The organism is Streptomyces sp. NPDC000151, from assembly GCF_040301705.1.
Taxonomy (GTDB): Bacteria; Actinomycetota; Actinomycetes; order Streptomycetales; family Streptomycetaceae; genus Streptomyces.
Genome location: NZ_JBEPFC010000055.1, coordinates 1 through 41,643, shown reverse-complemented (window position 1 = coordinate 41,643; position 41,643 = coordinate 1). Strand labels below are relative to the sequence as shown.

36 protein-coding genes are annotated in these 41,643 nt (G+C 72.7%); 23 read left to right on the top strand and 13 right to left on the bottom strand.

What is annotated here, in order from left to right:
* Positions 1 to 9: 9 nt before the first annotated feature.
* The 5 genes from ABT381_RS17655 (at position 10) to ABT381_RS17635 (ending at position 4,196) form a co-directional block, all read left to right on the top strand.
* Positions 10 to 579, top strand: coding sequence for a transglycosylase family protein (locus ABT381_RS17655; RefSeq protein ID WP_351594573.1), 570 nt, complete (start codon positions 10 to 12; stop codon positions 577 to 579).
* Positions 580 to 743: 164 nt separating this feature from the next.
* Positions 744 to 2,003, top strand: a complete 1,260-nt coding sequence (locus ABT381_RS17650; protein WP_351594571.1) for a glycosyltransferase family 4 protein — start codon at positions 744 to 746, stop codon at positions 2,001 to 2,003.
* A complete protein-coding gene (locus tag ABT381_RS17645; RefSeq protein ID WP_351594568.1) occupies positions 2,000 to 2,893 on the top strand; it encodes a hypothetical protein in 894 nt (297 codons plus the stop codon). The genes ABT381_RS17650 and ABT381_RS17645 overlap by 4 nt, the downstream gene beginning before the upstream one ends.
* 90 nt (positions 2,894 to 2,983) lie before the next feature.
* A complete protein-coding gene (locus ABT381_RS17640) occupies positions 2,984 to 3,154 on the top strand; it encodes a hypothetical protein (RefSeq protein WP_030624574.1) in 171 nt (56 codons plus the stop codon).
* An 85-nt stretch (positions 3,155 to 3,239) separates the two neighbouring features.
* Entirely contained in the window at positions 3,240 to 4,196 is a 957-nt protein-coding gene (locus ABT381_RS17635; protein ID WP_351594565.1) for a helix-turn-helix transcriptional regulator, read from the top strand.
* On the opposite strand, the gene ctaD is transcribed toward ABT381_RS17635, so the two are convergent.
* Positions 4,165 to 5,862 carry an aa3-type cytochrome oxidase subunit I gene (gene ctaD / locus ABT381_RS17630; RefSeq protein WP_351594562.1) on the bottom strand — a complete coding sequence of 566 codons (1,698 nt, stop codon included), beginning with the start codon at positions 5,860 to 5,862 and terminating at the stop codon, positions 4,165 to 4,167. The two genes, ABT381_RS17635 and ctaD, sit on opposite strands and share 32 nt — an antisense overlap.
* A 483-nt stretch (positions 5,863 to 6,345) precedes the next feature.
* Here ctaD and ABT381_RS17625 point away from each other — a divergent pair, with 483 nt between their 5' ends.
* Entirely contained in the window at positions 6,346 to 6,561 is a 216-nt protein-coding gene (locus ABT381_RS17625) for an I78 family peptidase inhibitor (RefSeq protein ID WP_351594559.1), read from the top strand.
* A gap of 106 nt (positions 6,562 to 6,667) precedes the next feature.
* Here ABT381_RS17625 and ABT381_RS17620 read toward each other — a convergent pair whose 3' ends face one another.
* Together ABT381_RS17620 and ABT381_RS17615 are read right to left on the bottom strand one after the other, a co-directional pair.
* On the bottom strand, positions 6,668 to 7,696 hold the full coding sequence (locus ABT381_RS17620) for a phosphatase PAP2 family protein (RefSeq protein ID WP_351594556.1): 1,029 nt from the start codon (positions 7,694 to 7,696) through the stop codon (positions 6,668 to 6,670).
* A gap of 247 nt (positions 7,697 to 7,943) precedes the next feature.
* Positions 7,944 to 9,128: a glycosyltransferase family 39 protein gene (locus ABT381_RS17615; RefSeq protein WP_351594554.1), complete on the bottom strand. Its 1,185-nt coding sequence runs from the start codon at positions 9,126 to 9,128 to the stop codon at positions 7,944 to 7,946.
* A 317-nt stretch (positions 9,129 to 9,445) separates the two neighbouring features.
* Between ABT381_RS17615 and ABT381_RS17610 the strand changes: the two genes are divergently transcribed.
* Positions 9,446 to 11,071, top strand: a complete 1,626-nt coding sequence (locus ABT381_RS17610; RefSeq protein ID WP_351594551.1) for an MFS transporter — start codon at positions 9,446 to 9,448, stop codon at positions 11,069 to 11,071.
* Between the two features lie 130 nt (positions 11,072 to 11,201).
* Complete coding sequence (locus ABT381_RS17605) at positions 11,202 to 12,389, top strand: acyl-CoA dehydrogenase family protein (protein WP_351594548.1); 1,188 nt, start codon at positions 11,202 to 11,204, stop codon at positions 12,387 to 12,389.
* A gap of 51 nt (positions 12,390 to 12,440) precedes the next feature.
* Here ABT381_RS17605 and ABT381_RS17600 read toward each other — a convergent pair whose 3' ends face one another.
* From ABT381_RS17600 to ABT381_RS17585, 4 genes are all read right to left on the bottom strand, one after another.
* On the bottom strand, positions 12,441 to 12,896 hold the full coding sequence (locus tag ABT381_RS17600; RefSeq protein WP_351594545.1) for a cell division protein SepF: 456 nt from the start codon (positions 12,894 to 12,896) through the stop codon (positions 12,441 to 12,443).
* Positions 12,897 to 13,191: 295 nt separating this feature from the next.
* Complete coding sequence (locus tag ABT381_RS17595) at positions 13,192 to 14,127, bottom strand: ABC transporter substrate-binding protein (RefSeq protein WP_351594543.1); 936 nt, start codon at positions 14,125 to 14,127, stop codon at positions 13,192 to 13,194.
* On the bottom strand, positions 14,124 to 14,642 hold the full coding sequence (locus ABT381_RS17590; RefSeq protein WP_351594540.1) for a GNAT family N-acetyltransferase: 519 nt from the start codon (positions 14,640 to 14,642) through the stop codon (positions 14,124 to 14,126). Before ABT381_RS17590 ends, ABT381_RS17595 begins: the two co-directional genes overlap by 4 nt.
* Positions 14,639 to 15,685: an LLM class flavin-dependent oxidoreductase gene (locus tag ABT381_RS17585; protein ID WP_351594537.1), complete on the bottom strand. Its 1,047-nt coding sequence runs from the start codon at positions 15,683 to 15,685 to the stop codon at positions 14,639 to 14,641. Before ABT381_RS17585 ends, ABT381_RS17590 begins: the two co-directional genes overlap by 4 nt.
* A 436-nt stretch (positions 15,686 to 16,121) precedes the next feature.
* Between ABT381_RS17585 and ABT381_RS17580 the strand changes: the two genes are divergently transcribed.
* The 11 genes from ABT381_RS17580 to ABT381_RS17530 all read left to right on the top strand — a co-directional run bounded on the left by ABT381_RS17580 (position 16,122) and on the right by ABT381_RS17530 (position 28,658).
* The gene (locus ABT381_RS17580) at positions 16,122 to 16,994 is read left to right on the top strand and encodes an amino acid ABC transporter permease (RefSeq protein WP_351594534.1); all 873 of its coding nucleotides are present in this window, start codon (positions 16,122 to 16,124) and stop codon (positions 16,992 to 16,994) included.
* Positions 16,991 to 18,841 carry an FAD/NAD(P)-binding protein gene (locus ABT381_RS17575; RefSeq protein WP_351594531.1) on the top strand — a complete coding sequence of 617 codons (1,851 nt, stop codon included), beginning with the start codon at positions 16,991 to 16,993 and terminating at the stop codon, positions 18,839 to 18,841. Before ABT381_RS17580 ends, ABT381_RS17575 begins: the two co-directional genes overlap by 4 nt.
* Positions 18,825 to 19,715 carry an amino acid ABC transporter permease gene (locus ABT381_RS17570; protein WP_351594528.1) on the top strand — a complete coding sequence of 297 codons (891 nt, stop codon included), beginning with the start codon at positions 18,825 to 18,827 and terminating at the stop codon, positions 19,713 to 19,715. The genes ABT381_RS17575 and ABT381_RS17570 overlap by 17 nt, the downstream gene beginning before the upstream one ends.
* Positions 19,712 to 20,473 carry an amino acid ABC transporter ATP-binding protein gene (locus ABT381_RS17565; RefSeq protein WP_351594525.1) on the top strand — a complete coding sequence of 254 codons (762 nt, stop codon included), beginning with the start codon at positions 19,712 to 19,714 and terminating at the stop codon, positions 20,471 to 20,473. Before ABT381_RS17570 ends, ABT381_RS17565 begins: the two co-directional genes overlap by 4 nt.
* A 1-nt stretch (position 20,474) precedes the next feature.
* Entirely contained in the window at positions 20,475 to 21,479 is a 1,005-nt protein-coding gene (locus ABT381_RS17560) for an ABC transporter substrate-binding protein (protein ID WP_467754496.1), read from the top strand.
* 41 nt (positions 21,480 to 21,520) lie between these two features.
* Complete coding sequence (locus ABT381_RS17555; RefSeq protein WP_351594519.1) at positions 21,521 to 22,552, top strand: LLM class flavin-dependent oxidoreductase; 1,032 nt, start codon at positions 21,521 to 21,523, stop codon at positions 22,550 to 22,552.
* Entirely contained in the window at positions 22,552 to 23,868 is a 1,317-nt protein-coding gene (locus tag ABT381_RS17550) for an NtaA/DmoA family FMN-dependent monooxygenase (RefSeq protein WP_351594516.1), read from the top strand. The genes ABT381_RS17555 and ABT381_RS17550 overlap by 1 nt, the downstream gene beginning before the upstream one ends.
* Positions 23,869 to 23,873: 5 nt before the next feature.
* The gene (locus tag ABT381_RS17545; RefSeq protein ID WP_351594513.1) at positions 23,874 to 24,659 is read left to right on the top strand and encodes a DUF1684 domain-containing protein; all 786 of its coding nucleotides are present in this window, start codon (positions 23,874 to 23,876) and stop codon (positions 24,657 to 24,659) included.
* A gap of 284 nt (positions 24,660 to 24,943) precedes the next feature.
* Positions 24,944 to 25,840, top strand: coding sequence for a S1 family peptidase (locus ABT381_RS17540; RefSeq protein ID WP_351594510.1), 897 nt, complete (start codon positions 24,944 to 24,946; stop codon positions 25,838 to 25,840).
* A 270-nt stretch (positions 25,841 to 26,110) separates the two neighbouring features.
* Positions 26,111 to 27,202: a slipin family protein gene (locus ABT381_RS17535; protein ID WP_351594507.1), complete on the top strand. Its 1,092-nt coding sequence runs from the start codon at positions 26,111 to 26,113 to the stop codon at positions 27,200 to 27,202.
* A 388-nt stretch (positions 27,203 to 27,590) separates the two neighbouring features.
* Positions 27,591 to 28,658, top strand: coding sequence for a S1 family peptidase (locus ABT381_RS17530; protein WP_351594504.1), 1,068 nt, complete (start codon positions 27,591 to 27,593; stop codon positions 28,656 to 28,658).
* Between the two features lie 52 nt (positions 28,659 to 28,710).
* Here the strand turns inward: ABT381_RS17530 and ABT381_RS17525 are convergent, their stop codons facing one another.
* The 4 genes from ABT381_RS17525 to ABT381_RS17510 form a co-directional block, all read right to left on the bottom strand.
* Positions 28,711 to 29,475, bottom strand: a complete 765-nt coding sequence (locus ABT381_RS17525) for a metallophosphoesterase family protein (protein ID WP_351594501.1) — start codon at positions 29,473 to 29,475, stop codon at positions 28,711 to 28,713.
* The gene (locus ABT381_RS17520; protein WP_351594498.1) at positions 29,472 to 30,200 is read right to left on the bottom strand and encodes a DinB family protein; all 729 of its coding nucleotides are present in this window, start codon (positions 30,198 to 30,200) and stop codon (positions 29,472 to 29,474) included. Before ABT381_RS17520 ends, ABT381_RS17525 begins: the two co-directional genes overlap by 4 nt.
* 125 nt (positions 30,201 to 30,325) lie before the next feature.
* The gene (locus ABT381_RS17515) at positions 30,326 to 30,985 is read right to left on the bottom strand and encodes a TOPRIM nucleotidyl transferase/hydrolase domain-containing protein (protein WP_351594496.1); all 660 of its coding nucleotides are present in this window, start codon (positions 30,983 to 30,985) and stop codon (positions 30,326 to 30,328) included.
* Between the two features lie 13 nt (positions 30,986 to 30,998).
* A complete protein-coding gene (locus ABT381_RS17510) occupies positions 30,999 to 31,595 on the bottom strand; it encodes a TetR/AcrR family transcriptional regulator (RefSeq protein WP_351594493.1) in 597 nt (198 codons plus the stop codon).
* A gap of 270 nt (positions 31,596 to 31,865) precedes the next feature.
* Here ABT381_RS17510 and ABT381_RS17505 point away from each other — a divergent pair, with 270 nt between their 5' ends.
* Positions 31,866 to 33,518, top strand: coding sequence for an amidohydrolase (locus ABT381_RS17505; protein ID WP_351594491.1), 1,653 nt, complete (start codon positions 31,866 to 31,868; stop codon positions 33,516 to 33,518).
* 21 nt (positions 33,519 to 33,539) lie between these two features.
* Here ABT381_RS17505 and ABT381_RS17500 read toward each other — a convergent pair whose 3' ends face one another.
* Positions 33,540 to 34,178, bottom strand: a complete 639-nt coding sequence (locus ABT381_RS17500; protein ID WP_351594489.1) for a TetR family transcriptional regulator — start codon at positions 34,176 to 34,178, stop codon at positions 33,540 to 33,542.
* Between the two features lie 131 nt (positions 34,179 to 34,309).
* Between ABT381_RS17500 and ABT381_RS17495 the strand changes: the two genes are divergently transcribed.
* A complete protein-coding gene (locus ABT381_RS17495; RefSeq protein WP_351594488.1) occupies positions 34,310 to 35,080 on the top strand; it encodes an SDR family NAD(P)-dependent oxidoreductase in 771 nt (256 codons plus the stop codon).
* 75 nt (positions 35,081 to 35,155) lie between these two features.
* On the opposite strand, the gene ABT381_RS17490 is transcribed toward ABT381_RS17495, so the two are convergent.
* Positions 35,156 to 36,256 carry an ABC transporter permease gene (locus tag ABT381_RS17490; RefSeq protein ID WP_351594486.1) on the bottom strand — a complete coding sequence of 367 codons (1,101 nt, stop codon included), beginning with the start codon at positions 36,254 to 36,256 and terminating at the stop codon, positions 35,156 to 35,158.
* Positions 36,257 to 36,451: 195 nt separating this feature from the next.
* Between ABT381_RS17490 and ABT381_RS17485 the strand changes: the two genes are divergently transcribed.
* A complete protein-coding gene (locus tag ABT381_RS17485) occupies positions 36,452 to 40,597 on the top strand; it encodes a DNA polymerase III subunit alpha (RefSeq protein WP_351594483.1) in 4,146 nt (1,381 codons plus the stop codon).
* On the top strand, positions 40,594 to 41,643 hold a 1,050-nt coding region (locus ABT381_RS17480; protein ID WP_351594480.1), incomplete at its 3' end, for a DNA polymerase Y family protein. The genes ABT381_RS17485 and ABT381_RS17480, both read left to right, overlap by 4 nt.

Genomic DNA, 41,643 nt, shown 5'->3' with positions numbered 1-41,643 from the left:
CCTGCGGCGGTGCTCGAACTGTCGGATTTCTTCCCGCGCCTTGGTGCGGCGGCCCGTCCGCGGCCGCCCCGTACGGAGCGCCACGCGCGCACCGTTGTCCATGCCGCCCGCAGGCCGGCCCTCACGCTCGCGGTACTGGCGGCCCTGCTGGCGGGGAGCGCGGGGGTCGGCGCGGCCGCCGACGGCGCTCCGGAGCCCCGGGCCGCCGGCGGGCTGACGGGAGCGCTGGGCACGGTGACGCGGAGCGTCCTCGGCGCGGCGAACTGCTCCCACGACGACTGGCCGTGGGGCTGCCTGGCCCAGTGCGAGAGCGGCGGCGACTGGCACGCCCGTACCGGCAACGGCATGTACGGCGGGCTGCAGTTCACGCAGTCGACGTGGGAGGCGGCCGGCGGCCTGGCCTTCGCGCCGCGGCCGGACCTGGCCACCCGCGAGGAGCAGATCAAGGTCGCCGAGCGGGTGCTGGACGAGCAGGGCTGGGGCGCCTGGCCGGCTTGCGCCCAGCGTTACGGGCTGCGGGCCGGGGTACCCGCGACGGGCGGTCAGGGCCCCGCGGCGGGCCCCCTCTTCACTCCCTGATGCGGAACATCGCCCCGGGGTTCCCGATCGTGGCTACCAATACGCTCACGTTTCCGGAACAAAATGGCGAAAGGACCCAACCCGAAACCTCCAACCTCGGTCTAACCGTTTGGTAGGCGGACGGCAGACCACGTTCGCGCGAAAACCATGGGATACGGGGACGGATGCACATCTCATTCCTGATTCACAACGCATACGGCATCGGCGGCACGATCCGGACGACGTACAACCTCGCCCGTACGCTGTCGGAGCAGCACGACGTCGAGATCGTGTCTGTCTTCCGCCATCGTGACGTGCCGGTCTTCGAGCCCGGTGCGCGGGTCAGGCTGCGGCATCTGGTGGACCTTCGCAAGGACAGCCCCGACTACGACGGGGAGGACCCCGCCTTCCTGCGCGAGGCCCGGGTCTTCCCGTCGGCCGAGGGCCGCTTCCGGCAGTACAGCGAGCTGACCGACCGGCGGATCGCCGCCCACCTGCGGTCCCTGGAGGCCGATGTCGTGGTGGGGACCCGGCCCGGGCTGAACGTCCACCTCGCCCGGCAGGCCCGGCGCGGCGTGGCACGCGTCGGGCAGGAGCACCTCACCCTCGATACGCACGGCAGGGCGCTCGTCCGGCAGCTGCGCGGGGTCTACCCGCGGCTGGACGCGCTGACCACGGTGACCGAGGCGGACGCCCGGTCCTACCGCAAGCGGCTGCGGCTGCCCGGCGTACGCATCGAAGCGGTGCCCAACAGCGTGCCCGAGCCCGGCATCCGGCCCGCCGACGGCACCGGCAAATGGGTCGTCGCGGCCGGTCGGCTGGCCAAGGGGAAACGGTACGACCTGCTGATCCGGGCCTTCGCCACGGTCGTCGAGCAGCGCCCGGACTGGCGGCTGCGGATCTACGGCGGCGGTGTCGAGAAAGCGTCCCTGCGCGCCCTGATCGACGAGCTGGGGCTGTACAACCACGTCTATCTGATGGGCCCGGCGAACCCGCTGGACCCGGAGTGGGCGAAGGGCTCCATCGCGGCCGTCACTTCCAGCCTGGAGTCCTTCGGGATGACGATTGTGGAGGCGATGCGGTGCGGACTGCCGGTGGTCTCCACCGACTGCCCGCACGGTCCCGGCGAGATCATCGACGACGGCGTGGACGGCCGACTGGTCCCGGTCGGCAAGAAGGACGCCGTCGCTGCCGCGCTGCTGGAGCTGATCAACGACGACGAGCGCCGGCGGCGCATGGGTCGGGCCGCCCTGGTGGCCTCCGCCCGCTTCGATCCCGGACGGATCGCGGGACGGTACGAATCGCTCTTCGGCGACCTGACCACCGGCGGCGGGCGGGGCGCGCTGCGCGCCACCGTCCACCGCACCAGAGGAGCTCTGTTGAGCGGCGCCTACGCCACCAAGGACGCGGCGCACGCCGCACTGAGAGGAGTGCGGACGGCATGAGCGCGTCGACGCAACTGCCCGCCGCCGGCACCGGGTCCAGCACCCGGCAGCCGGCGCGTACCGCCCTGCACGCCGACTGCATCGCGGACTCCGCGGGCGGCCTGACCTTCGACATCGCCGTTCCCGAGGTGGCCGGCGAGGAGACCGGCACGGTCTGGAGCGCCGCACTGGTGCTCCGGCTGCGCGGCGGCGAGACCCCGGCCGACGAGATCCGGCTGCCGCTCGGGCCGAACGGCGCGGGCCGGCTGCGGGCCGTGCTGCCCAGTACGGTCGCGCTGCCCGAGGGCCGCTGGAACGTCTACGCCGACCTCGGCGACGCCGGTGATCCGCAGCGCCTGCTGCCCGGCATCAACGACATGCGGTCGCTGGTCGACCGGCGCCCGCTGGCCGCCATCGGCCGGCTCGGCGTCCGGATCCCGTACGCGACCAAGTACGGCAATCTCGCCCTGCGCAGCTGGCTGCGCGGCCCGCACGCGGAGTCCGGCGAGATCATCGTGGCGCCCGACGGCATCACCGTCCAGGGGCGGCTCTACGGCGCCGCGCTGGAGCCCGGCGCGGCCGCCGAGGCGCGCGCCCGGGAGGACGGGCACACGGTCACGATCCCGCTGCGGGGCGACGGGCCGGACTTCGCCTTCGTCCTGCCGCACGGCCCGCTGGCCGAGCAGTGGCGGGCGGGCACCGAGCGGTGGGACCTGTGGGTGCGGACCGGCGAGGTCGCCGAGCCGGTGCGGATCTCCCGCATCCTGGACGACGTACCGGAGAAGAAGCAGATCTTCACCTACCCGGCGATGCCGATCGGCGCGCCCGGCGCGCAGGTCCGCGTCGGCCCGTACTTCACGGTCGACAACGACCTGTCGGTCAAGGTGGTGGGGCCGCAGGACCCGTCCTGAGCCACCGGGGGACGCGCCGCGTCCTCCTGCCTCCCACACCCCGGATTGACCCGCGACAAAAGGGGCACCCGGATTGCGGAGGTGCAGATTATGGTTCCTGTCCTGTTGGTCCTGTTGCTCGCGCTGATCCTCTTCGGTGCCGGCTTCGCGCTCAAGGCGCTGTGGTGGATCGCGGTGGCGGTGCTCGTCGTATGGCTGCTGGGCTTCCTGTTCCGCAGCACCGGCACAGGAGGCGGCCGGGCGCGCTGGTACCGCTGGTAGCGGCGCGAATCCTCTTTAACGGCGGCGCGGGCGGAGCCGCCGTTCCGGACCATGGCTGTCCGCAACGGGTGCCAGACTCTGGCGCATGTTGGAGACCTCGGCACGCCTGCTCCGCCTGCTCTCACTGCTGCAGGCCCACCGTGAATGGTCCGGCGCCGACCTGGCCGGCCGGCTGGGCGTGACGCCGCGCACCGTACGGCGTGACATCGAACGGCTGCGGGAGCTCGGCTATCCCGTGCACTCGGCCCCCGGCACCGCCGGGGGCTATCAACTGGGTGCGGGCGCCGAGCTCCCGCCGCTGCTGCTGGACGACGAGGAGGCCGTGGCGGTCGCGATCGGGCTGCGCACCGCGGCGGCCGGCGGCGTCGCGGGCATCGAGGAGACCTCCGTGCGCGCGCTGGCCAAGCTGGAGCAGGTGCTCCCGGCCCGGCTGCGGCGCCGCGTCAGCACCCTGAACGACTTCACCGTCCCCCTGGTGAGCGGCGCGGGGCCCCGCGTGGACGCCGCCGTGCTCACCGAACTGGCCGCCGCCTGCCGGGACAGTCAGCAGCTGCGCTTCGAGTACGCCACGCACGACGGCACGGTCAGCCGCCGCACCGTCGAACCGCACCGCCTGGTCAGCGCCCAGCGCCGCTGGTACCTCGTCGCCTGGGACACCGGGCGCGCGGACTGGCGCACCTTCCGCGCCGACCGGATCACTCCCACACCGCCGCACGGGCCGCGCGTGGCGCCCCGCACGCCGCCCGCCGAGGACCTGGCGGCCTACGTCTCCGACGGCGTCTCCAGAGCCGTGTACGCGGTGTCCGCGACCGTCCTGCTGCACGTGCCGCTGGCGGAGGCCGCGCAGCGCATCTCGCCCATGGCCGGGACCCTGGAGGCGGTGGACGACCGCACTTGCCTGCTGCGGACCGGCGCGGCGAACCCGGACGCGCTGGTCGTGCTGCTGATGATGACCGGCTTCGACTTCGAGGTCCGCGAGCCGCTCGAACTCCTTACGTACATACGGGAGATCAGGGACCGGTTGTCCCGGGCGTCGGCCTGAACCGCGCGTCCTCCTCCGTCAGTTCGCTGCGCGCTGTCGCCGGGTGGTGCAGGTCGAAGGCCGGGGACTCGGAGCGGATTCGGGGCAGGGTGAGGAAGTTGTGCCGCGGCGGGGGCGAGGAGGTGGCCCACTCCAGGGAGCGGCCGTAGCCCCACGGGTCGTCCACGCCCACCTTCGGCGCGTACTTGGCCGTCCTCCAGACGTTGTAGAGGAACGGCAGGGTGGAGATGCCCAGCAGGAAGGCGCCGATCGAGGAGACGGTGTTGAGGGCGGTGAAGCCGTCGGCCGCGAGGTAGTCGGCGTACCGGCGCGGCATCCCCGCCACGCCCAGCCAGTGCTGGACGAGGAAGGTGGTGTGGAAGCCGACGAACAGCGTCCAGAAGTGGATCTTCCCCAGCCGCTCGTCGAGCAGCCTTCCCGTGAACTTGGGCCACCAGAAGTAGAAGCCCGCGAACGTCGCGAAGACCACCGTGCCGAAGACGACGTAGTGGAAGTGGGCCACCACGAAGTAGCTGTCGGTGACGTGGAAGTCCAGCGGCGGCGACGCCAGGATCACCCCGGTCAGGCCGCCGAACAGGAAGCTCACCAGGAAGCCGACCGACCACAGCATCGGCGTCTCGAAGGACAGCGAGCCGTGCCACATCGTGCCGATCCAGTTGAAGAACTTCACGCCCGTCGGCACCGCGATCAGGAAGGACATGAACGAGAAGAACGGCAGCAGCACGGCCCCGGTGGCGAACATGTGGTGCGCCCAGACCATCAGGGACAGCGCGGTGATCACCATGGTCGCGGCGATCAGCATCATGTACCCGAAGATCGGCTTCCGCGAGAAGACCGGGATGATCTCGGTGACGATGCCGAAGAACGGCAGCGCGATGATGTAGACCTCGGGATGGCCGAAGAACCAGAAGAGGTGCTGCCACAGCAGCGGTCCGCCCCACTGCGCCTCGAAGACCACCGAGCCGAACCGCCGGTCCGCCTCCAGCACCAGCAGCGAAGCGGCGAGCACGGGGAAGGCGACCAGGACGAGGATCGAGGTGAAGAGCACGTTCCAGGTGAAGATCGGCATCCGGAACATCGTCATGCCCGGCGCCCGCATCCCGATGATCGTGGTCAGGAAGTTCACCGCGCCCAGGATCGTGCCGAAGCCGGACAGCGCCAGACCCATGATCCACAGGTCGTGCCCGATGCCGGGGGAGCGGACCATGGAGTTCAGCGGCGCGTACGCGGTCCAGCCGAAGGCCGCGCCGCCGGTCGGGGTGAGCAGCGAGCCCACCACGATCAGGCCGCCGAAGAGGAAGAACCAGTACGAGAGCATGTTCAGCCGGGGGAACGCCACGTCGGGCGCGCCGATCTGCAGCGGCATGATCTCGTTGGCGAAGCCCGCGAAGGCCGGGGTGGCGAACAGCAGCAGCATGATCGTGCCGTGCAGGGTGAACGCCTGGTTGAACTCCTCGTTCGTGAGCAGCTGCATCCCGGGCCGGGCCAGCTCGGCGCGCATCAGCAGCGCCAGCACCCCGCCGAAGAGGAAGAAGCCGAACGACGTGATCAGGTAGAGATGGCCGATCTTCTTGTGGTCCGTCGTCGTCAGCCAGTCCACCAGGACCTTGCCGGGGCGGCGGGCCGCGACCGGCCCGGCGCCCGCCTCCTGTGCCACTGTTCCCATCCGCGCCACCTCGTTCGTCGATCAGGACGTACCAGGGCATCTCTCGGGCTCGCCATGACGGCGGGACGTACTGGAGCTCGCCCCATGATGCGCGCCCCAACGGCCTTCGCGCGAGGGGGCGTCGGCCTGTCCCGGCCCCCGCGTGATGTGCGGGAAATGTGAGCGGAGTGTGCGTCGTCGGCGGATTACGGGACGCCCGATATCGCGTATCGGGTAAGGGGAATCCGAGGCCGTCGGATGATTGATTTCCGGAGCACCACAGGAGTTGTGCGGGTGAGTTCGCGGAAACCGATCGGCGGGAAATCGGGCCGGATTTTTCCGTTGCCGAAGTGATACCGGGGCGGGTCGTTCGGGTGACGGAAGTGGCGGTAAACCGGTCCCGACGGGCTGTGACAGAAGTGTGACCAATGCCGGACCCCGGGAACACTCCGGCGTGTCAGGAAGGCCCTTCCGTGTGCCGCGGGGGAGGCATACGGTGGCGCCATGGCGCCAGTACCGAACCTTCCGAAAGACCCGGACGACGACCTCGAGACCTATGTCGGTCTGGAGCGGCAGCAGGCCGAGGAACAGGCCCGCGCGCGCGGCTGGAGCACCGTCAGGTCGCTGCCGCCCGGCGCGATCATCACCATGGAGTACCTGGCGGGCCGGCTGAACTTCGAGGTGCAGGACGGCACGGTGAGCAAGTCCTGGAAGGGCTGAGCGGCCCGCGCGTCCCCGTACGACGACGGCCCCGGCCGGCTCCTGAACGGAGCCGCCGGGGCCGTGGTGTGCGGGGGTGTGCGTACCGTCCCGCACGTCTGCCGTGTCAGCTGCCCTGCGAGCGGCCGCGGACGGTCGTGGTGACCGGTGCGGTGCGCGGGGCACGGTCCGCGTGCGGCGGTCTTCGGCTGCCCGAGGGGGTGACCGGGGTGCGCTCCGAGCGGGTCGTGTGCGGGCGCGAGGGGTGGTGCGGCCAGGCCTCCGGGGACCGGCCCTGGCGTCCGCCGCCGGCCACCGCCGGCTCGCGGACCAGGACACCGTCCTCGGCGACCGCCCGCTGGCGGGAGACGCCGGCGGTGACGCCCGCCGGGCTCGCCGGTACCGGGAGGGGCCGTGCCACGCCGCCCAGCCGGTCCCGCAGCCGCCAGAGAACCGCCATCAGACGGGCCTCGGCCCAGGCCATGCCCGGCTCGCACCAGGGGAGCGCGAGCAGCACCAGGAGGCCGGCGGCCCAGCCCAGCAGCACGTCGCTGACCCAGTGGGTGCCGAGGTAGACGGTGGTCATGCCGACGCCGAGGGCGCCGAGCGCGGCGAAGACCGAAAGGATCCTGCGGCGCAGCGGGGTGGTCGCCAGATACGCCAGGACACCCCAGGTGACCACGGCGTTCGAGGTGTGCCCCGACGGAAATATATCGCCGCCGAGCCACATCTCGTTGGCCCCGATGGTGGTCGCGTAGTGCGGCCCGAGCCGGCCCATGCCGATCTTCGCGGCACCCACGGTGACGTTGAGCATCAGCAGGGCGACGCCCAGCACCAGCATCGGGTGGAGGTTCTTCTGCCGCCAGCAGCGCCAGATCAGCCATGCGGCCACCGCGACCGCGGTGGGGCCGCGCTGGCCCAGCACCACGAAGTAGTCGAGGAAGGCGTGGATGTCCGGCCATTGCTTGTACGGCCTGAACAGCATGACCTGCCAGTCGAGGGTGACCAGCCAGGAAGTCGTCAGCACGCCGAGCACGATCGCCGCATAGACCGCCACGGTGCCGCCGAACAGCCAGTGGCGTGTTCGCGTCATATACGGCCGGGCGCGCTCGCTCGGGTGCCCTTCCCTCTGGTCGGGCTTCTCATCGGTACGCACTCAATCGACGTTACCGCGTGTGATGTAGGCGCTTGGTCAAACCGTCCGCTTTGTAATGACGATGTGATGTGGAATGCGTCTCAAACAAGCCATTCGCCAGGGCCCTGCCAAGAGAATTCAGTAAATCGCTCTTTCGCCCCCGGGGCATCCGTGCGGCTGCCCGCTCAACGGGCTGAATGCATTTTCCCCGGCCGTGTTTATCGCGCATTTCCCGGGACGTCACGGCGCGTTCGCCGGGCCGCCGCGGTCACGGCGGGCCCGAGCCGTTCAGCCAGAACGCGCCGTACACCGCCGAGCCCACCGCGAGGACGCCCAGGACCGCCGCGGCGTACCGGGGGCGCCACCGGGCCAGCGCGACGGCCGGCGGCAGCAGCAGCGGGTACGCCGGCAGCATCAGCCGCGGCTTGGACCCGAAGTAGCCCTTGGCGGTCAGCGCCAGCGCCAGTACCAGGCCGCCGTAGACCAGCAGTGGCACCGGCCGCCCCTGCCGCACGCCGAGCACATACAGCCAGATGACCGCCGCGACCCCGGCCACCAGCGCGAGCCCAGCCGGGAAGGCGGGCCCCGTCAGCAGGTGCCAGGTGAAGGCGGCGAAGGCGAGGCCGCCGTCGAAGCCGTTGTCCCAGCCGGCCTGGACGTCGAGGTAGCCGGTGAGGCCGCCCTCGCGGGCGCCCACCCACAGGAAGAAGCCGCACCAGCCGAGCGGGGCGAGCACCGCCCCGGCGAGCAGCCGGCCGTGCCGCCGCCAGATGACCCGGCCCTCGCGCGACCGCTCGCGCCACAGGTGCAGCGCTGCCGCTGCCCATACGGCCGCGACGACCGCGGCGCCCACCGGCCGGGTCAGCCCGGCCAGCGACGTCAGCGCGCCGGCCCACAGCCACCGGCCGGTCAGTACCGCGTACAGCGCCCAGGCCGCGAGCGCGGTGAAGAGCGCCTCCGAGTACGCCATCGACTGCACGATGCCTATCGGGACCGCCGCCCACAGCGCGGCCAGCGTCACCCCGGCCCGCGGGCCGTGCAGCCGCTCGCCCGTCGCGTACAGCGCCCAGGCGGCAGCCACCGAGGCGGCCGCGCTCACCAGCAGCCCGGCGCCGGCCGCCGACAGCGGCAGCAGCGCCGAGAGGCCCCGCTCCAGCCAGGGCAGCAGCGGGAAGAAGGCGAGATTGGAGTGCACCTCGCCGCCGGGCAGCTGGACGGCGTAGCCGTAGCCGTGCTCGGCGACGCGGGCGTACCAGAGCGAGTCCCAGCGGGCCGAGAGGAGGGTCTGCCAGTCCTTGCCGGACGCCGCCGACCAGGCGGCGAGGACCGCGAGGCCCAGCAGGCGGATCGCCGCGTACGCCGCCAGGGCGGGCACGGCACGGCGCAGCGCGGCCCCGGCACCTCTGCCTGCCGCAGCCGGACCCGCGGTGGCGGAGAAAGCGAGATCGGTCATCGATCCGATTATCCAGGTGGTCGGGGACCGCGGTGGCACGATGGCGGGATCGGGGCGGGCACGGGGGTCGCGCCGGCACCTCACGGAGGGGGTGCGGAGGTCCCCCGAAGGAGTCGGCGGCGAAGGGTAGCGAGTGCCCTGTCCAGTGGGTATGAGAACCACCGGCCCTTGCGATGAGCATCTCATCGTGAGGTGAGCCATGTGTCCTGCCCGGCGACTCGCGTAGGCTTTCGTCACAACTCGCCCGTGCCGCCGGTCCCCCGGGGTGTTCGTCGTGCCCTCTGCGCGGCTGCGAGTGCTCGACAGGAGGTGCGTACATGTCCGGGACAACCGCGTCCGTCAAGAAGCGGGCGACTGGTATCACCCGGCATCGCGGCGGCGGCGCGAACCGCTGGACCGTGCTGATCGTGCTCTGCGTCAGCCTGCTGTTCGTCGCCCTCGACACGACGATCCTCTACGTCGCCGTGCCGGCCGTCACCGAAGACCTGCGACCGGGCCCGGTCGAACTGCTCTGGGTGGTCGACGTCTACCCGCTCATCGCGGCGTCCCTGCTGATCCTGTTCGGGACGCTGGGCGACCGGGTCGGCAGACGCCGGATACTGCTCTTCGGTTACGGACTCTTCGCGATCGCCTCGGCCGGCGCCGCGCTGGCGCCCAACCCGCAGATCCTCATCGTGGCCCGGGCCCTGCTGGGCGTCGGCGGCGCGATGATCATGCCCGCGACGCTGTCGATCCTGCGCCAGGTCTTCCCCGACCGGCGGGAGCGGGCCGTGGCCATCGGCGTGTGGAGCGCGGTCGCCGCCGTCGGCGCGGCCGTCGGCCCGGTGCTCGGCGGCTTCCTCGTGGAGAACTTCTGGTGGGGCTCGGTCTTCCTCATCAACATCCCGATGATGGCCGTCATGCTGCTGGTCGGCCGCTGGCTGCTGCCGGAGTCCCGGGGCGAGCGGAACGGCCCCTGGGACGTGCTCGGCGCGGTCGTCGCGGCGCTCGGCGTGCTCGGGCTGGTACTGGGCGTGAAGCGGATCGGCAGCGGCGCGCACGTCCTGGGCTGGACGACGCTGTGTCCGATGCTGGTCGGAGCGCTGCTGCTGGCCTTCTTCGTGCACCGGCAGCGGCGCCGTGAGCACCCGCTGATCGACATGCGGCTCTTCGCCCGCCCGGCCTTCGGCACGTCCGTCGGCTGCATCGTGCTGGCGATGCTGGCGCTGGTCGGACTGCAGCTCATAGCCGTGCAGTACTTGCAGCTCGTGCTCGGCATGAGCCCGCTGGAGACCGGGCTGCGGATGCTGCCGCTGGTCTTCGCCGCGATGGCGGCCGGGCTCACCGGCTCGCGGATGCTGCAGGTGCTCGGCCCGCGCGTGATGGTCTCGGGGGGCTTCGTGCTCACCGCCGTCGCGGTGCTGTGCCTGACCACGATGGGTACCCAGGACCACCTCGTGCAGCTGTCCGCCGGCTTCGTCCTGCTCGGCTTCGGCTTCCAGTCCACGCTCTTCGGCGCGTACGAATCGATGCTCAGCGAGGCGCCCGCCGAGGCGTCCGGGGGCGCGGCGGCCATCGGCGAGACCTCCTACCAGCTCGGCGCGGGCATCGGCGTGGCCGTGCTCGGCAGCGTCATGAACGCCGTCTACGCGCCGGGCCTGCACCGCGTCGCCGGTGTGCCGCACCGCGCGAGCCACGCCGCCGGGCACTCGCTCGGCGAGGCGTACCAGGTGGCCGGCGGCCTGGGCCGGCACGCGCGGCACGCGCTGCGCGAGGCGGCCCGCGCCTCCTTCGTGCACGGCCTGCACGTCACGCTCGTCGCCAGCGCGGTGCTGCTGCTGGTCGGCGCGGCGATCGCGCTGCGGCTGCCGCGGCGGGTGGCCGACGCGGCGGAACGCACCGACGGGGAGGCGCCGGGCCCGGGCCACGACGCCGAGCCGGCGCCCGCCGCCTCCGGTCGCTGAGCGCCGCTCTCCTTCTTGTTGCGGGCCCCGTCGCGGGCCCTCTTGTGGCGCGCCCGCGCGCGTCGTACCGTCTGCCGTGAGCAATAACTACCACTGCTAGTTTTCGCGCAGCCGCAGGAGGCACCTCGTCATGTCCGCATCCACCCTGCCGCCCTTCGACCCGGCCGACCCGCTGGGCATCGACGACCTGCTCTCCGACGAGGACAAGGCCGTCCGCGCCACCGTCCGGCAGTGGTCCGAGGACCGCGTGCTGCCGCACGTCGCCCAGTGGTACGAGGACGGCGAGCTGCCCGGCATCCGCGAGCTGGCCCGCGAGCTCGGCTCCATCGGCGCGCTCGGCATGTCGCTCACCGGCTACGGCTGTGCAGGCGCCTCCGCCGTCCAGTACGGCCTGGCCTGTCTGGAGCTGGAGGCCGCCGACTCCGGCATCCGCTCGCTGGTCTCCGTGCAGGGCTCGCTCGCCATGTACGCGATCTGGAAGTTCGGCTCCGAGGAGCAGAAGCAGCAGTGGCTGCCGAGGATGGCCGCGGGCGAGGTCATCGGCTGCTTCGGCCTGACCGAGCCCGATCACGGCTCCGACCCGGCCGGGATGCGCACGTACGCCAAGCGCGACGGCTCGGACTGGGTGCTCAACGGCCGCAAGATGTGGATCACCAACGGCTCGGTGGCCGGCGTCGCGGTGGTCTGGGCCCGCACCGACGACGGCGTCCGCGGCTTCGTCGTGCCCACCGACACCCCCGGCTTCTCCGCACCCGAGATCAAGCACAAGTGGTCGCTGCGCGCCTCGGTCACCAGCGAGCTGGTCCTGGACGACGTACGGCTGCCCGCCGACGCCGTACTCCCCGAGGTCACCGGGCTGCGCGGGCCGCTCAGCTGCCTCAGCCACGCCCGGTACGGCATCGTCTGGGGCGCGATGGGCGCGGCCCGCGCCAGCTTCGAGGCGGCGCTGGAGTACGCGAAGACCCGCGAGCAGTTCGGCAAGCCGATCGGCGGCTTCCAGCTCACCCAGGCCAAGCTCGCCGACATGGCGGTCGAGCTGCACAAGGGCGTCCTGCTCGCGCACCACCTCGGGCGCCGGCTGGACGCGGGGAGGCTCCGCCCCGAGCAGGTCAGCTTCGGCAAGCTCAACAACGTGCGGGAGGCGATCGAGATCTGCCGTACGTCGCGCACGATCCTGGGCGCGAACGGGATCTCGCTGGAGTACCCCGTCATGCGGCACGCGACGAATCTGGAATCGGTGCTCACCTACGAGGGCACCGTGGAAATGCACCAGCTGGTGCTGGGCAAGGCGCTCACGGGGCTCGACGCCTTCCGGTGACGGGCCGGCGCTTTCCTGCGGACCGGCACCGGCCGGTCCGCAAGAAAGCTCCTAACTCTGGTTGAAGAATCCGCCCTGGCGGCCGCGGCCCGCGGCCTCGCCGCCGCTGACGATCCGGTAGTCGGGCGGCGTGAGGAGGAAGACCCGGGTCGCCACGCGCTCGATGGAGCCGCGCAGCCCGAAGGTCAGCCCCGCGGCGAAGTCGACGACGCGCTTGGCGTCGGTGGACTCCATGGCCGTGAGGTTCACGATCACCGGCACACCGGAACGGAAGAGCTCGCCGATCCCGCGGGCGTCCCGGAAGCCGTCCGGCGTGATCGTGGCGATCCGGGTGCCCTGCTGCTGCGCGGTCTGGTCGGCCACCCGCACGCGGGGGTCGGTCACCCAGGAGTTGCCGCCCGTCTGTTCGGCCTCGGACCCCTCGGCGTAGTCGTCGTCGTAGTAACGCTCGTCATCGTTGTCGTCGACGAGGCCAAGCCACGCACTCGCCTTGCGCACCGATCCCATGGACGCCTCCTCTCTCCCGCGGTGTGCTGTCCGCCCCTCTATGGTCGGCCATGACGCGGATGATGTGCCAAGTGGATAGCCGCCGCATGGGGGGTTCGTGACACATCTGGTGCAATGAGGATGGCACAGCGTCAGCTTCAAGGCGACGACCGCGAACTGACTGTGCGAAGGGTGTCACCCGGTGTGCGTGCTCCCTTGGCCCCCTCCGGCAGGACAGAGTGGAAGATACCGGAAAGAATGGGTCCGTAAGGAGGGGACCAGGGCATATGCGTGTTGACCGGTCAGTCGGCGTGCGTCATCCCTTCGCCGGCGGGTTGATCCGGGAGGCGCCGATCGCCGAACTGCTCGTGCCCCATTTCTTCAGGATGCGGTCGTACGTGCCGTCCTTCTGCAGCCGGTTCACCGCGGCCCGGAAAGCAGGCGTGAGGGCGCTGCCCTTCTTGAAGGCGAAACCCACGTCGAGCCGCTGGTACTCGTTGAGGAAGCGCAGCCCCTTCTGCTGCCGCACCGCGTAGCGCAGCCCGTTGATGGTGCTCATGACGACATCGCTGCGGCCCTGCTGCAGGGAGATCCACAGCGCGCCCTGCTCGGCATAGGTCTTGACCTCGTACGGCTTCTTGCCCGCCCGTGCGCACTTCGGGCGGTTCGCCTCCAGCGTCGCCTCGAAGGTCGTGCCCGCCGAGGTCGCCACCGTCCGGCCGCACAGCTGGGTCAGGTCGGTGACCTTCTTCAGCGGGCTGTCGTCGCGGACCGCGAAACCCTGGCCGTCGTTGATGTACGTGACGAAGTCGACCGTCTGCCGGCGCTCCTTCGTGACGCCGAAATTGCCCGTTCCCAGGTCGTACTTGCCGCTCCCGAGCGCGGGCAGGATCGCTTCAAAGCTCGCCACCTCGCGCTTGAGGCGCAGCCCGAGGACCTTCGCCGCGGCGTCGGCGAAGTCGATGTCCTGGCCGGCCACGGTCTTCCCGTCCGGCAGGTAGGCCGCGCCGGGCGGCGTGCCGACGCTGGTGGCGATGGTGAGCGCGCCGCGCTTGCGCACCGCCGCGGGCAGCAGCTTCGCGGCGGCCGGGTCCTTTCGTACGTCCGCGGTGACATCGGTGGTGGGGATCTTCGCCTGCGAGCCGCCCGCCGACGCCTTCGTTCCGCCGCCGTCCGGGGCGGCGCAGGCGGTCAGGGCGAGGGCGGCGGTGGCGAGCAGGGTGGTGGCGGCGCGGACTCTGCGGGGGTTCATGGGGTCGGGTTCTCCAGGTGGTGGGCGGCCGGCAGGTCCTTCTCGAACGGCAGCGGGCCGATCGTCTCCGGGTCGGCCGTCAGGTCGAAGAGCGGGCGGTAACCGGCCGCCAGGTACAGGCCCTTGGCCTCCGGCTGCCGGGGCCCGGTGGTCAGGTACAGCCGGACGTACCCGCGGCTCGCCGCGTCGGCCTCCAGTACGCGCAGCACCTGCCGGGCCAGTCCCCGGCGGCGGTGCGCCGAGTCGGTCCAGATGCGCTTGAGTTCGGCGGTGGTGGCGTCGTACCGCCGGTACGCGCCGCCGGCCACCGGCCGGCCGCCCTCCAGGAGCAGCAGGAACGCGCCGCCGGGCGCGGCGAACTCCTCGGGCGGATACTCCCGGTCCAGATCGACCGGTTTCTCGTAACGGGTGCTGTATTCGTGCGTCAGCTCGGCGAGCAGCGGGCGGGCCAGCGGGTCGGTGACCGTGGTGTGACGCACCGTCAGGTCGACGAGGCGTGGTGCCGGGCCGGTCATGCGCGGTCCCACGGGAGCGGGTCGGGCGCCTCCTTGCGGAGCACCGGCAGCACCTGTTCGGCGGCCAGCCGCAGCACCTCGGCCTTGCGCGCGAACGGCAGTCCGGCGCTCTCCACGCCGAAGAACTGCACCGCGTGCCCGTACGCCGCGTGCTGCTGGAGGATCTTGTCGATGACCCGGTCCGGCGAGCCGGCCAGCAGCGGCCCGTGGGCGGCGGCGTCGGGGTAGTCGCGGAACGGGGTGTTGTTGCCGGGCACGTTCCGGGCCGCGACCGCCGCTTCGTAGTACGGCGCGAACTCGCGGCGCGCGGTGTGGTCGTCGGGGGCGACGTAGAGCGTGCCGCCCGCGCCGACCAGCGCGGCCGACGGGTCGTGCCCGTACTCCGCCCAGCGTTGCCGGTAGTGGTCGATCAGCCGGGCGTAGTCGGCGACCGGCTGGATGACGTTGGCGGTGAACAGCGGGTCGCCCCACAGGGCGGCGAGGTCGGCGGAGCGCTCGCTGGTGGCGCTGCCGTGCCAGATGGTGGGCGGCCGCCGGTACGGCCGGGGGAGCGTGGTGGCGTTCTCAAGGGGTGGACGGAACCGGCCCGACCAGGTCACCTTCTCCTCGCTCCACAGCCGGCGCAGCAGCTCGTAGTTCTCCTCCTGGAGGTCGTACTGGTCCGCCGGGTCGCGGCCGAACAGCTGCCAGGGCTCGGGGGCGTTGCCCTTGCCGGTCATCAGCTCCAGGCGGCCGCCGGAGAGCTGGTCGACGGTGGCGTACTCCTCGGCGACCCGGACCGGGTCCAGGGTGGACAGGACGGTGACGGTGGTGAAGAGCCGGATGCGGTGGGTGCGGGCGGCGATCGCGCCCAGGACCGCGGACGGGGAGCTGGAGAGGAACGGCGGGCCGTGCCGTTCCCCGACGCCGAACGCGTCGTAGCCCAACTCCTCGGCTAGTACGGCGAGTTCGATGACCTCCTGGAGTCGTTGGCGGGGTGTGAGGAGCCGTCCGGACACCGCGTCCGGGACGTTGTCGATCAATGTCATGACGCCAAAGCGCATGGGCTGCGCCCTTCTTCGAGCAGGCCGAAGGAACGGGAAGAGCGAGGGGAGGGTGCGCCGAGGGAGGCGCGGAGGGTGTGTGAAGGCGCGGCGGATCAGGGAGAGGTGATCAGAACCGCGAAACGGCCCGGCCGGACGGGGCGGCGGGCAGGAGGCAGGGGGTCAGCTCAACAGGACGACGACCACACTCGACCGAAGTCGATGTGGTCGCGTGTGACCAGCCGCTGCCATGAGTACATGCCGCCAAGTGGAGCAGGCATCCGTTTGCGCGTCAACTGCCTCTGAGACCCGATTCTCACAGTGTGGACAGGCTTGACAGGGCGCGGTACCCCCGCCATAGCCTCAAGGACCGGCCGTGCTGAGGGGCGCGACCGTTTCTCCGCCTGTGTGAAGGCGTACCACCCGTGTTCGATCACTGCATCCACGGAGCCTTCGCATGCCTTCCGTACAGCCGGTTTCCGGCACCCTCGACCCGCCCGCCGCGCTACCGCCCGGCCCGGAGCCGGCCCCCGCGCCCCGCATCGTCCCGCGCCGCCGCACCGGCCAATGGGCCGCCGCAGCCCTCGTCCTGGCCCTGCTCGCGCTCGCCGCCACCTCCGTCGTCCGCAACGACGCGTTCCAGTGGGACGTGGTCGCCGGGTACTTCCTCACCACCGCCGTGCTGCGCGGCCTCGGCCTCACGCTGTGGCTCACCGCGCTGGTCATGGTGCTCGGCTTCGCGCTCGGCACGCTGCTCGCCGCGATGCGGCTGTCCGCCAACCCCGTGCTCAGAAGCGTCGCCTGGGGCTACGTCTGGCTGTTCCGGTCGATGCCGATCCTGGTGCAGCTGCTGTTCTGGTTCAACATCGGAGCGCTGTACCCGCACATCCTCGGCATCAGGACCGTGAACCTCTTCGGTCCGCTCACCGTCGCCCTCATCGGCCTCACCCTGCACGAGGCCGCCTACGCCGCCGAGGTCGTGCGCGGCGGCATCCTCTCCGTCGACCGCGGCCAGCTGGAGGCCGCGCAGTCCCTCGGCCTGAGCCGGTGGCGCCGCGGCCTGCGGATCGTGCTGCCGCAGGCGATGCGCTCGATCGTGCCGCCCGCCGGGAACATGCTGATCGGCACCCTCAAGGGCACCTCGATCGTCAGCGTCATCGCCGTCCAGGACCTGCTGTACTCCGTCCAGTTGGTCTACCACCGCACCTACCAGGTGATCCCGCTGCTGCTGGTCGCCACCCTCTGGTACGTCCTGGTGACCTCGCTGCTCAGCGTCGGCCAGTACTACCTGGAGCGGCACTACGGGCGCGGCGCGGAGCGCACCCGATGAGGCCGTCCCTGGTGATCGTGGGGGCCGGGCCGCGGGGGACCGGTCTGCTGGAGCGGATCGCCGCCAACGCCGCCGCGCTGTACGGCGACCGGCCGCTGGACATCCACCTCGTCGACCCGCACCCGCCCGGCGGCGGCCGCATCTGGCGGCACGACCAGTCCCCGCTGCTGTGGATGAACTCCACCGCCGAGGACGTCACGATGTTCACCGACGACTCGGTGGAGATGGCGGGCCCGGTCCGCCCGGGGCCCACGCTGGCCGCCTGGGCGCGGCAGGCCGGGGAGGGCGCCGTCGAGGTGGCGCCCGAACTGGCCGCCGAGGCCGGCGCGCTCGGGCCGCGGGACTTCGCCGGCCGCCGGCTGCAGAGCGGCTACCTGGAGTGGGTGTACGCGCGAACGGTCGCGGAGCTGCCGCCCGGCGTCACCGTGCACGAGCACCGGCAGCCCGCCGTCCGCGTCGCGGGCCCGCGCGAGGGCCGCCAGCAGGTCTGGCTGGCGGGCAGCCCCACCCCGCTCGTCGCCGACCTCGTCGTGCTCACCCTCGGCCACCTCGGCGCCGAACCGCCGCCCGAGCAGCGGGCGCTGGCCGCCTTCGCCGCCGAGCACCGGCTGACCTACCTGCCGCCGGACTTCACCGCCGACAGCGACCTGTCCGGGCTGCGCGCGGGCGAGCCGGTGCTGGTACGGGGCATGGGCCTGGCCTTCGTCGACCTGATGATCCTGCTCACCGAGGGCCGCGGCGGCAGCTACCTGACCCGGCCCGACGGGGAGCTCGCGTACCTGCCCTCGGGCGAGGAGCCGGTGCTGCACGTCGGGTCGCGGCGCGGCGTGCCGTACCACTCCAAGATCGGGTACGGCTGGACGGGCGAACGGCCGCCGCTGCCCCGGTTCTTCGGCCCCGCCGAGGTGGACGCGCTGCTCACCCGTCCCGGTGGCGCCGACTTCGCCCGGGACGTGTGGCCGCTGATCGCCAAGGAGCTGGGCTTCGCCCACTACCACCGGCTGTTCACCGCCCACCCGGAGCGCACGGCCGTCCACTGGACCGACTTCGAGGAGAAGTACGCGGCCACCGACCACGGCAGCGCGGCGCTCCAGGCCCTGGTCGCCGCCTCCGTGCCCGACCCCGCCGACCGCCTCGACCTCGAAGCGCTCGACCACCCGCTGGACGGCGTGCGCTTCGCGAGCGAGGCGGCGCTCCAGGACGGCCTGCGCGCGTACATCCAGGCCGACCTGGACCGCCGCCACGACCCCGCGCACAGCCCCGACCAGGCCGTCTTCCTCGCGCTGCTGTCCGTCTACGGGCAGCTGACCCGGATCGGCGACCGCGGCCCGTGGTGGCACGGCTTCTTCAGCTACCTCGCCTCCGGACCGCCCGGGCCCCGGCTGCGGCAGCTGCTCGCGCTCTCCCGGGCCGGCGTCGTGAAGTTCCTCGGCGCCGATACGACGGTCACCGCCGACGCCTCGCACGGGGTCTTCCGGGCCCGCAGCGCGAGCCTGCCCGGCGCCGAGGTCACCGCCCGGGCGCTGGTGGAGGCCCGGCTCCCCGAACCGTCCGTCGCGCACAGCCGGGACGCGCTGCTGCGCGACCTGTACGCCGACGGCGCCGCCGCCACGCCCGGCGGGCTGCTGCGCGTCGACGCCGCCGACGGCCGGGTCCTGGACCGTTCCGGCCGGGCCCACCCGCGCCGCTTCGCGCTCGGCCCGCACACCGACGCGCGCGCCTCCGGCGCCTTCACCCGCCCCGGTACCAACGCCCCCTCCTTCCGCCAGAACGACGCCACGGCGCGCACCCTGCTCGCCTTCCTCGCCGCCCGAACTCCCAAGGACTCCTATGCCGCTGACCAGTGACCCGCCGCTGAGCGAGGCCCCCGGACGCGCCCGTACGGACGCGCCGGAAGCCGCGCTGAAGATCGTCCCCGTACGCCACCCGGGACGCTGGATCGCCTGCGCGCTCACCGCCGTCCTCCTCGCCCAGTTCGCCCACGGGCTGATCACCAACCCCGGCTGGGAGTGGCCGGTCTTCGCGCAGTACTTCACCGCGGGGACCATCCTGCGCGCGGTCGGCACCACCCTCCAGCTCACCGTCTACGGCACGGCCCTGGGCTTCCTGCTCGGGCTGGTACTCGCCTTCATGCGGCTGTCGGCCAGCCCCTTCCTGCGCGCGGTGGCCGTCGGCTACATCTGGATCTTCCGCGCGATCCCGCTCATCGTCCAGCTGCTGTTCTGGTTCAACCTCGCCTACCTCTACAGAAGGCTCGACGTCGGCATCCCCTTCGGCCCCGGCTTCGTCTCCTTCGACACGGCGGGCCTGGTCGGCGCGATGAGCGCGGCCGTCCTCGGGCTCGCGCTGCACCAGGCCGCGTACGCCGCGGAGATCGTGCGCGGCGGCGTCCTGGCCGTGGACAGCGGCCAGACCCAGGCCGCCGCCGCGCTCGGCATCCCCCGGCTACGGCAGCTCCGCCGGATCGTCCTGCCGCAGGCCATGCGCGGCATCCTGCCCAACGCCGCCAACGAGGTCATCTCCCTCTTCAAGGGCACCTCGATCGTCTCCGTCATGGCGATCGGCGAACTCTTCTACCAGGCCCAGGTCATCTACGGGCGCAACGGCCGGGTCGTCCCGCTCCTGATGGTCGCCACCGTCTGGTACGTCCTGCTCACCGGCGCCCTCTCCCTCGTCCAGCACGCCATCGAACGACACTTCGCAAAGGGGGCCACGCGATGACCGCGATGGTCGACATCAGGTCCGTGACCAAGAGCTTCGGCCCGGTGGAGGTGCTGCGCGGCATCGACCTGACGGTCCGCACCGGCGAGGTCACCGTCGTCCTCGGCCCCTCCGGCTCCGGCAAGTCCACGCTGCTGCGCACCATCAACCACCTGGAGAAGGTCGACAGCGGCCAGGTGAGCGTGGACGGCTCCCTGGTCGGCTACCGGCGCTCCGGCGACAAGCTGTACGAGCTGCGCGAACGCGAGATCCTCAAGCAGCGCACGCACATCGGCTTCGTCTTCCAGAACTTCCACCTCTTTCCGCACCTGACCGTGCTGGAGAACATCACCGAGGCGCCCGTCTCGGCCCTGAAGAGGTCCCGGAAGGACGCCGAGGCCACCGCCCGCCGGCTGCTCGAACGGGTCGGCCTCGCCGAGAAGGCCGACGCCTACCCCAAGCAGCTCTCCGGCGGCCAGCAGCAGCGGGTGGCCATCGCCCGCGCCCTCGCCCTGGAACCGAAGCTGCTCCTCTTCGACGAGCCGACGTCCGCGCTCGACCCGGAGCTGGTCGGCGAGGTCCTCGACGTCATCAAGGACCTCGCGCACCAGGGCACCACGATGATCGTCGTCACCCACGAGATCGGCTTCGCCCGCGAGGTCGCCGACACCGTCGTCTTCATGGACGAAGGACGCGTCGTCGAACAGGGCCCGCCCTCCCAGGTGCTCGACGCGCCGCGCCACGAGCGCACCAAGTCCTTCCTCTCCAAGGTCCTGTGACATGCCAACCCTCAGAAGGAGCCCCTCCGTGAACCGCCGCCGCGCCCTGACCACCGCCCTCGCCGCCACCGGGTCCCTGCTGCTGGGGGCCTGCGGCAGCGGCACGGCCTCGACGGCGGATGCCGGTGCGGCGCCGGGCGGCTCCGCCGCGAAGAAGATCAACACCAGTCCCGACCAGCACCGCATCCATGTCGCGAAGGACCCGAAGAGCGCCGCGCTGGTGCCCGCCCGCATCCGCGCGCGCGGCACCCTCCACCTCGGCGCGAGCACCGGCAGCGCGCCCCCGCTCGGCTTCTACGCCACCGACGACCGCACCCTGATCGGCGTCGAGCGCGACCTCGCCACCCTCGTCGCCGACACCCTCGGCCTCAAGCCGCAGTTCGAGCCGCTGTCCTGGGAGAACCTCTTCGTCGGCCTGGACAGCGGCAAGCTCGACGGCGTCTTCTCCAACGTCACGGTCACCGAGGAACGCAAGGAGAAGTACGACTTCGCCACCTACCGGCTGGACGAACTGGGCCTGGAGGCCCGCAAGGGCAGCCACTGGAAGGTGCGCGGCGCGGCGGACGTGGCCGGCAAGCGCATCGCCGTCGACTCCGGCACCAACCAGGAGAAGATCCTCGTCGAGTGGAACGAGGAGAACGAGAAGGCGGGCCGCAAGCCCGCCGACATCGCCTACTACAAGAACCCCTCCGACTACTACCTCGCCCTCCAGTCCGGCCGCATCGACGGCTACTTCGGCCCGAACCCGACCGCCGCGTACCACGCCGCGACGACCGGGCAGACCGAGATCGTCGGCAGGTTCTCCGGCGGCGGCCGCCTCGTCCAGGGCAAGATCGCGGCCACCACGAAGAAGGGCAACGGCCTGGTCGACGCGTATGCCGCGGCCCTCCAGCACGTCATCGACAACGGCGCGTACGAGAAGGTGCTCGCCCGCTGGAACCTGCGCAGCGAGGCCGTGCGGAAGTCGGAGATCAACCCGCGCGGACTGCCCAGGACCGCGCGATGACCATTCCAGAATCCGTCCGCCGCACCGGAAGGCGTACTCCCATGTCCGTACCCCAGCGGCTGCCGCACCTCGCCGTCGCGCTCGACGCTCCCGATGTACAGGGGCCCTTCGACGCCGCACACTACGTCCGCCTCGCCCGGCTCGCCGAGCGCGGCACCCTCGACTTCGTCACGCTCGGCGACACCTTCGCCCGGCCGGGCCCGGACGCCCTCGCCGTACTGGCCCGGGTCGCGCCGCACACTGAACGCATCGGGCTGGTCCCGACGGTGACCACCACCCACACCGAGCCGTTCCATCTCGCCACCGCCGTGCAGACCCTGGACTGGGTCAGCGGCGGCCGGGCCGGCTGGCAGGCCGGGGTGTCCCGGACGCGGGCCGAGGCCGCGCTCTTCGGGCGCCGGCCGGCGGCGCCCGCCGACGCGCTGTGGCGGGAGGCCGCCGACGTGGCCGACGTGGCAGGGCGGCTCTGGGACAGCTGGGAGGACGACGCGGAGATCCGGGACGCCGCCACCGGCCGGTTCATCGACCGCGGCAAGCTCCACTACGTCGACTTCCGCGGCACCTCCTCCACCGGCGAGCCCTTCTCCGTACGCGGCCCCTCCATCGTGCCCAGGCCCCCGCAGGGCCGGCCCGTCATCGCCGTCGACGCCACCGAGGACGCGGCCCGGGAGGCCGCGGCGGCCCGCGCCGACGTCGCGCTGGTCCGCGCCGAGGACCCCGACACCGCCTTCGCGGTCCGCGTCGAACTCCGCGCTCGCGCCGAGGAATCGGGCCGGAACCCGGACGATCTGCGGGTGCTCGCCTCGCTGCCGGTCGAGCTGGCGGCGCCCGGGGACGCGGCCGGGCTCGCCGACCTGCTCACCGACTGGCACGCCGCCGACACGGCCGACGGCTTCCACCTGCGGACCGCCGACCCGGCACGCGACCTGGCCCGCCTCGTCGACGGCACGGTCCCCGTACTCCGCCGGCGCGGCCTGCTGCGCCGCTCCTACCCGGGCGCCACCCTGCGCGAGCACCTCGGCCTTGCGCGCCCGGCCAGCCGTTACGCCGTCCGCACCGGAGAGGCATCCTGATGACGAGCGAACCCCGCAAGCGGCTGCACCTGGCCGCTCACTTCCCGGGTGTGAACAACACAACCGTCTGGCAGGACCCCAAGTCCCGCTCCCAGATCGACTTCTCCTCCTTCGTGCACCTGGCCAGGACCGCCGAACGCGGCCGCTTCGACTTCTTCTTCCTCGCGGAGGGGCTGCGGCTGCGCGAGCACAAGGGCCGCATCCACGACCTGGACGTGGTGGGCAGGCCCGAGTCGCTCACCGTACTGAACGCGCTGGCCGCGGTCACCGAACGGCTGGGCCTGGCCGCCACCGTCAACGCCACCTTCAACGAGCCCTACGAACTCGCCCGGCGGCTGGCCACCCTGGACCACCTCAGCGACGGGCGGGCCGCCTGGAATGTGGTCACCTCCTCGGACGCGTTCACGGGTGAGAATTTCCGGCGCGGCGGCTACCTCGACCACGCGGACCGCTACACCCGGGCCGCCGAATTCGTCGCCACCGCACGCGAGCTGTGGGACTCCTGGTCCGAGGACGGGACGCCGCGGCCCTTCGCGCACACCGGGCAGCACTTCGACATCCGCGGCGAGTTCACCGTCCCGCGCAGCCCCCAGGGGCACCCCGTCGTCATCCAGGCCGGGGACTCGCCCGCGGGCCGAGACTTCGCCGCCTCCGCCGCCGACGTGATCTTCACCCGGCACGGCACGCTGGAGGCGGGCCGCGCCTTTTACGCCGACGTCAAGGGCCGGCTCGCCGCACACGGGCGTACGCACGACTCGCTGAAGATCATGCCGGGCGTCACCTTCGTGCTCGGCGACACCGCGGCCGAGGCCCAGGAGAAGGCCCACCACATCCGCCGCCAGCAGGTCTCCCCGCAGAACGCGCTGCTCACCCTGGAACAGATCTGGGGCGTGGACCTCTCCCACCTCGACCCCGACGGCCCGCTCCCCGACTTCGACCCCGAGCCCGACCCCAAGCTCACCCAGGGCCGGACCCGGCTCGGCGACCCCCAGGAGATCGCCGGCCGCTGGCGGGCACTCTCCGAGGCCAAGGGGCTGTCCCTCCGCGAGACCGTCATCGAGGCGACCGGCCGGCAGTCCTTCATCGGCACCCCGGAGACGGTCGCGGCCGAGATGGACGCCTTCGTGACCGCCGACGCGGCCGACGGCTTCATCCTCGTACCGCATCTCACCCCCGGCGGCCTGGACGAGTTCGTGGACCGGGTCGTACCGCTACTGCAGGAGCGCGGCGCGTTCCGTACGGAGTACGAAGGCAGCACGCTCCGCTCCCACCTGGGGCTGCCGGAGGCCGCTCCCCGCCCGGTATGGAAGGGTTGATGACCATGAGCACGGAAGCAGAGAAGGACTGGCGGGCCTGGCACGCCGCGCGCGAACGGACCGTCTCCGGGCCGTCCGGACCCCTGGCGCTGACCGGCACGTACTGGCTCGCCGACCAGCCCGGCGGCCGCATCGAGGGCGTGCCCGGGCACTGGACCGAGGACGGCGACGCGGTACTCCTGACCGCCGCCCCCCAGGACGGGCTGCGCGTGGACGGCGTACCGCTCGACGGCGAAGCGCGCCTCGGCGCGGACGGCGGGCCGGAGACGGCCCGCGTCACGCACGGCGACCGGCGGCTGGTGGTGCTGCGGCGCGAGGGCCTGTGGGCCGTCCGCGTCTTCGACCCGCACTCCGCGGCGCTGCGCGCCTTCACCGGCATCGACGCCTTCCCGTACGACGCGCGGTGGCGGCTGACCGGCCGGTTCCGCCCGTACGAGCAGGGGCGCACGGTCCAGGTCCCGAACGCCGACGGCCGGGAGCGGGGCCTCGGCCTCGGCGGCGAACTCGCCTTCACCGTCGACGGCGAGGAGCACACCCTCCAGGCCGCGGTGGAGGCCGACGGCTCGCTGTGGGCCGTGCTCGCGGACGCCACCAGCGGCACCGAGAGCTACCGCTTCCGGTTCCTGCGGCCGCCCGCGCCCGCCGCCGACGGCACCGTCACCGTCGACCTGAACCGCACCCTGCTGCCGCCCTGCGCCTTCGCCGACCACTTCATCTGCCCCTTCCCCCCGCCGGGCAACACCCTCCCGTTCGCGCTGCGCGCCGGAGAACGGCAGCTCAGCGAGGGGTGAGGCGCGCGGGCCCGCCGCGCAGGAACCGGATCGGCGGGCCGCACGTCGAAGATCCGACCGAGGGGGCCGGAACCACGGCCCCGGCAGCAGATATCTCCGCCGCCGGGGCCATTCGCCATGCCCCGGGCCGGAAACGGCCTCTTGCGCACCGCGCCCGGACACTCCAGACTCCCGTCCAGCGCTTGTCAGGGGCACGCGGAAAACGGAACCCGTGGAACCCGTGCTGCCTGGCTGCGCCTCACGGGCCGCCCACAGGCGACCCCCGATTCCCCTCGGAGGAAGACGTGAGGAACGAGCGCACCACCCCCCGCAGCGGCGTCACCAGACGCACCCGGCTGATCGCCGTGGCGTCCGGCCTGCTCGTCGCAGGCGCCGTGGCCGTACCCAGTGCCAGCGCCGACGTCCACCCGGCCACCACCTTCAGCCCGTCGCAGCTGTCCGCGACGAGCGACTCGGTCCGCGCGGCGGACGTCGCGGGTACCGCATGGCGGGTCGACAAAGCGACGAACACCGTCGTCGTCACGGTCGACAAGACCGTCTCCCAGGCCGAGATAGCGAAGATCAAGAAGACGGCCGGCCTGAACGCCGGCGCCGTCAGCATCGAGCGCACGGCCGGCACGTTCCAGAAGTACATCTCCGGCGGCGACGCGATCTACGCCCCGAGCTGGCGCTGCTCGCTCGGCTTCAACGTACGCAGCGGCACCACCTACTACGCCCTGACCGCCGGCCACTGCACCGACGGCAACCCGCCGTGGACCACCGGCAGCGGCGCGTCGATCGGCCCGACCGCCGGCTCCAGCTTCCCCGGCAACGACTACGGCATCATCAAGTACACCGGTTCCGTCTCGCACGAGGGCACCGTCGGCAGCCAGGACATCACCAGCGCCGGCACCCCGTCCGTCGGCCAGACCGTCACCCGCCGCGGCTCCACCACCGGCATCCACAGCGGCAAGGTCACCGCCCTGAACGCCACCGTCAACTACGGCGGCGGCGACGTCGTCTCCGGCCTGATCCAGACCACGGTCTGCGCCGAGCCCGGCGACAGCGGCGGCCCGCTGTACGCGAGCACCAAGGCGCTCGGCCTCACCTCCGGCGGCAGCGGCAACTGCTCCTCCGGCGGCACCACGTTCTTCCAGCCGGTCACCGAGGCGCTCAGCGCCTACGGCGTCAGCGTGTACTGAGCAATGCCCCGGCCCTTCCCCATGGCCGGATGAGTGTTCTCGGCACCCCGCACGTACTGAGGGATACTGCGCCACTGGACTGCAGCCAGCAGCAGTAGGCCCCCGCTCGCCGCGGCGAGCGGGGGCCCTTGCGTTTACGCAGGTCAGCGCGTCGACCATGATCGGTTATTTGTTTCCGATCCGCACCGACACTCGACCGCCCCGGCAACCGGGCATACCGTGTAACTACGTGCGACTCGGACGGCTGACAGCTCTGTCTAGGGGGCCGTGATGGTCGAGGAACTGGTCACGACCGGCGTGGCGCTCGCCGCGGCGGGCGCGGTGTACGCCATGGCGGCGGCCCGCGTGGTCAAGCAGTACGAACGCGGTGTGGTGCTGCGGCTCGGGCGGCTGGCCTCATCCGTACGCGAACCGGGATTCACCATGGTCATCCCGGGCGTCGACCGGATGCGCAAGGTCAACATGCAGATCGTCACGATGCCCGTGCCCGCACAGGAGGGCATCACCCGCGACAACGTCACGGTCCGAGTGGACGCGGTGGTCTACTTCAAGGTCGTGGACGCCGCCGAGGCGATCATCCGGGTCGAGGACTACCGCTTCGCCGTCTCCCAGGTCGCCCAGACCTCGCTGCGCTCGATCATCGGCAAGAGCGACCTGGACGATCTGCTCTCCAACCGGGAGAAGCTCAACCAGGGCCTGGAAGTCATGATCGACAGCCCCGCGCTGGGCTGGGGCGTGCAGATCGACCGGGTGGAGATCAAGGACGTCTCGCTGCCGGAGACCATGAAGCGGTCGATGGCCCGGCAGGCGGAGGCGGCCCGCGACCGGCGGGCCCGGGTGATCAACGCCGACGCCGAGCTGCAGGCGTCCAAGAAGCTGGCCGAGGCCGCCGCGCAGATGTCCGACCAGCCCGCCGCGCTCCAACTGCGGCTGCTGCAGACCGTCGTCGCGGTCGCGGCGGAGAAGAACTCCACGCTGGTCCTGCCCTTCCCCGTCGAACTGCTCCGCTTCCTGGAGCGCTCCGGCCTCCAGGCCCAGGCGCAGACGGAGGCGTACGAGCGGGCGCGGGACAGGGACGGCGGCCGGGCTCCCGAGGACGCGCGCCCGGAAGAGGTCCGCAGGGAGAGCATGACCCGGGAGGACGTGAGCCGCGAGGAGATACCGCTGGACACGGCGGAGGAGGACCTGCCCGGCATCGAGTCGGGCATCGACCTGCCGGAAGTGGAGGTCCCCGGCGTCGAGATCCCGGGCGTCGAGGTCCCCGGCGTGGAGGCCCCCGGCGTCGAGGTCCCCGGGGCGGAGGTTCCAGGGGTGGAGGTGCCCGGGACCGAGGCAGCGCCGCGGGACGACACCGCGAAGTGACGCCCGGGGCAGGGCATGGGGGCGGAGATGGGGGAGGGGCTGGGGCGCGCGGAAGGTGATCGTCGGTTTCCGGACCGGTGCGGTCCTCACTGTGCGCTGACCACCGGCTGCCCACCGTGTGCGTCCGGTACCGGAAAGGGGAGGGACATGCGCGGATATCGGTGTGCAGGACCCGTGGACGATCGGTGAATCGTCGTACGCAAGACCGGAACACGGTCTTGTGCGCGCCCCTGCGGGGTGGGAATACTCGGCGGCGCGCATTGGCATGGACGCGACTATCGGTCCGTGCACGTCCGTGTCTGGAACCTCGGGCACAGACTCTCACCCCTCAGGGCCCGCGGCTTCCCCCACGTTTCGGCGGGCCCTTCCCCCCACGGGAGGTCTTGAGTTGAAGCACCGACGCATACCCAAGCGCCGCGCCGCCCTCGCCGGAGCGGGCGCCCTCGCCCTCGCCGCCAGCGCCGGCTTCGCGCTCAGCGCCAACGCCAGTCCGGCCCCCGCACCGCAGCCGCTCTCGCTGACGCCCACCGCGGCCGGCAAGCTCGCCGCGCAGCTCACCGACGGCACCGCCGGCTCGTACTACGACGCACAGGCCAAGAAGCTCGTCGTCAACGTCGTGGACAAGGCCGCGGCCGACACCGTACGGGCCAAGGGCGCCGAGCCCAGAATCGTCCAGCACACCCTCGCCCAGCTGAACGGCGCCCGGCAGACCCTGAAGTCCAAGGCCACCATCCCCGGCACCTCCTGGGGCATCGACCCCCGGAGCAACAAGGTCGTCGTCACCGCCGACCGCACGGTCAAGGGCGCGCAGCTCGCGAAGCTCACCAAGGTCGTCGACAGCCTCGGCAGCAAGGTGCAACTCACCCACAGCAAGGGGGAGTTCAAGCCCTTCATTGCCGGCGGCGACGCCATCTGGGGCAGCGGCTCGCGCTGCTCGCTCGGCTTCAACGTCGTCAAGGACGGCCAGCCGTACTTCCTCACCGCCGGCCACTGCGGCAACGCGGTGAAGAGCTGGTCGGACTCCCAGGGCGGCGGCGAGATCGCCGCCACCGAGGACTCCAGCTTCCCCGGCAACGACTACGCGCTGGTGAAGTACACCGCCGACACCGACCACCCCAGCGCCGTCGACCTCTACAACGGCAGCAGCCAGGAGATCAGCGGCGCGGCCGAGGCCACCGTCGGCGAGAAGGTACAGCGCAGCGGCTCCACCACCCAGGTGCACGACGGCACCGTCAAGGCCCTGAACGCCAGCGTCAACTACCAGGAGGGCACGGTCGACGGCCTGATCCAGACCGACGTCTGCGCCGAGCCGGGCGACAGCGGCGGCGCGCTGTTCGACGGCGACAAGGCCATCGGCCTGACCTCGGGCGGCAGCGGCGACTGCTCCGGCGGCGGCGAGACCTTCTTCCAGCCGGTCACCGAGGCCCTGCAGGCGTACGGCGCGCAGATCGGCTGATCCACCCCGGCTCCACGGCCCGGCTCCCGAACGGGGGCCGGGCCGCTCGCCGTCACCGCCCGTCCAGCGGCCCGAAGGCGGCCAGCGCTTCCTCGGCGGTGTGGGCGCTCCGTACGTACGTCTCCGCCCACCGGGCGGCGTCCGGAAAGCCGGACTCGCGCGCGATGCGGGCGCACGCCGCGTCCCGGTCGTAGTCCGTCCGGCGCAGCGCGACCGCGCCGCCGCCGGGGCCGAGCAGCGCCCAGTGCGCGCCGGGCCGCCCGTACGGCATCCCGACGCTCCCCGGGTTGACCACCAGCCGCCCGTGCGTGATCCGGACGAACGGCATGTGGGTGTGGCCGCAGACCACCGTCCGTACGCCGTCCGCCACCCCGGCCAGTACCTCGGCGAAGCGCTCCGGCCGGGAGTCGGCGAGCACCACCTCCGCGTCGTCGCGCGGCGTGGCATGGCAGAAGAGGACCGCGCCGAGGCCCGGCACGTCCCGCGTCACCGTCGCCGGGAGCGCGACGAGCCGCTCGATGTCGGCGGGGGAGAGCTGCCCGGCCGCCCAGGGCGTGATCGTGTCGGGGGCCGGGGCGCCGCGGTCGCGGTGGCACGCGATCAGCTCGCGTTCGCCGTTGCCGGCCAGCCACACGGCGCGGTCGCCGAGGCCGCGCAGCAGGTCGAGGGTCTGGCGGGGGAGCGGCCCGGACAGCAGGTCGCCGGTGAGGACGACGGTGCGCGCCGCCCGCACGTCGGGCTCGGCCAGTACGGCTTCCAGCGCGGGGGCGACTCCGTGGATGTCGGACAGCACGGCTACCGCGGCGGTGTCGGTCATGCGGTGGGCGTGGCAGTGGCGGAGCGGGTCCGCCACAGGTCGCGGAGGAGCGCGATCTCGGACATGTGGTGGATGAATTCGAGGTTGGCCCCCGCCAGCACGGCGATGAAGGGGTCGTCGGGGTCGGAGCCGTAGGGGTACTGCGAGAAGCCGACCGTGTCGAGCTGCTCGTCGGTGACGGTGGCGATGCTCTCGCGCCAGCGGTCGATCGCCGCCCAGAACCGCTGGAGCGCCACGGCGGCGGAGGGGGTGAAGTCGACCAGCAGCTTCGGCTCCCGCCGCCGTTCGCCGAAGGTCCACTCCCAGGGGCCGGCGAAGTGGAAGTGCAGGTGTCCCAGCCGCCACGCGATGGTGGTGAGCGGCGTCCGGTCGGGCTCCGGCGCGCCGGTGTGGGCGAGGACCTGCTCGACCCGCTCGACGCTCACGCTCCAGTCGTCGGCGATCTTGGCGACGGTCATGCCGTCGGCGGCCTGCCGGGCGACCTCGGCGTACTCGCTCGCCGGGATGTCCGGGGCGCCCAGGTCGAGCACCCACTCGCCCGGCCCGAACGCCCTGGGCGTCACCGCCTCGTCCCGGCGCCGGATCGACCAGCAGCCGGGCACCGGCTCCCACAGGTACTCCTCGTCGCCGAGCCCCGTCAGCCGCACCTGGGCCATCTCCCTGGCCTTGTCGAACTGGTCGAGCAGTACGCCCAAGCGGTCGGTCCGCACGCGCTCGGTCTCCATGCCTGGCCCCCTTCGCGGCCGCGGACCGTACTGGCCGCGTTCAGAGGGAAGTTAACGGCTCACCGCACGGGGCGCGAGGGGTTTTCCCGCTGCCGAAGCGGTGCGCCACCACCCGCATCGGCGCACTACAGATGCGCGAGCAGGCGGTCCAGTGGCCGCGGTACCCGGCTGAGGTCCAGGTCATCGACGAGCGCTCGGGCGTACTGGCTCTTCCGGCCGCTGATGGTGCCCATGAAGCGTCGCAGCTGCTGCTCGACGTTCCGCTCCCGCTGGGCGGGCTGTTTCTGGAAGATGTGCCAGGCCCGCAGGTCGCCCTGGGCGTCGACGACCTGCTGCACGCAGGCGGCGCCGAGCGAGCGGATCAGCTCCTCCTCCAGGTCGGCGACGCACACGTAGAAGCCGAGCGGCTCCATGTCGGCGCGCGCGAGGTCGCGGCCGAGACCCGCGCGTTCCAGGGCGCGCGCGAAGTGGCCTTCCTCTCCGGCGTCGCACAGGCCCGCCAGCCCGACGTCGAGCCCCTGGGGACCCAGCAGGGTCAGGAATCTGCCGATGCTGGTCGCGCCGCCGAGCGGGACGACGGCGATGCCCTCCGCATCGAGGACGCGGCCGTGCCGCGCGGCCAGCGCTTCGAGCGCGACCCGGTCGCTGGCCCCTTCCACGAGGACGACCGTGCGCACAGCGGTACCGGCGGCCAGTTCGTGTGCGACCGCCGCTGCGGCCGGCGCCCCGGCACCGCCGGCCGCCCACTCGACGACCGCCCGACGGAACTGCCTCATCGCATCCATGGGCCCCAGTTTCTCAGCCGCGGCGCTCCACCAGCCGGGCCGCCGCCGACCTCGCCGTGGCCAGGGCCGCGGTCCGGTCCGCGCCGTGCTGGCCCAGCACCACCCGTGTGCTGAGCCCGTCCAGCAGGGCGAGCAGTTCGGAGGCGCGGCCCGTGCAGTCCCCGGGGGCGAAGCGGCCCTGCGCGACGCCCTTGGCCAGCAGCCCGGCCAGGTCGTCGCGCCAGCCCCGGTCGAGCTCCTCCTGCGTCTCGCGCAGCGGTTCGTTGGCGACCGTGCGGGCCCACAGCTCGATCCACAGCATCCAGCGCGGATCGCGCGGCCCGCGCGGCAGGTAGAGGCCGACGAAGGCGTCCAGCATCCGCACGGCGCCGAGCCGGCGGGCGAGCAGCGCCCGGCGCTCCTCGGCGAGCCTCGCCTCGCTGAACCGCAGCGCCTCCAGCAGCAGCCGGTCCTTGCTGCCGAAGTAGTACAGGATGTGGCCGCCGCTCGTGCCGAGCCGCCGGGCCAGCGCGGACATGGTGAGCGCCGCGAGGCCGCCCTCGGCGATGGCCTCCATCGCCTCCTCCAGGATCCGGTCGGCCGCGACCTGTCCGTCCCGCCGTCGTGCCACCGCCCGGCCTGCCCTTCGTCCCGTTCCGCGGGTGCGCGCGATGTCCCCGCGCGTCCGTCGTCCCGACCTTATCCCGGGCGATTCGCCGCGGGGTCTTGACGGGTGCGGGCCGCTCGGCGCATTTTGAATGCCGTTCAAGAAATTTGAACGCCATTCAAAGTCGATCAACGTCGGCCGGTCCATCCGCTCGTGGCGCCACGGTGCCGCCCCCCCCGCCCCCTAACCCGCTCACCGCAACTGTTCGCATCCTCACAGGAGTTGGTCCCGCACATGTCTTCTCGTCACCCCGCCGCCGACCTCGTCCTGCACAACGCCCGCCTCCACACCGTGGATCCCGCGCTGCCCGAGGCCGAGGCGCTCGCCGTGCGGGACGGCCGGATCGTCTGGGTCGGCCCGGACGACGAAGCCGCGGAATGGATCTCCTCGGGTACCGAAGTGCTCGACGCGCACGGCAAGTTGGTGCTGCCCGGCTTCATCGACGCGCACAACCACGTCCGGCTCGGCTCCGACGACGCCTGCGTCCAGCTCGCCGGCGCCCGCAGCCTGGACGAGGTGCACAGCCGCATCCGCGCCTGGCGGGACGCGCACCCGGACGCCGAGTGGATCGAGGCCGAGGCGCTGGACTACTCGGCCCTGCCCGGCGGCCGGATGCCGCGCGCCGCCGACCTCGACCCGGTCACCGGCGACATCCCCGCCTTCGTCCTGAGCTACGACGTGCACACCGCCTGGCTCAACACCGCGGCGCTGCGCCGCCTCGGCATCACCAAGGACCGCACGGACCTGCCGTACGGGCGTGCCGAGACCGACCCGGAGACCGGCGAACCCACCGGATTCCTCAAGGACTTCGCGGTCCGCGGGCTCTCCCGGGACGGCCACCGCGCGCTGCGCGACCTCGGCCTACCGTGGGCGTCCGCCGAACGCCAGTACCGCCGGCTGGCCGGCAGCCTCGACGACGCGATCCGCTTCGGCATCACCACGGTCGTCGAGCCGCAGAACTCCCTCGACGACCTGGCGCTGTTCGAGCGCGCCCGGGAGGAGGGCCGGCTGCGGTCCCGTATCGTCGCGGCCCTCTTCCATCCGCGCGGCACCACCGGCGCCGACCTCGTCGACTTCGCCCGCGCCGCCGAGAAGTACGACGACGACCGGCTGAGCGTCGGGCCCCTGAAGCTCTACATCGACGACGTGGTCGAGCCGCGCACCGCCGCGCTGCTCGCGCCGTACGCGGGCTGCCGCCACCACCGCGGCGAGACCTTCTACCCGCCCGAGGAGTTCGCCGAGCTGCTGACCGAGCTGGACTCCCTCGGCTTCCAGTGCTTCGTGCACGCCACCGGCGACCGCGGCATCCGTACCGTCCTGGACGCGGTGGAGCGGGCCCGGGAGTTCAACGGGCCGCGCGACGCCCGCCACCAGATCGTGCACGTCGAATGCCTCGACCCCGCCGACACCCCGCGCTTCGCCGCACTGGGCGTGGTCGCCTGCATGCAGCCCCGGCACGCGGCCCCCGAGATCGCCGGGCCCGGCCAGGACTGGGCGGAGAACGTCGGCGCCGACCGCTGGCACAAGGCGTGGCCGCTGCGCAGCCTGAAGGAGGCAGGCGCGGTCCTCGCCTTCTCCAGCGACTGGAACGTCGCCGAGATGGACCCGATGATCGGCATCTACACCGCCGTCACCCGGCAGCCGCTGGGCGGCGGCGAGCCGTGGGGCCCGCAGGAGACCATCGACGTCGAGACCGCCGTGCACGGCTACACGATGGGCTCGGCGTACGCCAACTTCCTCGAGAACGAACGCGGTTCACTCACGGTCGGCAAGCTCGCCGACTTCGTCGTCCTATCCCGCGACATCCTGCGCGGCGCGCCGGAGGACATCCCGGGGACGGTGGCGGAGGTGGTCGTGGTGGGCGGGGAGGTGACCCACACGGCGTAGCCGGCTGCTGCGGGCGGCCGCCTACGCCCGCCGCTCCGCCAGCCACGGCAGTCCCGCCGCCAGCGTCCGCAGCGCACGCGCCGCCAGCTCCGCCGGAGGCGAATCGCTCTCACCCGCCGCCCACACCTCGACCGCGGCCCGCAGCGCTCCGTCCGCCGCGGCCGCGGTCAGCCGTACCTCCAGCGGCCCGGCCGTCGTCGTCCGGGCCAGTACGTCGACCAGCGCCAGCTCGGACTCGTGGTGCGCACGGTGCCAGACCGCGCGCAGCGCCGGATTGTCCTGCATCGCGTGCAGCAGACCCCGGGTCCACTCCAGCGCCTCCTGGGCCCGCGCGTCGGCGGGCGTCAGCGCCTCGCGGGCCGCCCGCTCCAGTACCTCGCCCAGTGGCAGCTCGGGCTCCCGCACGGCCAGCTCGGCCAGCCCCTCGGCCCAGTCCCGTACGCCGCCGGTCAGCAGCGGCGCGACCGCATCTTCCTTCGTACGGAAGTAGCGGTAGAACGTGCGCGGCGCGACGCCCGCGGCACGGGCGATGTCCTCCGCGGTGACGGCGGCGCCGCGCTCGGCGAACAGCGCCGCCGCGGTACGGGCGATCTCCAGCTCGGTCGCGGCCTTGCGCCGCTCGGTGAGGGAGGACGGGCGGGAGGCGGGTGCGGTGGGCATGGCCGGAGTCTACGCCGCTGTGCGCCGAGGTGACAGGAAGTGCATGGGTGGCACAGTGTGCCATTGAGGCGTACGGTGTCGGAGTCGCGGCTCGACGGAGAGCCGCGCACCGACGAGAACGGAGATGCGCCATGAACCGCTATGAGGGCCGCCGCGTACTGATCACCGGCGGCGGGTCCGGCATTGGCCAGGCCACCGTGCACCGGGTCCTCGCCGAGGGCGGCCGGGTCGTGGCGGCGGACGTCAGCGAGGAGGGCCTGAAGGTCACCGCCGAACGCGCCGCCGCCGACGGCACCGCCGGCCGGCTCACCACCGCGGTCCTGGACATCTCCGACGAGGCCGCGGTCATCGCCGGCACGGCCACCGCCGTGGAGGCGCTCGGCGGCCTGGACGTGCTGGTCAACGCGGCCGGCATCCTGCGGTCCGAGCACACCCACAAGACCACCCTGGACTTCTGGAACAAGGTCGTCTCGACCAACCTGACCGGCACGTTCCTGATGATCCGCGAGGCGCTGCCCGCGCTCCTGGCGGGCGAGCGGCCGGTGATCGTCAACTTCAGCTCCACCTCCGCCTCGTTCGCGCACCCGTACATGGCGGCGTACGCGGCGAGCAAGGGCGGCGTCCAGTCCATGACCCACGCCCTCGCGAGCGAGTACAGCAAGCAGGGGCTGCGCGCGGTGTGCGTCGCGCCGGGGTCCATCGCCAGCGGCATGACGACGGGCCGCGGCCCGGGGCTGCCCGAGGACGCCGACATGAGCCTGTTCACGAAGCTGATGCCGGCCATCGGCGAGGGCTTCGCCGGCCCGGAGACGGTCGCGGGCGTCATCGCGATGCTGGCCTCCGAGGACGGCGCCTTTGTCACGGGCACGGAGATCCGGATCGACGGCGGCACGCACATGTGAGGTGTACGGAGGCGGGCGTGCGTCGTACGGGGAGGGCGCGGTGGGGGTTGCGGCTCCTACCGGCGCGGCGCGCCCCTACTGCCGCGGCTCGCTCCGCTGGATCGCGCCCCGCCCCACGGAGAGGGCCGCGAAGAGCAGCGTCAGCGCCGCGGCGACCACCGCCCAGGCGGCGAGCACCAGCAGCGGCCCCGTCACCGCCCGCCCGTCGAAGTACGCGATCGAACGGGTCGCCCAGGTGCCCGCGCCCGGCGGCAGCGCGGGCCCGATGGCGTGCCAGAAGGGCGGCAGCAGCGGATACGGATAGGCGCCGCCCGCGCTGGGATTGCCGCCGATCACGACCACGAGGATGGTCAGCCCGATGCCGAGGATCCCGGCCATGCCCTGGAAGGCGAAGGTGGTCGCGCCCACCGCGAACACGATGAGCGCGCCCAGCCCCCACAGCGCCACGACGCTGCCCGGCAGCGCGCCGAGTGCCGGGCCGATGACGAGCGCACCGGCCAGCCCGGCCAGTACCGAGTACACCAGCAGCGCGCCGAGCCGGATGACCGCCCGCCGGCCGTTGGTGGGGCGGGCCCCGTAACTGATCGCGAGGATCGCGGCACACAGGTAGCCGCCCACGCACCACCCCACGACCAGGTAGAACGACGACAGTCCGCGGGCGTCCTGCGGGTCCGCCGGGGCCACGTCGGTCGTCCTGATGGTCCGCTGCTGCGCCTGCTCCGCCTTGGTGAGGACCTTCTGCAGCGCGTCGGAGAGCGCGCTGCCGCTGCCGCCGGCGACCAGCAGCTCGTCCTGCTTGCCGCGCGGGTCGACCACCAGCGCCCCGTCGATCTCCCGGTCCTTCAGCTGCCGCACGGCAGCGGCCCGCGACCCGGCAGGGCGCGCGTCGAGCGGCGAGCCCCGCAGCCGGTCCAGCTTCGCGACGAGCTGCCCGCGCTCCTGCGGGGGCGCGACGACCGCGAACGCCACGTCCCTGGGCTTGGGGGAGTGGAAGGCGCCCGCGTACGAGGCGATGAACGCGGCCGTCAGGGCCAGCACCCCGATGATCAGCAGCGCGGCCCGCGCCGACACCGCGTCCTTCAGCTCTCCGGCGAAGGTGGTCCTGGCGCCGGTACCGGCACCGGTTCTGGCATCGGTCCCGGCACCGGTCCTGGCGTCGTCGTCCGCTGTGGCCATGGACGCTGCTCCTCGCTGTACGTACGGATTAGCCTCATATCTTCCCTTTTGAGGTGGTGGATGTGTGGCTGAGTGGGCGTGCCCCGGCGCGTCGCGCACACGTGTTCGCACGGACGTTCGAAGAAAGCGTTATGGTGTGAGTGAGACGGGGGATGCAAGGTCAGTCAGGGGGTGCTCACGCGGTAGGAGGTGCGAATGTCCCGGTTCACGCACCTGCACACCGCATCGGGATTCTCCGTGCGGTACGGCGCCTCACACCCCGAACGGCTCGCCGAACAGGCGGCCGAACGCGGCATGGACGCCCTCGCCCTCACCGACCGCGACTCGCTCTCCGGCGCCGTACGCTTCGCCAAGGCCGCCGCCGAAGCCGGCATCCGCCCGCTGTTCGGCACCGAGCTGGCGATCGCCGAACGACAGCCGGACCCCACCCCCACGACACGCCGCCGCACCCCCGTGCGCGGCGGCGCCTTCATCGACGAATCGGCCGCCCGCGCCGTCTTCCTCGCCCGCGACGGCGCCCGCGGCTGGGCCACCCTGTGCCGACTGGTCTCCGCCGCACACGCCACCGACCGCGAACGCCCCCTCCTCCCCTGGGACGACCTGGCCACCGCGACGGACGGCACCGTCGTCCTCCTCGGCCCCGACTCCGAAGTCGGCCGCGCACTCGCCGCCGGACGCCCCGACCGCGCCGCCCGCCTCATCGCCCCCTGGCGCGAGCTGTACGGCGACGCGCTGCGCCTCGAAACCGTCCACCACGGCCGCACCGGCACCGGCCCCGGCTCCCTCCGGCTCGCGGCCCGCACCCTCGGCTTCGCCGTCGACCAGGGCATCCGGGCCGTCCTCAGCAACGCCGTCCGCTACGCCGACCCCGGCCAGGGCCCGGTCGCCGACGTCCTGGACTCCGCCCGCCGCCTCGTCCCCATCGACCGCCACCGCCCCGAAGCCCGCGACAGCGGCGAACGCTGGCTCAAGGACGCCGACACCATGGCCCGCACCGCCGAACGCATCGCCGAAGCCGCCGGCCACCGCCGCGACACCGCCCACCGGCTGCTCGCCATGACCGAGGAGACGGCGGGGGAGTGCCTCGTCGACCCCCAGGACGACATCGGACTCGGCACCGTCCACTTCCCCGAACCACGGCTGGTCGGCGCGGAGCACCGTACCGCCTCCCGCGTACTCCGCTCCCGCAGCGCCGCCGGAATGGTCCGCCGCGGCTACGACCGCGGCCCGGCCGCCCGCACGTACTGGGAACGCCTCCACCGCGAGCTGGACATCATCGACCACCACGGCTTCGCGTCGTACTTCCTCACCGTCGCCCAGGTCGTCGAGGACACCCGGCGCCTCGGCATCCGCGTCACCGCACGCGGCTCCGGCGCCGGCTCGCTGGTCAACCACCTGCTCGGCATCGCACACGCCGACCCCGTCGAGCACGGCCTGCTGATGGAACGCTTCCTCTCCAAGCGCCGCGCCGTCCTCCCCGACATCGACATCGACGTGGAGTCCGCCCGCCGCCTGGAGGTCTACCACGCGATCTTCGACCGCTTCGGCGCCGAACGCGTCGCCGCCGTCGCCATGCCCGAGACGTATCGGGTACGCCATGCCGTGCGCGACGTCGGCGCCGCACTCGGCATGGACCCCGACGAGGTGGACCGGATCGCCAAGTCCTTCCCGCACATACGGGCGCGGGACGCGCGGGCGGCACTGGAGGAACTGCCCGAACTGCGCGCCCTGCGGGACAACCCGCCGCCCCCGCCGTTCTGGGACCTGGTGGAGGGCCTGGACGCGCTGCCCCGCGGCACCGCCATGCACCCCTGCGGCGTACTGCTCTCCGACGCCACGCTCACCGGCCGCACCCCCGTGGTGCCCACCGGCGGCGAGGGCTTCCCCATGTCGCAGTTCGACAAGGACGACGTCGAGGACCTCGGCCTGCTCAAGCTCGACGTGCTCGGCGTACGGATGCAGTCCGCGATGGCGCACGCCACCGCGGAGATCGGCCGCGCCACCGGGCGGCCCGCGCCGGACATCGACGACCCGGCACAGGTGCCGCCGGGCGACCCCGCGACGTACGGCCTGATCCGCTCCACCGAGACCCTCGGCTGCTTCCAGATCGAGTCGCCGGGCCAGCGCGACCTGATCGGCCGGCTCCAGCCCGCCACCTTCCACGACCTGGTCGTGGACATCTCGCTCTTCCGCCCGGGGCCGGTCGCGGCCGACATGGTGCGGCCCTTCATCGAATCCCGGCACGGCCGCAGACCCGTCCACTACCCCCACCCCGACCTGGCGGAATCCCTGCGCGAGACATACGGCGTCGTGGTCTTCCACGAACAGGTCATGCACATCCTGGACCGGATGACCGACTGCGGCCTGGACGAGGCGGACCGGGTCCGGCGCGGCCTGTCCGACCCCGAGTCGCAGGGCCGCATCCGCGTCTGGTTCGCGGAACACGCCGCGCGGCACGGCTACTCCTCCGAAGACATCGCCCGCACCTGGGAGATCATCGAATCGTTCGGTTCGTACGGCTTCTGCAAGGCGCACGCGGTGGCCTTCGCCGTACCGACCTACCAGTCCGCCTGGCTCAAGGCCCACCACCCGGCCGCCTTCTACGCCGGCCTGCTCACCCACGACCCCGGCATGTACCCCAAACGCCTCCTCCTCGCCGACGCCCGCCGCCGCGGCGTCCCGATCCTCCCCTTGGACGTGAACCGGTCCGATGTCGCTTATCGAATCGAACTGGTGTCTGGGATGGGTGGGGGGAATGTGGGATATGGCCCTACTGGGGCGGGGCACGGGCCTTCTGGGGTGGGGCACGGGCCTTCTGGGGCGGGGCACGGTCCTGTGGGGCACGGTCCTTCCGGGGTGGGGCGCGGGCCTTCCGGGGCGGGGCACGGGCCTTCCGGGGTGGAGCGCGGTCCTTCCGAGGCGCGTGGAGCCTGGGGGCTACGCCTCGCGCTCTCCGAGGTGCACGGCATCAGCGAGGCGGAGGCCGGCCGGATCGCCGCCGGCCGCCCCTACTCCTCGCTCCAGGACCTGTGGCGACGGGCCCACCCGGGCCGCCCCGTCCTCGAACGCCTCGCCAGGGTCGGCGCGTTGGACGCCTTCGGCGCCAACCGCCGCGACCTGCTGCTGCACATCGCCGAACTGCACCGCCAGCAGCGCGGCGCACCGGCCGACACGCAACTCCCGCTGACCACCGCTGCCTCGGCACCGGCCGGCCTGCCGGACCTGAGCGACGCCGAACGGCTCAGCGCCGAGCTGGGCGTACTGGGCATGGACGCCTCCCGGCACCTGATGGGGGACCACACCCAGTTCCTGAACGAACTGGGAGTACTCCCGGCCAAGCGGCTGCGCGAGGCCCGGCACGGTGACACGGTCCTGGTCGCCGGCGCCAAGGCGGCCACCCAGACGCCGCCGATCCGCTCCGGCCGCCGGGTCATCTTCACCACCCTCGACGACAGCACGGGCCTGGTCGACTGCGCCTTCTTCGACGACAGCCACGAGACCTGCGCCCACACCGTCTTCCACTCCTGGCTGCTCCTGGTACGCGGCACGGTCCAACGCCGCGGCCCCCGCAGCCTCAGCGTGGTCGGCACCGCGGTCTGGAACCTGGCGGAACTGGCGGAGCTGCGGGAGAGGGGCGGGCTCCGGGCGGTCACGTCCCACCTGGCCTCCCACCCTCCCCTCCCCCCACCCCCCACCACCCCCGCCCCCACCACCTCCACCCCAATCACCACCCCCGCCCCCGTACCGGCAGCTACCGCGAACTCCACCTCAGAGGCGGCCCCAGCCTCCAAGGCAACCCGAGCCCCCGCATTCGCCCCGGCCTCGGCGCCCGCCCCGGCATCGGCGTCCGCCACGGCCTCGGCGTCCGCCCCAGCACCCGGGGGCGCGGCCTCGGGGGCCCCGGCCTCCGCGCCCGCCACGGCTCCCGCACCCGCCCCCGCGCTCGCCCCCGCGGGGCGCAGTCCGGGTGTGCGCGTCACTGGGCACCCCCACAGTCGGAGCGGTTCCGCCGACCGTGAGCGGTACGCCGCCGCGGAGGCGGGCACCGGCACAGCACCCGGAGGCGATGGCACCCCCACCCCGCCTGCCGACTCGTGGACGCCGGGCGACTCGGCGACGCCTGCCGACTTGGCGGCGCCGGGCGACTCGGCGATGCCTGCCGGCTCGGCGACGTCTGCCGACTCGGCAATGGTGGACGACTCGGCGGCGCCGGGCGACGAGCGGGTCATTCGTCTGCCCACCGGCTACACCCTGCACCCGTGGGCCGATCTCCAGCCCGCGGGCGAACGCGCCGCCACCGGTCGCAAGTTGTGGCACGCCAGCCCGGGGAGCGCGGGATGACTGACCAAAAGCCTCCTTCCTCACCTCCTTCCGGAAACTCTCCGACGGATGCCGCCGGTGCTCCGGGCCGGGGCCGGGTGTCCAGGACCGGGGTCGCGCTGTACGTACGGTTCCGTCCGGCCGCGGTGGCCGGAGCGGCGGCCGCCCCGGCCCTCGGGGAGGAGACGTACGAGCGGCTGATCGCGCTGCTGGGGGAGTTCACCCCCGTGGTCGAGGCGCTGCCGCCGGACGCCGCGCTCGCCGACGTACGCGGTGCGCAGCGGTACTTCGGCCGGGACGCCGCCGGCATCGCCGAGCTGCTCCGGCTGCGCGCCCTGGCGTGGTACGACACCGAGTGCGTCATCGGCATCGCCGGCAACCCTTTGCTCGCCCGGATGGCCGCCCAGGACGCGGCACCCGGAGAGGTACGCGTCGTCCCCGGCGACCCCGAGGGCGTCGCCGCCTTCCTCGACCGCAGGCCCGCCGCCGCCCTGCACGGCATCGGCCCCACAGCGGCCCGCGCCCTGTGTGCGTACGGGCTCGACAGCGTCGGGCGGATCGCCGCGGCGCCCCCCGCGACCCTGCAGCGCATCCTCGGCGCGAAGGCCGGCCGCCGGGTGTCCGAGCGGGCCCGCGGCATCGACCCGACGCCGGTGACCCCGAACGCGCCGTCCCGCTCGATGGCCGCCGAACATCGCTTCGCCCACGACGAGCTGGACGAGGCGCGGCGCCGCAGGGCGCTGCTCGCGCTCGCGGACGAGCTCGGCTCCCGGATGCGCAGCGGCGGTCAGGTGGCAGGCGCGCTCACGCTCACCGTCCGCTACGCCGACCGCTCCACCACGACCCGCACCCGGCGGCTGGCCGAACCGACCGCGCACGGGCCCGCGCTGACCGAGGTCGCCTACGCGCTGCACGCCGCGCTCGGTCTGCAACGCGCTCGCGTGCGGTCGGTGGCGCTACGGGCCGAGGACCTCCGCCGGGCCGAACGCGCCGCCCGGCAGCTGACGTTCGACCCGGCGGACGACAAGGCCCGCCGCATCGAAGCCGCCGTCGACCGCGCCCGCACC

Bases quoted from the DNA above. Each gene is read 5' to 3' on its own strand.
- ABT381_RS17650 (WP_351594571.1), top strand. From the start codon at position 744: ATGCACATCTCATTCCTGATTCACAACGCATACGGCATCGGCGGCACG.
- ABT381_RS17645 (WP_351594568.1), top strand. From the start codon at position 2,000: ATGAGCGCGTCGACGCAACTGCCCGCCGCCGGCACCGGGTCCAGCACC.
- ABT381_RS17640 (WP_030624574.1), top strand. From the start codon at position 2,984: ATGGTTCCTGTCCTGTTGGTCCTGTTGCTCGCGCTGATCCTCTTCGGT.
- ABT381_RS17635 (WP_351594565.1), top strand. From the start codon at position 3,240: ATGTTGGAGACCTCGGCACGCCTGCTCCGCCTGCTCTCACTGCTGCAG.
- ctaD (WP_351594562.1), bottom strand. From the start codon at position 5,862: ATGGGAACAGTGGCACAGGAGGCGGGCGCCGGGCCGGTCGCGGCCCGC.
- ABT381_RS17625 (WP_351594559.1), top strand. From the start codon at position 6,346: ATGGCGCCAGTACCGAACCTTCCGAAAGACCCGGACGACGACCTCGAG.
- ABT381_RS17615 (WP_351594554.1), bottom strand. From the start codon at position 9,128: ATGACCGATCTCGCTTTCTCCGCCACCGCGGGTCCGGCTGCGGCAGGC.
- ABT381_RS17610 (WP_351594551.1), top strand. From the start codon at position 9,446: ATGTCCGGGACAACCGCGTCCGTCAAGAAGCGGGCGACTGGTATCACC.
- ABT381_RS17605 (WP_351594548.1), top strand. From the start codon at position 11,202: ATGTCCGCATCCACCCTGCCGCCCTTCGACCCGGCCGACCCGCTGGGC.
- ABT381_RS17600 (WP_351594545.1), bottom strand. From the start codon at position 12,896: ATGGGATCGGTGCGCAAGGCGAGTGCGTGGCTTGGCCTCGTCGACGAC.
- ABT381_RS17595 (WP_351594543.1), bottom strand. From the start codon at position 14,127: ATGAACCCCCGCAGAGTCCGCGCCGCCACCACCCTGCTCGCCACCGCC.
- ABT381_RS17590 (WP_351594540.1), bottom strand. From the start codon at position 14,642: ATGACCGGCCCGGCACCACGCCTCGTCGACCTGACGGTGCGTCACACC.
- ABT381_RS17585 (WP_351594537.1), bottom strand. From the start codon at position 15,685: ATGCGCTTTGGCGTCATGACATTGATCGACAACGTCCCGGACGCGGTG.
- ABT381_RS17580 (WP_351594534.1), top strand. From the start codon at position 16,122: ATGCCTTCCGTACAGCCGGTTTCCGGCACCCTCGACCCGCCCGCCGCG.
- ABT381_RS17575 (WP_351594531.1), top strand. From the start codon at position 16,991: ATGAGGCCGTCCCTGGTGATCGTGGGGGCCGGGCCGCGGGGGACCGGT.
- ABT381_RS17570 (WP_351594528.1), top strand. From the start codon at position 18,825: ATGCCGCTGACCAGTGACCCGCCGCTGAGCGAGGCCCCCGGACGCGCC.
- ABT381_RS17565 (WP_351594525.1), top strand. From the start codon at position 19,712: ATGACCGCGATGGTCGACATCAGGTCCGTGACCAAGAGCTTCGGCCCG.
- ABT381_RS17560 (WP_467754496.1), top strand. From the start codon at position 20,475: ATGCCAACCCTCAGAAGGAGCCCCTCCGTGAACCGCCGCCGCGCCCTG.
- ABT381_RS17555 (WP_351594519.1), top strand. From the start codon at position 21,521: ATGTCCGTACCCCAGCGGCTGCCGCACCTCGCCGTCGCGCTCGACGCT.
- ABT381_RS17550 (WP_351594516.1), top strand. From the start codon at position 22,552: ATGACGAGCGAACCCCGCAAGCGGCTGCACCTGGCCGCTCACTTCCCG.
- ABT381_RS17545 (WP_351594513.1), top strand. From the start codon at position 23,874: ATGAGCACGGAAGCAGAGAAGGACTGGCGGGCCTGGCACGCCGCGCGC.
- ABT381_RS17535 (WP_351594507.1), top strand. From the start codon at position 26,111: ATGGTCGAGGAACTGGTCACGACCGGCGTGGCGCTCGCCGCGGCGGGC.
- ABT381_RS17525 (WP_351594501.1), bottom strand. From the start codon at position 29,475: ATGACCGACACCGCCGCGGTAGCCGTGCTGTCCGACATCCACGGAGTC.
- ABT381_RS17520 (WP_351594498.1), bottom strand. From the start codon at position 30,200: ATGGAGACCGAGCGCGTGCGGACCGACCGCTTGGGCGTACTGCTCGAC.
- ABT381_RS17515 (WP_351594496.1), bottom strand. From the start codon at position 30,985: ATGGATGCGATGAGGCAGTTCCGTCGGGCGGTCGTCGAGTGGGCGGCC.
- ABT381_RS17505 (WP_351594491.1), top strand. From the start codon at position 31,866: ATGTCTTCTCGTCACCCCGCCGCCGACCTCGTCCTGCACAACGCCCGC.
- ABT381_RS17500 (WP_351594489.1), bottom strand. From the start codon at position 34,178: ATGCCCACCGCACCCGCCTCCCGCCCGTCCTCCCTCACCGAGCGGCGC.
- ABT381_RS17495 (WP_351594488.1), top strand. From the start codon at position 34,310: ATGAACCGCTATGAGGGCCGCCGCGTACTGATCACCGGCGGCGGGTCC.
- ABT381_RS17490 (WP_351594486.1), bottom strand. From the start codon at position 36,256: ATGGCCACAGCGGACGACGACGCCAGGACCGGTGCCGGGACCGATGCC.
- ABT381_RS17485 (WP_351594483.1), top strand. From the start codon at position 36,452: ATGTCCCGGTTCACGCACCTGCACACCGCATCGGGATTCTCCGTGCGG.